Genomic DNA, 57671 nt, shown 5'->3' on the forward strand with positions numbered 1-57671 from the left:
CAATAGCTGCCCTGCTTAGACTCGTTATCGGGATCGGCATTCATGCTCAGGCTCAAAATGCCCTCATTGCGACCACGCAGCATGGCCAGCGCACGATGCGACGGCACATTCATCAGCTTTTCGCTGTGTTCAAAATAGTCTCTGAACTTGGCGCCCTCTTTCTCCTTGCCCTTAAGCACACGGCTTTCGAGCACGGCGCTCTGGGTCAGATGCTGACGCACCTTCTGCAGCAGCTCGGCATCTTCGGCAAAACGCTCCATCAGGATGAAACGAGCGCCATCGAGCACAGCTTTTACGTCATCAAAACCCGCCTCGGCATTGAGGTACTCGCTCGCCAAGGCCTCGATATCCGCCTGACGATCGGCAAGTAAACGATCCACTAAAGGTTCCAGCCCCGCCTCGATGGCGATCTGCCCCTTGGTGCGACGCTTAGGCTTATAGGGAAGATAAAGGTCTTCCAGACGCGTCTTGCTGTCGGCCTGGTCGATAGCGGCCTGTAGCTCGCTGGTCAGTTTGCCCTGGGCCTGGATGCTGGAGAGGATCACCTGACGGCGATCGTTGAGTTCGCGCAGATAGCCTAAGCGACTATATAGCGTGCGCAGTTGGGTATCGTCTAAACCACCTGTGACCTCTTTACGATAACGCGCCACGAAAGGTACCGTCGCGCCGTCATCCAGTAGAGTGATAGTTGCCGTCACTTGCTGCTCACGAACATTGAGTTCCTGAGCGATGATTTGTGCAATATTTTGCATAGATTACATCGTGCCCAAATAGAGAGTTAATTGCCGCCAAAGATAACACAGGCACAGACTAAGTTGTACGCCCTATCTGTCGCAACCCCAGTTTTTGGCGAGTTAAATAGGCGACACATCTCTCAGTTTAGCCGCGTTGTTCGCACAACTCTTGCCAGCGTGAAATCGCCTCAACATCGCCATTGCGATAGCCGATATAACAGTTGAGCTTCTGAGTGGTATCGCTCTGGGCCGCCTCTTCAATCGGTGCTGGCACTTCGATCAGGTGCAGGCCACCGCTGGCGACGCAGCTACACAGGGTATCGACAAATTCACCAATGTACTGACACAGATGCCCCTTGCCGCCATAGGCCTGAATCAATAATTTAGGATCGAATCCCTCGTGATTACAGGCATAGATGGGGGCATCACCGGCCTTGCCCAGATGGAAGATGTTGTTGCGCATATAGACGACCACTAAGTTTGCGCCCTGCTTTTGCAGATTGATCAGCTCATTGGCCTGAAAGTTAAAACCACCATCGCCAGTGATCACCACCACGCTCTGATCGCTTCCCAGCTCCGCGAGTTGGTCTACTACGGCTCTGGCGTAAGGCAGGCTGGTGCCCATGGCGGCATACCAAGGATTGGCCAGATAGCTGCGACCAATATCGCTGCCAAGGGTGTCGAGTTCAAAGCTGGCAAACAGCGAATTACCCACCTCTGGCACAAAGATGAAGGGGCGAGTCGCTGCCTGCTGCGCAGCATTAATACCCGCCGCCAGAAGATGATAGCCAAGCTCTGCTTGCGGCGCTGGCTTCTCTGCCTCTATTGGGTTCAGATTGACTTGCGTCTGCAATGCCAGCGGCTGCTCAATCAGCAGCGAGATCACCGCATCTACGTCAGTCTCCCACTGCGCCGTGCCCTTCAGCATCGTCTTGTTGCCGTGATTGTCTATGGCATGGGTCTGACTGCTAAAGGCATTGTTGGTGTCAGAAGGGAAAATCGCCGTGCCCAGCTCCAGCACATAATCGGCCTCTGACTCGATATACTGCTGCTGGGGCAAACGGCTAAACACGCCGTTATAGCTGCCTAAACAGAGCGGCTTTGACTCATCCAGCATTCCCTTACCAAACCAAGTGGTGGCATAGGGCAGATGGTGTTGCTCGCAGAAGGTCAGAATCTTTTCCAGTAGCGCCGGGTTAAGCCTGAGCTTTTCTCCCAAAAACACCAAGGGTGCCTTAGCGCGTGTTAGCTGAGTGCGGATCTGATTGGCGATCAGCTCGGCGCCACTCAAATTGAGCGCCTGCGGCCTTAACTCACTCGGGCAGCTAGGCAGGTTCAATGCCTGAGTCAGCTGATAGATGAGGTCGCGCGGCACCTCGATATACACGGGTTGACGGTTCACATAGGCATGAAGCAACAGCTGCAAAAACTGCTCAGCCGCCACATTGGGCTGACCGCTATGACGCTGGCCTTGTAGGCGCTCGGCGCGCACCCCCAGCGCCTTGAAGGCGTTGAGCGCTGCATCGAGATTCGTATGCCAAGCCGTATGAGGATGCACGCTATGGTGCAGCGCCTGACTGTTGATCTCTGCCTCACCGGGTGCCCCCGAGATAAATACCACAGGCAGGCCTTCGGTGCGCGCTAAGGCGGCCGCCGAGGTGCAAGGCAAGCTACCTACCGTATAGGTGGTCATACAGACACCAAGTGGGTTTAACTCGGCCTGAGCACAGGCGCTAAAACCTGCGTGCATCTCATTGCTAGACGGCAATACCGCGACCTGCTTATCCAGCGCATTAATCAGATTAGCGACAAAGTCACCGCCAACACCATAGACACGCTTCACGCCAAAGAAGGCAAGCAGTTCGGCGATGCTATCGCCTAACAAGGGTAGATGGGCGGCGTAATCGGCGCCAAAATTAGATTCAATCGATACAGACACGGCAGGCTCTCGGTTATCCAAAACAGCCTGTAGCCTAGGAGGAGTCGCAATGCGACGCTTTGATCGAGATCATCAAGCCATCAGGGGCCAGGCAATGACAGATGATCTCCATGGTGACAAGATTTCGTTACAACGAAGCTAAGAGCTAAATATTAAATATAATATCAATCAGTTAAAAAGTGGATGACCTGTTACCTCAGGCTTACATCCTACTTTGACCGCTAGTCTTCAAAGGCCTTATATTGGATCTTGTTGACGTACCACTCTTTCTTACCGGCGGGCGTGTTAACCACCACTTCGTCATCCACCTGCTTACCAATAAGAGCTCTGGCCATGGGCGAGTCTATGGTGATATAGCCAAGCTTGGTATCCAGCTCATCCTTACCGACGATGCGATAGCGTACAATTTCGCCCGCCTCGTTTTCCAGCTCCACCCAGGCACCAAAGAACACCTTGCCCTCCTGCTGGGGGGAATAGTCGACAATTTGCAGATCCTCCACCCGCTTCACCAGATAGCGCACACGGCTGTCTATTTGGCGCAGTAAACGCTTGTTGTAAGTGTAATCAGCGTTCTCACTGCGGTCGCCTTGGGCCGCCGCCTCCTGCACCTTCTTGGTGATCTCGGGGCGATACTCTTTCCACAAATACTTAAGCTCTCTATCGAGCGCTTGCCACCCTTCACGGGTGATCAACATGGCTTTCATCTTTCTCTCAATGCAACTCAATAAGGATACCCGGCAGTCTGCCTAAGGCATCGGCCTCTTTTCGGCTGATAATACCCATGGGGCCGACAGAAAAACAATAGCCAAGCTCGCAAGCAGGCCTTATGTCAGCCATAGAACAGGGTTTCAATTTGGTTACAATTTCCCGAAACAGCCATAAGAATGAAATATTCACATTTAATATCAGCCAATTACAGCTAAAATTAGTCTAGCAAAGCGATTTTATCCAAAGGCCAAAGATCAAATCCCGCTAGGCTTTTAAATAGCAAAGCGGCTATATTAAGCAGGCACATAAGATTAATATTGAATATCAGCCAGTTGAGCGGTAAAACTCGAGCCGATCGCACTGAAATAAGGGATAGAGAGCATGGGACAAGAAACCTCTAAAATTCTCGTCGTCGATGATGATATGCGGCTTAGAGCCCTACTAGAGCGTTACCTGATGGAACAGGGTTATCAGGTCAGAAGTGCCGCCAATGCCGAGCAGATGGACAGGCTGCTGGAGCGGGAAAACTTCCACCTATTGGTGCTGGATCTTATGTTACCAGGTGAAGATGGCCTCTCTATCTGCCGTCGCCTGCGCCAGAACGGCAACACGATTCCAATCGTGATGCTCACCGCCAAAGGCGATGAGGTAGATCGCATCATAGGGCTGGAACTGGGCGCCGACGATTACCTACCCAAACCCTTTAACCCCAGAGAACTCCTGGCTCGCATCAAGGCGGTCATGCGCCGTCAGGCGCCCGAGGTACCAGGCGCGCCGACACAGCAGGAAGAGGAGATCACCTTCGGTGAGTTCACCCTTAACCTGGCCACCCGCGAGATGTACCACGGTGAAGAGGCTATTTCACTCACCAGCGGCGAATTTGCGGTACTTAAGGTCTTAGTGAGTCACCCCAGAGAGCCACTGTCGCGGGATAAGCTGATGAATCTGGCCCGCGGCCGCGACTATTCGGCATTGGAACGCTCTATCGACGTACAGGTATCACGTCTTCGCCGACTGATCGAAAAAGATGCCGCCAACCCAAGGTATATCCAGACAGTCTGGGGCCTGGGTTATGTATTTGTGCCCGACGGTGCTGCGCGGCGTTAGCCTTGGCTAACCCTACCGCCCATCGTCCCTCACAATGAAATGGTTTAAACGTTTTCTGCCCCGCAGCGCCTTTAGTCAAACGGTGCTGCTGATAGGTTCCCTGTTGCTGGTCAACCAGCTGGTTTCCTACCTCTCGGTGGCTGTCTATTTTATTCAGCCCACCTACCAACAGATCAATCAGCTAATCGCCCGTCAGGTCAACCTGTTGTTTGTTGACGGCATAGATGTCGGCCGCGAACACCTCTCTATGGTCGACGCCCTCAATGCCAAGGTGCGCGACGATAGCATGGAGATCTACAACCTCAAACAGGCTCGCGAGGCCGGGGTAGAACGCGCCGCTTACTACAGCCTGTTATCGGCGCAGATGTCTGAGCATCTAGGCGGCAAAGCCGAAGTGCGCATCGCCCAGGGCAAGGAGTTTGAGATCTGGATCCGGCCGCCTCAGGCGCCCAGTGTCTGGATTAAGGTCCCCTTAACCGGCTTTAACGAGTTTGGCCTGTCGCCACTGACCCTCTATCTGATGGTGATCGGCGCCCTGAGTGTCGCCGGCGGTTGGTGGTTTGCCCGAAAACAAAACAAGCCGCTAAAACGCTTGCAGAAAGCAGCTATCTCAGTTTCCCGTGGAGACTATCCCGCGCCCCTGCCACTAACCGGTTCTACCGAGATCATCGAGGTAACCAACGCCTTCAACCGGATGTCACGCAGTATGCAGCAACTGGAGCAGGACAGAGCCTTACTGATGGCGGGGATCTCCCACGACCTGCGCACGCCACTGACCCGCATTCGTCTCGCCTCCGAGATGATGGTGGAAGAGGATGAATACCTTAAAGAGGGGATAGTGCACGATATCGAAGATATGGATGCCATCATCAATCAGTTTATCGCCTATATTCGTCAAGATCAGGAAGCCAATCGCGAACAGGTACAACTCAATGATCTGCTGCAAGATATTGCTCAAGCCGAGGCCAATCGTGATGCTGAAATCGTGCTGGCACTCAGTGACTGCCCCGAAATCCCCATGCAAGCGGTGGCAATCAAACGCATCATCAGCAACTTGGTGGAAAACGCCTTTCGCTATGGCAACGGCTGGGTAAAATTAAGCTCCACCTTCGACGGGCACAGGGTCGGCTTCAGTGTTGAAGACAATGGGCCCGGTATTTCCAGCGAGCAGATCCCCAAGCTATTTCAGCCGTTTACTCAGGGAGATATCGCCCGAGGCAGCGTCGGCTCTGGGCTGGGGCTAGCGATCATCAAACGTATCGTCGATCGCCATCAGGGCAAGGTTGTCCTCACCAATAGACCCGAAGGCGGCCTGCACGCCCAGGTATGGTTACCGCTGGAGTAGTACTGACACCACTCGCTTGTCTGACTTTTCAGACCTAGTCACCAATGTCATCAATTTGCAATCTTTACGTCATATTCTGGCGCAAACTGTCATTGGCGCTTGATCATGAAAATTTCCACCCTCTCTCTCTGGGCTTCTGCCACTCTGTTATTGCTGGCCGCACTGCTGGCTGGTGTTGTCGTTTGGAGCAATCAGGAGCGCGCGCAGATAGAGCAGAAAAATCAGATGCTCGCCGAGCTGCAGCAGCAATTTCTGCTGGAGGTGCGCCGTCAACTGGAAAACTATCTGAGCACAGGCAACAGCCAGCAACTCAACAGCGCCAGACAACAACTGCAGACTATCGCCGCCGGTCTCAACCAGCTCTCCCATGAAGAGGCCAGCCGACTGCAGCAATCTATCACTAAGTTTATTAACGACTTAGACAGTCAATACCGCGCCGCAGGCAAGCTGGCCGGTAATCCGCGTCAGCTGCTGGCCCATGCCGAGAGCGAGATGCTCTCCTACAATCAGCACCTGGCCGAATATGCCGACAAGGGACTAGTAGAACACCCCAAGCTCGCCAAGCAATACCTGCAACTGACCCAGAGCCTGCCGCCCCTGGTCTATCAGCTGTCACAACTGACCCAGGATTACCTGATAGGCAAAGATCAACGACTAAAACCTTTGCTGGCCACACAGATACAGGCGCTGACCGAGTGGCATGATCAATTGGCTAAGCTGCCACTAATAGGCTTGTATGAGACTGTGGAGGCCGACGAGTTTGCCCTGGGCGACGATAAAGCCGAGCAGATAGAGATAGGTGAAAGCGACTACAGTGAACTCCTCTCCCTCAGTCAGCGCTATGGCAAAGAGGTGAGCAACACCCACCAGCTACTGACCGCCAATCAGGAGGCTCAAGAGGCGATGATGGCCGCTATCGTGCGCATCGAAGATGAGCTGCTCAAGTTAGGTCAGGCCCAGCAAGCGCAAAACCTGCATCTCAAACAACAACTACAGACCCTGCTATATGGCGTGGTATCTGTGCTGGCGCTGTTTGCCCTCATCTATCTGTTATTGCAGCAACGTCGAGTGGTTAAACCGCTTAAGCACCTGAATCAGGCCTTCATGCGCCTGAGCGAGTCCAACAGTCGTGAACGCCTGACCATAGCGCGTCGCTGTGAGACGGGTCAGATAGCCGGTCACTTCAACCAGTTGCTGGACAGATTCGAGGCCGAAGATGCCACACAAAGAGTTAAGATAGGCCAGATCTCCACCTCCTTGTCGCAGTTAGTACACCGCATTACCGAGCTGACCCAAGGCACGGAAACCACCCTGGGCATAGTCGATACGGCGCAGAACCAGACAGAGCAGGTGCGAGCCATCGCCCGTGAGGTGAGCGAGCTCTCCAGCCAGGTCGAGCAACATGCCCAGCAAACCCATAGCCAGATGCTTGCCAGCCAGCAGGAGGTTCAGGCCTTCATGAGCGCCGCCGATGAGACCCAGCAGGCGGTGAGCCATTGCCATCGTTCGCTGGACAGCTTGACCACCTCGGTCAACGATGTCTCCACTATTCTCGATGTGATCGGCAATATCGCCGAACAGACTAACCTGCTGGCCTTAAACGCCGCCATCGAGGCCGCCCGCGCCGGCGAACAGGGACGCGGCTTTGCTGTGGTGGCCGACGAGGTGCGTAGCCTGTCACAGCGTACTCAAGAATCACTACAGCAGGTCGTGACCATCCTGAGTCAGCTCACCGACGCCAACCAACAGCTCACCCTTAGCGTCGAGGGGATAGCGAGCACCAGCCAAAAACAGGCACAAGGCGCTCAGAAGCTATGGCAAGTTACTCAGACGGTACAACAGCAATCCCAGGAGATGACAGAGACTGCCCAGCAGGGGGCTCGTTTCAGCGGCGATCAGGCCAACCATTTGGACAGCCTGTCTCAGGCGATGGAATCACTCAAACAACACGCCATGGCCTCCGCCAGCCAGAGTGAGGTGATTGCCGATGAAGTGGCGCAAGGCGTGGCCGACATTGAAGCCAGTCTCGGCATCAGCGAACAGCAGTCTCCACTGCAAAGCGCGGCCTAAATATTCAGTTTAGTCTACTGAAAAATATCGCCTTTTATGCTAATGTGGGTGCATCATAACGGATGATGAATTCACAGAGGCGCCTCATGAAAACTCCACTAGCACTGGGCTTAGTCGGTCTACTTAGCTTTTCTGCACTTGCAGATTCCGACAACTCTCCTTTCGCCATGTCGCTCATTGCTGGTCTTGAGTCTTACCCGGACTCAGAGTTCAGCTCTATGTCTCGCGGCGGCGGTCTGTCGTTTATCTGGGATGACTTGCGCTACGACAATCTTTACCAGCTAGACAACAACTACTTCCGCGTGCGCGCTACCTACTACTATGAGCGCGACTCTGAAAAATATGACGAAGATAGATACCGCGACTCCATGGATCTGCGCTTTAACTATCAGCGCCCGTTTGCCAGCTTCGGCAAGCAGCAAGACTATCTATTGAGTTTCCACGGCCGTTATGAGGGGCATTACAACAGCCAACAGCTGGAAGAGTTTGAACAGCTAGCGGTGGCCGGTGTGGCACTCAACCGTCGATTTAGCGATATCAATCACTATGATCTCGGCCTGACACTGGGACTGGGTTATAGCGAAGAAGAAAAAGATGACGACTGGCCGCGAGAAGAGATGGGCCGCACCGAAGATGAGCTCAACCGTGCCGGTTTGGGTTACTTCTTCGAGTGGAGCAATAAGTACACCTTCGCCCACTCAGGTGTGCAGCTTGCCGCTAAATGGGCACGCTTCGATGGTCAGTGGGGCTACGATGCTGACAAGTTCTACACCATGGACAGACTCACTCTCGAGGTCGTCACACCACTGGCGAACCAAAACAATCTACTGCACTTCATGACCCAATATATCAGTCGTGATTATGAGGTAGACCTCTTGGGCTTCGACGACACCCTATATCGTGTTGCCGTAGAATATGTGCATTACTTCTAAGGCATTGCAGGTAAGTGCATGGCGGCTAACGCCATATCAGCACAAGCCACAAAAAAGGGAGCCTTAGGCTCCCTTTTCAAATCCACCGAATTACAGCGCGGCCAAGACCACCTCGGCCTTACTGACCTCAAAGCTCTTTGGCGCCTCGACATTCAACAGTGTCACCACGCCATTGTCTATCACCATGGCATAACGTTGAGAGCGAATGCCGCCAAAACCAGCGGTGTCCATCTCTAGGCCCAAGGCCTTGGTAAAGCTGGCGTCGCCATCGGCCAACATCATCAATTCACTGGCATTTTGCGCCTCGCCCCAGGCCTTCATCACAAAGGCATCGTTAACCGATACACAGGCGATAATATCGACCCCTTTGGCCTTAAACTGATCCGCCAGCACCACATAACCGGGCAGATGCGCCTCAGAGCAGGTTGGGGTAAAGGCGCCGGGAACGGCAAACAGTACCACCTTCTTGTTAGCAAACAGCTCTTTTACATCATGGTTGACCATGCCGTTTTCGGTCAGCTCGCCTAGCGTGGCGGCGGGTAATGCTTGTCCTTGGGCTATCATGTAAAAATCCTTATGGTTAACAGTAAACTTAGGCAGCCAAATTGGCCTTGTCATGTCACTCACCTAAGCAGATACCTGAAGCATAGCCGTTATTCATCAAGACAAACACAGACTAACCTTAGGGTTTCTATATATCACGCCCCTGAATGCGCCTGGTTTTTTGGGCGCAGGTGGCGATAGGCGCCGCGAGCGCAGCGGCCACAGCCGTGCAGGGTCAGTTCACACAGCATGGCAAACAGCAGACCAAACACCAAGCCAAAGCCGATAGCGCGGCCATCTAGCAAGATGCTATGGCTGAAATTCTGCCATACCTGGTCACGGATCTCAGGCAGAGGCGCCAGCACAAGCCTGTCGAAACCGCCGTAGGTTGATTGATTAAACTCAGTCAGTGCCTCTGACAGCAACTGATACCTTTGATAAATCGCCTCTATGCTCTCGCCGCCGGCATTAAACACGGCGTCGGGATTCTGCTTATAGTGAGTAATCAGCTTATCGAGATCGCCGCCAAAGAAACGGTCCGCATCGCGCTTAAATTCGGCCAAATTCTGTTTAGCCTCCTGGGTATGAGCAGCAAGCGCCTTGCCATACTGATCGACAAAAGCGGGAACCTGCACCCCGAGCAGAACGCCGCAAACAAACAGCAAAAGCCTGAGGTAATCCATCAAGCGTCTTATCATCATTTCCCTCCCCTTGCCTTAACGGATCACTAGCTCTCTAAGCTAACCTTTGGGTTTTGGGCACTGGCCTGTTTGTGATAGATATCATCCAGATAACCTAGCAGCTGTTCTTCCGTCAGCTCGGGCGGAATCACCACATCATAGACACGGCTGCGCATCCCGGTTTGCGACTCACTAAACAACTGCCACTCCTCGCCAACGCGCCGCACCGACATGGACCTGCCGAACACATTAATCCTGAGCATCGTAAACTCCTTGGATATCTCTTCGTCTGATAATGGCTCCAAATGAGCGAATAAAATAACTGAATAAGCAGGCTAACATTGGCCTTAAGGCACCACAATAGGTATCGAGTAAAGGCTTACCAGGTGGTCAGCTTAAGCGTACTTACAGTTGAAAAGTTCACTCCACTGAACCACAACTTTTGCCATCAAAATGTCACAACAGCCGGGCAAATTGGGCAAATATCTAAGAAAGGGCATGAGGAATAAACTTGAGTGAAAACCAAAGTAATTTCTATTACTTATTCATTGGAAGCCTCAATGTGATCTATTTCACACTAATTAGCAAGTTAGGTTATAAATTACTATAAATCAGCAAATTAAGTCTAAAGACCGAGAGCTGGCTGTATGTATTTTGAACTACAATATGGCCTCCATCGCAAACTCAGACTTAAACAAACGCTGTACGATCATCATCAAAAGTGAGGTTTAAAATGAAGCGAATAAAATACTTTATACCACTCCTAATCTTGACAGCCATTGTCCCGACCACACTCCCCCATGCAATTGCCGCTCAAGACAAAACCCCCATAATCGAATTTAAAAATGGCTTCCCTCTCGAGCTGGAGAAAAAAACACGCCAAGCAAATTATGGTGAGCTATTCACAGGAGGCGATGTCTCTGCTTATTTCAATATGCGTGCATCTGAGTTTTTACCTACCGCGATATTGCCCGCCAGACAACCAGTCATGCCACTGGGTAAAAAGCTCATGCCTGAAATAGGAAAAGTGAAAGCTGAAATGCTATCAGAGAGTAAGCTAAAGGGCCCTTTAACACTGGATCATTTTTTAGAGCAATCTGATGGTGCACAAGGTTTCTTAGTCGTACACAAGGGCAATATCGTTTATGAAAAATACCCTCGTATGCGACAGGAAGATTCTCACGTTTGGATGTCTTCAGCCAAGCCTACAGCCAGCTTACTCATCGATATGTTAATTAGTGAAGGGAAAATCGATGAGAATGCCCCCATCACAAACTACATCAAAGAGTTCAAAGGCACTGATTGGGACACCATAACCACACGTGACGTGATGGATATGGCCACAGGGATGGATTTAGAGGATACCAGTGAATCACGATTCGATCCTGATAACGTTGCCAGACGGGTATACGAGGCCGAGTTTGGCTTTCCAAATGAAAAGCGGGGCGTTGAAACCTTAATTGATGTGCTGAAAAGCACCAAGAAGAAAGAAGAGCCAGGGCTTTCATTCCAATATGCTTCAGGTCTGACGCAAGTGTTAGTAATACTCGCAGAAGCTGTTGAAAATGAGCGCTGGCATCAAATTTTCGATCGCCGCGTATGGTCTAAAGTGGGGGCAGAAGGTGCACTCCAGATGCACATGAGTCCAGATGGCATAGTGGCAGCTCATGGTTTAATATCCAGTAATTTACGAGACTTTGCTCGCTTTGGCATGCTCTACACACCTAGCTGGAATAAAATCGCCACAGAACAAGTTGTATCTGATGAGATATTAAAACGCATTCATAGCAAGGTTCGCACCCATGACTTCATTATGAAAGGGTTCGATGGGCCGGTTTTCGTTGAATACCTAGGCTCTAAAGACTTTATCGCCAATAGCCGTCAGTGGGATGTTTTATGGCCAGATGGTGACATGTGGAAAGGCGGATTAATGACTCAAGGATTGTACGTATCGCCTAAAAAAGACCTTGTCATTGTCTATTATAATGTAAATCAAGAAGACCACTCTGGTCATCGTTATGCTCGCCAAATAGCCACATCAGGCCTATTTGATAAGTAAATCCATTAAGGATTAAGCGTTTATGTATCGACGCTTAATCCTTTCTCTAATTATACTCACTACTCGCTCTTCATCGCGGCCTTAACGTAGACATCGAAGCGGTTCTTCTTGGTTTCGATGCGGGTGCTGGGTTTAACACCGTCAAGATCATCGGCGTAGTCGGGGCGTTTGACCACTACGCGCTTGCTGGCGAGGGCCATGGCAGGGGCCAGCAGGCCGTCGGCATCGAGATCGGCGCCCACTAGCGATTGGAATACCCGCATCTCTTTCTTCACCAAGGCAGACTTTTCCCTGTGGGGATACATAGGATCCAGATAGACCACATCCACCTGCTCGCCCAAGGCTGCCAGCGCCGTCAGGCTAGAGCCATGGACCAGACGCATGCGTTCCTGCATCCAGGAGCCGATATCGGCATCTTCATAAGCGCGGCGCAAACCATCTTCCAACAGGGCGGCGACCACAGGGTTACGCTCCACCATGGTCACTGTACAACCCAGGCTGGCTAGCACGAAGGCATCTCGCCCCAAACCTGCGGTGCCATCAACCACACTAGGGGTCACACCTTGTTTAAGACCAACGGCCTTAGCAATAGCCTGGCCTCGACCGCCACCGAACTTACGTCTGTGAGCCACGGCGCCAGAGACAAAATCGACAAATATTCCCTTAAGCTTGGGCTCGTCGCGCTTGTTCAAGATGAGGCAGTCATCTTCAAACACCAACTCAAACAGGGCGTCCTTGTCGAACACTAAGCCCCAACGGTCACACACGGCTTCCAGAGTCGGGTATTGGCGATTAAAAAAGATCCCCATGGGCAGAACATTTGTTGATGATGCAGTCACTTTGGCTCGGTAAATTAAGAAATCACGCCGACATTATGCCAAAAGTGCACCACGCTGAATACGCTCTTTATGCGTGGCACGCTGTTACGCACTCACCAACTCTCTGTACCTAGGCGGGCATCCCCCCTATAATCGCCCTATCAGGCTAGCGCCCTCACCATCTGGAATCTTCATGTTAAGTTACCGTCACGGCTACCACGCCGGAAACTATGCCGATGTGCTTAAGCACACCCTCTTGTTGCAAACCTTGAAATTGATGCATAAGAAGAACAAGCCCTTGGTGTATATCGACACCCATGCCGGCGCCGGTGGCTACGCACTGTCAGACGAGTTTGCACAGAAGACGGGCGAGTATTTAGAGGGGGTCGCCAAGCTGTGGGATAAGCAGGACTTGCCCGAGGCGCTTGGCCAATACATAGGCGATATCAAACACTTCAACAGCGGTGACGAACTCGAACTTTACCCAGGCTCACCTGCATTTGTTGACATGAACCTGCGCGACGCAGACCGCATGGTATTGCACGAACTGCACGGCGCCGATCATCAGTTGCTAGATGAGCAACTGGGCGGTGACAAGCAGATCAAGGTGATCAAGGGCGATGGTCTTAAAGGGCTACTGGCCGCTGTGCCGCCGCTGGAACGCCGCGGGGTAATTCTTATCGACCCTAGCTACGAGATTAAAAGCGATTACCAGGAAGTCGCCAAAGCCGTAATCAAGGCCCACAAGAAGTTTGCTACCGGGGTCTATATGATCTGGTATCCGGTGGTGAAGCGTGAACAAACCGAAGCCATGTTTGACATGCTGAAACAGAGCGGCATTAAGAAGCAGCTGCGGATAGAACAAGCCATCAAACCCGATAGCGAAGAGTTTGGTATGACGGCCGCAGGCCTTTGGGTGATCAACCCCCCCTGGCAACTCGATGAGATCGCGCAATCGACCCTGGATTACCTGCACCCGCTGCTTAATCAGGGTGGCGGCCATGTTCAAGTCACCTGGGAAGTGGGCGAATAGCGCCCTAAATAGTACCGAGACCTAATAGTTAGCAATAGTAGTTAGAAGAAGGGCGCGCAGGGCGTGCCCTGATGATAGATGATCTGCCAGCATCCGGCCTCGCACTTCCACAACGAGGTACGCAGCGAATAACGCTTATTCACCTCGTTCACCGGCTTAAAACAGGCGCGATAGTTAAGCTGAGCCAGATCCGCACTCAATAACCGATACTGAATATCTGTCACCTTAAATACCGGCGGCTTCTCTTTGGGCAGGCGCGCCAACACCTCTGGCTTACCAAAACTCACGCCCGTCGCCCCCACCTCAAGAAAATCGACATGAATAAGCTGGTCGAGCGCCTTAGGATCGGTACGCACCTCTGGGCTAAGCAGCGCAATTTCCTGTTCGATAACGATCTGCTGCATCTTGACTACCCCAATTTCTGATAGCGTTTCAACAGTATCTTGACCCGTTTCACATAGGCCTGGGTCTCTGGATAGGGCGGAATGCCCTTGTACTGGCTCACAGTGGTGGGACCGGCATTGTAGGCGGCGCAGGCTAGATCGATATCGCCATCAAATCTTGCCAGCATCTTAGCCAGATAACGGGCGCCGCCATCGATATTCTGCTCGGGTCGGTAGGGACTCTTAACGCCCATCTCCTCGGCTGTGCCTGGCATCAACTGCATCAAGCCCATGGCGCCGCTGCGCGACAGGGCAAATACATTAAAGGCAGATTCGGCGTGGATCACGGCGCGGATCAACGCGGGGTCCAAACCGTGGGTCTTGGCGGCACGAGAGATCAACTCATCATATTCGGCGCTGAACAACGGTATCTTCTGCCAGTCGAGTTCTGAGTCAGGTTTGCAGGCGAAGCATTCATACAAGAGCACCCTGAACTCACTATGGCCCGGTGCATGATCGGCAAAGGCCACTACGCCGTTGGCCTGGGTATATTGATAGACTTTGATCTTGCTATCGTCGATGTCATCTAGGCGCGGCGCGTCGCTGTTACTTAAGATGCCATGTTTAGAGTAACTCGCCTTATAGCGCGGCTTTTCCGATTGCGCCGCCGCGTCCTGCGGCCAGCACAGCGCCAGGCCGAGCCAGAGGCACAGCAGCTGTAGGGCAAAATAGGCGTGACGCACTGCAACGGGCATTAAAATCCAATGTCTTGATCGAGTTTGAGTACTTCAATGATAGCAAACAGCTGCTTCATCTCTCGGTTTATTTGGCTGAACTCGTACTCGAAGGTGGCGCCGTCGAAGATAGAGCCTAACTCGAAACGATTGTCGCCACTCTGCAACATGATCAATAACTTGTCTTCGTAGAAGGCACACTGGATCTTTTTCGCAAATAGGTTGGCCAGAGACTGCAGACGCTCCATAAAGCCGAGAGTAAGCAGGTAGCGCGCCTCAATTTGATCGTTTGAAAATACATCAAACCGCTCTTCAAACCTAGGATCTTCGAGCTTAACCCGGCTCAGGCTCTTAAAGCTGCTGGAGAGAAAGTTCACCAAGCCGCCGCGATTTTTCACTACCACAGTATGACCCTTAAACGCCTTATGGCTGCTGAGTTGCACCATAACACCACGAAAAACAGTTTCTGTTTCGGTACTCTTCTCGCGTTTAACCTGTTTGGTGAGCCACAGCTCATTGATGGCGATCTCCACGCCCTTGTAGGTGCCCTGCACATAATCATCGAACTTGGCATTATCATAGCCAGGCAGTAACTTGGAACGCTTAAGCTGAGTTAGGCTCATGCTATGGCTGGTGCTGAAAATAAAGTCATGGCCGAAATAACGAAAGATCTTAGGAAACACCTCTCGCTTCACATCGGATTTATAATGCTTCACCGGCCGATAGCACCACCAGGCGAAGGGCAGAAATAAAACAATGTAGAAGACCCAAGGGATATCCAGGTAACCAGACACACTAAAGATAAAAATCAAGGCTGCCACGGCCAGGAGAATACCCAGATTGGTATAGAGACGACCGCGCAGCGCCTTAAGGCTAGCAACTCTATGATTTTCAAATTTACGAGTGAGCGGCTCAATATGCTCGTCGTAATAGGCCTTAAACCGCTCCTGCTCCTCGGGATCGGCCACCAAACGTTGTGGCTGACGCTCGGCCTTGATCGGCTCACCGAGGATAAAACTCAATATATTCATCTATTCAAGACTGGGATTTATTTTAGGTAATCGGCAGCGTCCACAGGGGCTCTTGCGGCCTCTTCGGCCTCATAGAAAGGCATCGCCTTGACCTTGGCCATAGAGGCGATAATCGATCCAGGGAAGATCTCCACCGCCGTATTCAGTTCTGATACCGCAGCATTATAGAAACGTCTCGCCGCCGAGATGTGCTCTTCGACTTCACTATAGGTGCACATCGCCTGCACCATAGTTTGATCAGACTTAAGCTCGGGGTAATTCTCGACGCTAACCATCAACTGGCCCATCTTGCTATTGAGCTGCTCGGCCAATCCCAAGTGCTCTTTAATCGCCGCCGCGTCATTAAGATCATAACCCGCTGTGACCTGCGTACGTAGCGCGGTGATCTCCGTCAGCAGCGACTTTTCATGATCCATAAATTTCTGTGCGATCTTAAGAATGTTGGGCACCAAATTAGCGCGCTTCTTCAACTGCACATCGATACCCGACAAGGCTTCACGCACCGCGTTACGCTTCTTGATCAGGCTGACATACCAGAGGTAGGTGATGATAACGACTAGGCCAAGGCCTAACAGCAAACCTTCCATCTTTGAGTTCCTTCCCTTTAGTTATTGTTATCTGTCTTTGATTAACGCACCAGCTTCACCGATTTTCGCGATAATTTCCAGCAATTTATCGGCTCTCCCTTCGCCATTTCGCTGCTGCTATATTCATCTTTTTTCAGCTAAATTGGGGAATCTGCAACTTTATCCGCCGCAAAAGCCTGCTTTTCGGCCTAATGAGTATCTTTTTCAATCATACAGAGCAAAAGTCACAATAAGTGTCACATCAAAACTAATTATCTATATCAAACAGACAGATAAAATAACGAAAAAAGTTACAGGCTAATGAAAAGCCCAGTAATACAAGGGAATAACACTAAGATAGATAACACATTGACAGGTATTCGAATAAAAATAGGCCAGAGCTAGGCGATTTATGAGCCAACTGGTTCAACCGGACGAGTCTTTACCATTTACTTGCACAGAGATTAAACAACAGGCAGCTGGGTATTCAAATCAGCCTTAAACCTGACCTAAAGCAGACTGCTCTGCTGTTCAGTCTTCATACAGCCAAGTTGGGCTAATATTTCAATCAACCAAGAGGCAACCCTATCTTCCCAAGCTGGGTTTTGGTTTCAATCATCATCCTTTTATTGGCCCACTTAACTTTAAGTTGGGCTTTTTTTTGCCTGCAAGCCACCCCTATACGCAACTAAGATTGAGTATTGGCGCCAAATTAAGCTTCAGTTAAAGCAATGCCTTCATCATAAACGGTTATCTTACCGCCCCGTGGCGGTCATAAATAAATGGGTACCAAGATGCCCAAGATGAAGGAAGAACCATGAGCTCCAATCAAGAAGAGAGTCTGGCGGCTAGTCATCCCCCGACTCCCTCAACAAGCAAAAATGGCCTGTTTGTCCGCTTTCTCAACGTGGTCGAACGCCTGGGAAATCTTTTACCTCACCCCATCACTCTCTTCGCCCTATTTTGTGCCGCCGTCATAGTGATCAGCGGTATTGCCGGCTATTTCGAGCTGACAGTCAATGACCCCCGCCCAGTGGGTGCACCAGGACGGGGCGAAGATGGTCTGATCCATGTGGTCAGCCTGATGAATGCCGAAGGCCTTAGGATGATAGTCTCCAACCTGGTGACTAACTTTACCGGCTTTACGCCTTTAGGCACTGTATTGGTGGCACTTCTGGGCGTGGGCATTGCCGACCGTTCTGGCCTGCTATCGGCCGCTATGCGCACCTTGGTTATGGGCGCCTCAAAGCGTCTGGTCACCCTGACCATAGTCTTTGCTGGTATCGTCTCTAATACCGCCGCCGAGCTAGGTTATGTAGTGCTGATCCCCATGGCCGCGCTGATCTTCCACTCCCTCGGGCGTCATCCTCTCGCGGGTCTGGCCGCGGCCTTTGCCGGTGTCTCCGGCGGCTATAGCGCCAACTTGCTTCTGGGTACAGTAGATCCTCTGCTGTCGGGCATCACAGAAGCGGCGGCGCAGATGATCGATCCCGAGTATCTGGTAGGCCCTGAGGTCAACTGGTACTTTATGTTTGTCTCAACCTTCGTCATCACCCTCCTCGGCGCCTTGGTCACAGAGAAGATTGTCGAGCCTAAGCTGGGCAAATATGACGCCAGTGAGGCCAGCATAGATCTCCAAAATCAGAAAATGGACAGCGTCACGCCGCTCGAAGTCAAGGGGCTCAAGATGGCCGGGCTCTCCATCTTAGTGCTTGGTGGTATTCTGGCGCTCTCCGTGGTGCCGGAAAACGCGCCGCTGCGTCATCCTGAAACAGGGCTGGTTGCCGGTTCCCCTTTCCTCAAGGGTATAGTGGCCTTCATCTTTATCTGTTTCGCCATTCCTGGCCTGGTGTATGGCAAGGTAGTGGGTACCATGAAGCGAGATAAAGACGTCATCGACGCCATGTCCCACAGCATGAGCACCATGGGCATGTATATCGTGCTGGTGTTCTTCGCCTCGCAGTTTGTCGCTTTCTTTAAATGGACAAACCTGGGCGCCGTACTGGCGGTTACTGGCGCAGATGCCCTCAACGCCATCGGCCTCACAGGTCCGCTGGTGTTCCTGCTGTTTATCATGATGTGTGGCTTTATCAATCTGATGCTGGGCAGCGCCTCGGCGCAGTGGGCGGTGACGGCACCAATTTTTGTACCCATGTTGATGTTGGTGGGTTATGCCCCCGAAACCATTCAGGCCGCCTATCGTATCGGTGACTCTGTCACTAACTTGATCACCCCTATGATGAGTTATTTTGGCCTGATCCTGGCCGTAGCCTCCCAATATAAGAAGAATCTCGGCATAGGCACACTGGTTGCCACCATGCTGCCTTACTCCATCGTCTTCTTTATCGGGTGGACCTGCTTCTTCTTTATCTGGGTATTCGCCCTCGGATTGCCAGTCGGCCCGGGTGCCGCCACTTACTACACTCCTTAAAACCCGATGCGGGGCCGGTGAAATCACTGGCCTCGCTAATTTAATAGCTCTTTAATCGCCCCGACCACAGAGTCGACCCGCTTGGGTTGTACCGACTGTCGACGACGGCAAAGATAGATGGGCTCACTCACCTGCACCTCCAAAGCATGAGCCGAGATCAAGCCTTGATGGGCAAAGGCCTCCACCGCATAGGCAGGCAAGACTGTGAATCCTAAGCCGCGACTTACCGGCTCCAAAATCAACCCTATCTGATTAGAAAAACCTTTGCTTGGTAACTGCTCGCCCTGCTCAAACTCAGGATAGTTGGCCCCCAGCAGTAACTTGGCATGGTGAGCACCATCAGGATGATTGATAAATCCCAGCGCCTGCAACGCCGTCCAGGTGAGTGGCATCTTACTCGCCGGAGTGACCAAGAGCAGCGGTTCCTTAGCAATCAGCTGTGCCTCTACCTCCTCAAGATTAGGCTGACGGGTCATTAAACCTATATCAGTCTCTAAGGCGGCTATTGCGGTTTCTACACCGGCATTGGAGGCGAAGCGATAATCCAGTGACAACTGCGGATGGGCTGATTGGAGATCCAGCAACTCGCCATAGAGCTTAAGGCCGACGCTACCAGGCGACATTAAGCGCACCAAACCGGCAAAGGGCGGATCTTGCTTGATCCCCTGCTCTAACTTGGCCAGCGACAGGAGTATCTCTTGTCCCTCTTGATACAACTGGCGACCGGCATGGGTAAGGGAGAACTGCTTACCTTCACGCAGCAGCAATTGGGCATCCAGCTGTTCCTCTAACTTACGCACATGCTGACTCACACCAGATTGCGTCATATAGAGTCGCTCGGCGGTGCGCGTAAAGTGCCCCAACTCCACCAGCGTACAGAAACTTCGTAGCCAAACAGGATTTACCATTACGTTTTGTACTTAAAATTATAAATTTTGATAATTTTACATAATTTAGTTCAATTTGTAAGCTATACCCAATTCAATTGACAGGAGCACAACATGAACAAGGCTTACCCAAGAACTTTTTCTCACATAGGTATTTCGGTGCCGGATCTCGAGGCTGCCGTTGAGTTTTACACTCAGGTATTAGGCTGGTACCTCATAATGGAACCCACTGAGATTGTTGAAGACGACAGTCCAATTGGCGAGATGTGTAACGACGTCTTTGGTGAGGGTTGGGGGTCGTTTCGTATCGCGCACCTGGCAACCGGCGACAAGATAGGCGTCGAGCTATTCCAGTTTGCGAATCAGCAAAACCCTGAGGATAACTTTGAGTATTGGAAAACTGGGGTGTTCCACTTCAGCGTACAAGATCCAGATCTAGAGGGCCTGGTCGAGAAGATTGTGGCCGCCGGTGGTAAGAAGCGCATGAAGGCGCCTCGCTACTACTACCCAGGCGAGAAGCCTTATCGCATGATCTATATGGAAGATCCTTTTGGCAATATCTTAGAGATTTACAGCCATAGCTATGAACTGACCTATAGCGAAGGCGCTTACTAATCGCTAATTCATCAGCTCATAAAAAAGGCCAACCTTTATCATAGGGTTGGCCTTTTCGCATCTAGATAGACTAATCAGATCAAAGCATTAGCCTTGAATACCTGAGTGTCTCAGCAGGGCATCGATCTGCGGCTCGCGGCCTCTAAAGCGCTTAAACAGCTCCATCGGCTCCAGGCTGCCGCCCATCTCGAGGATATTTTCCAGGAAACTGCGGCCGGTATCGGCGTTAAAGATCCCTTCTTCTTCAAAACGTGAGAAGGCATCGGCCGACAACACTTCGGCCCACTTGTAGCTGTAGTAACCTGCGGCGTAACCACCAGCAAAGATATGCGCGAAGCTGTGTTGGAAGCGATTAAAGTCAGCCGCTTTCACCACGGCAACCTGATCTCTCACCTCATCTAGCTTGGCCTGAATATTGGCACCCTCTGCCGGGTCATATTCCAGATGCAAACGGAAATCGAACAGTGAAAACTCCAGCTGACGCAGCATCATCATGCCTGACTGGAAATTCTTCGCCGCCAGCATCTTGTCCAGCATCGCCTTAGGCAATGGCTCATGGGTCTCGAAGTGTCCAGAGATCTCGGCTAATGCCTCCTCCTCGAAACACCAGTTCTCCATAAATTGGCTCGGTAATTCCACGGCATCCCAAGGCACACCATTGATGCCAGATACGCCCGCCACATCTATCTTGGTCAGCATATGGTGAATGCCGTGACCAAACTCGTGGAACAGGGTTGTTACCTCATCGTGGGTGAACAGCGCAGGTTTGCCATTGACCGGCGCGTTAAAGTTACAGGTGAGATAAGCCACCGGCTTCTGCAAATCGTGAGCGGTTTGACGACGCACGCGGCAATCGTCCATCCAGGCACCACCGCGTTTGCCTTCGCGGGCATAGAGATCCAGGTAGAAGCTGCCTCTGTGCTCGCCCTTTGCATCTTTAATATGGAAGAAGCGTACATCTTTGTGCCAGCTGTCGAAATGTTCCTGCTCTTCGATCGTCAGACCAAACAGACGCGACACTGTATAGAAAAGACCAGACAAGACACGATCTTCCGGGAAGTATGGACGTAACAGCTCCTGAGAGATCTCATATCTGTGATGCTTAAGTTTCTCGGCGTAGTAGCTGAGATCCCACGGAGCCAACTCGCTCACGCCAAACTCTTTCTCGACAAAGGCAGTCAGCTCAGCCAACTCATTTTGGCCCTGCTGCTTAGAGCGGGCTGCTAATTCGTTAAGGAAACCCAGCACCTGCTTGGGCGACTCAGCCATCTTGGTCGCCAGTGACTTGTGGGCAAAGCTGTCGAATCCCAGCAATTTGGCGAGCTGATGACGCAGGTCTAAGATCTCATCCATCAACGGACCATTGTCGAACTCACCGGCATTAGGTCCCTGATCAGATGCGCGGGTCACGAAGGCGCGGTAGCATTCTTCCCTTAGCTGACGATTATCGCTATAGGTCATCACGGGTAGGTAAGAGGGGAAGTCCAGAGTAAATAACCAGCCTTGCTGCTCTTTAGCCTCGGCCATCGCCTTGGCTGCGGCAATAGCAGACTCGGGTAAACCGGCCAGCTCCTGCTCATCGGTTACTAACTTAGTCCAGGCCTGAGTGGCATCTAACAGCTGATTAGAGAAGCTACTGGTTAGCTCAGATAAACGTTTAACCAATTTGCCATAAGTTTGTTTATCCTCATCGCTCAATCCGATGCCTGACAGCTCGAAATCACGCAGGCTGTGAGTGATGCTGGTTTGCTGCGCCTGGCTCAGCTTGGCAAATTCATCGGACTCCTTGAGCGCCTTATAAGCTTGATATAGACCCTGATGCTGCCCCACATAGGTACCATATTCAGACAAGAGTGGCAGGCAGGCATCGTGAGCGGCGCGCCACTCCTCTGTGCTAAGCACTGAGTTCATGTGTGATACGGGTGACCAAATTTGGCTCAGTTCGTCATCTACCTGCTCTAGCGGGGCGATCAGATTGTCCCAGGTGTAGGGGCCGCCGCTGGCAAGCACCTCATCGATCTTCTGGCGACAATTGGCAATCCCCTGCTCGACGGCTGGCTGAATATGCTCGGGTTTAATTTGCGAAAATAGCGGTAATTCACTGCCGCTTAGCAAAGGGTTACTCATCTGGTGTCCTCGTCAATCTTAGGGTATTGAGGTTACATATGGGCGACTGGGCGACTATTCAAGCATCTTGGGTAAACTAGATAGACTCCTGGGCATGAGCGCCCAAAGTGACAATTAGCAACAGCGCCTGACAGTTATGAGTTAAACCTAGCAGTGAACACCTAGCAGCGAGCTAGAGGAAAAACCTTGATCTAGAGCAAGACGATATATACTTGTCACTTACATCACAGATATTGCCAAGCCGATCGCAAATGCGAGCAATTATCATTTATGTTTAATAATTAGCCGATTATCATCCATTTCGATCCCAATAACATTCAGTGTTACACCCATGAACAAATTGCTCACTCACACCTGTATTCTCAGTCTCATGCTGGCAGGCACAGTCAACGCCGCCGAAGAGGCTAATACAGGTACAATCGATGACTCGCACATCAATAACATCATCAGCCATGGCGAAGGCCCTGAGACCTCGGTGATTCTCGATTTAGGCTGGGACTCGAAATATATCTCAGAGGGACGCAACAACTTAGATAAGGGCGGCATCTACTGGGCAACCGCCGCCGTCCAACTGGATGATCTCACCCTATTTACCACAGTCGGTCGTGGCGATAGCCAATATTATATCGAATGGAACATGGGGCTGGAGTATGGTTTCGAACTTAGTGACAACCTGAACGCCGCTATCGGTTATCAACGCATCGAGACCTACAGCGATGAGCGCAGTGGCGACAACGAATTTTTCGCGACTATTGAATACACGGCGCTGGAGTGGTTAACCCCATCGGTCAGCTACACCTACTCCACAGAGGCCGCGGGTTACTTTGTCGAGGTCAGCCTACACAGCGAATGGCCCATCTCTGAAAAGCTGACGCTGACCCCTTATGTCACCCAGGCATTCGACTTCCAATATGTGACCGAAGAGCACAACGGCCCCAACCATTTTCAGTTTGGTTTAGAGGCCCAATATCAGCTGGCCAACCGCTTGGTGCTTTCTGGCCATCTAAGCCGCACCCTGGCTCAGGAAGATATCAAACAGGAAAACCCAGATGCCACGGCTAGCCTTAACAACACCTATGCGGGCCTGCACCTCACCTTTAGCTTCTAAGTAATAGGTTCCCCGACAGAATCCGGTCATTGAAAGCTGGCTCTCCATGAGCTAGCTTTATTAACAGCAGGCAAGGAGTGCCTGCCCAGACTTGGAGGACACGGAATGTCTGCCCGCAGCCACTCACTAGGCTTTATCGCCCGACACCTATTCGCTGTTAACTTTATAGCCCTCTCACTTTGGCTAACTGGCGCTGCACAAGCCCAGGACAAAAACCAAGACAACAGTCTAGCTAAAGACACGCCAGTCAAACCTGAGGTGATCACCTTACCCGTCGACGGTGCGCTGGACAGTCACGGCAATCCTATCGCTATCCCAGACAAGCCCACCAGCGCCCTTAACTATCGCCCCAGCCCGGTTCAGACCAAGCCTCGCCGCGATAAGAAATCGACCAAAAAGCCCAAACAGAAACGCACTAAGAAACTAAGTCAAAAACAGCTAAGCCGCAAACAGCAGCTTGCCAGTCGCCAGCATGTGGCCGACGACCCCAGCTGCCGCTGGCTCGATAAGCGTATGTCTCATCTAGAGAAGGGCCTCAAGCGGCAAAAGAAACGCCAATATGGCTATCAAGATAAAGAGCTTAGCGCCCGTCAAAGCGAATGGATCTGCATGAAGTGTGGCGCCGAGGGGCCTAACCAAAGCGATCACCATAAGTGCCAATATCGGCGCTAACCTTGCTCGCAGTAAAAACCCGAGGGAAGCCGAGTAAAGATATCAGTGAAAGCCATCTTGTCTCACTCCGGTCTAATCTAGGCTCTACTGTCGGGTCTGCGGCTAAAGGGCGCAACACACCACTGGTTTGCTTGCCGCTTTACCCCTACAATGACCCCCATATGCAATCCTTCGAATTTGGAGAAAAAGATGGCTCAACATTTTGACTATATCTGTTTAGGCGCCGGCAGCGGCGGGATCGCCTCGGCCAACCGTGCGGCCATGCGCGGTGCCAAGGTACTGCTGATCGAAGCCAAGGCACTGGGCGGCACCTGCGTTAACGTCGGCTGCGTCCCTAAGAAAGTCATGTGGTATGGCGCCCAAGTCGCCGAAGCCATGCACCTGTACGCTAAAGACTATGGCTTCGACGTATCGGTGAATAAATTCGATTGGAGCAAGCTGGTCGAGAGTCGCGAAGCCTACATAGAGCGCATCCACGGCGCCTACGACAGAGGCCTGGACAGCAATGGTGTCACTCTGGTGCGTGGCTACGGCCAATTCGTCAACAACAACACCATTGAGGTCAATGGCGAACACTACAGCGCCGACCATATCCTGATCGCCACCGGCGGCACCCCAACCATTCCCAACATTCCGGGCGCCGAATATGGTATCGACTCTGACGGTTTCTTCGCCCTTAACGAGCAGCCTAAACGCGTTGCCGTAGTTGGCGCAGGCTATATCGCCGTCGAGCTGGCAGGCGTGCTTCATGCTCTGGGCAGCGAGACTCATCTGTTTGTGCGTAAGCATGCACCGCTGCGCAGCTTCGACCCTATGCTGAGCGAAGCCCTGATGGAATCTATGGCCACAGACGGCCCTAGCCTGCACACCCACAGCATTCCAGAGTCTGTCACCAAAAACGCCGACGGCTCGCTGACCCTTAAGCTGGAAAATGGTGAAAGCTATGAGATCGATACCCTGATATGGGCCATCGGCCGTCGTCCATCCACCGACAAGATCGGCCTGGAAAACACAGATGTTAAGCTTAACGACAAGGGGTATGTGGTGGTCGATGCCCAACAAAACACCACAGCACCAGGCATCTACTGTGTCGGTGATATCATCGAAGGCGGCATAGAGCTGACGCCGGTTGCCGTAAAAGCAGGTCGCCTGCTGTCGGAACGCCTGTTTAACGGTATGACCGATGCCAAGATGGATTACAGCCTAGTGCCCACCGTGGTATTCAGCCACCCGGCCATAGGCACCATGGGCCTGACCGAACCCGAGGCGATCGCCCAATATGGCGAGGAGAACGTCAAGGTCTACACCTCAGGCTTCACCTCTATGTACACGGCAGTCACTGCCCACCGCCAGGCCTGTAAGATGAAGCTGGTTTGCGCCGGTAACGAGGAGAAGGTCGTGGGCATTCACGGCATCGGCTACGGCATGGATGAGATACTGCAAGGCTTCGGCGTCGCCATCAAGATGGGCGCCACCAAGGCCGACTTCGACGCGGTGGTCGCCATCCACCCCACAGGCGCCGAAGAGTTCGTTACCATGCGTTAATTCGCTTGTTGCTTGATTGACAAAGCGGCTAGAGGCCAGACAACTGTCTGGCCTTTTTGTGACTCATGTTTCCAAAGGCCTAACTACTTCCACCCCTGAAGCCACTTATCTCGACTTTTCAATTCTGTCCAATCGATTAAATACTCATTCTTTGAAAGTATTGCTTCCAACTTGCACAAAATAACAGCCCCCTCTTCATCAAACTCCATTTCTGATACTAAGAAATGCTTTTCTCGATTCATCGGCTTTACCGCCGTCCATTTACTATTAGGTAACTTAGCAGGGTTAATTCGGTTCATCTCGACTCCGCAGCGCACTGACTATATTTGGAAAACTACTCAGTGTTACGCACAGAGCAAGACTCAAGTTCATTAACGCTTAACGTTAGCTGAGTTAACACTCCCACCACGCGTAGGCCTTTGCAATAAAATCCCTTGTGGTCACGACAAAAAAAATTAGCTTTTCTCCCGTAGGGTTTATCAATAAGGTCGCGCCCTAAACAGGCGATGGAAAACCTCAGACAATCGAATGATTACCAAGAAAAAACGAGCAAACGCATCACGCTGGCGGCTAATTATGGCTATAGTTAAGCCACTGAGTTATTCCGCAGGCACCGCTTTGCGATCGGGTGAATTGCTCCTGACGCAGCGTCTTTAGCCGTCGATATCGATTGTTCGCCCTGAGGCCAACAATCACTTAAATTTGAAAGCATTACTTTTTTATTATTAAAGTTTTACCACTAAGGAATGTAGACATGCGTATTGCAATCTTGTCTCGCAACGAAAATTTATACTCTACCAAGCGCCTGAAAGAGGCCGGGGAAGCGCGCGGCCATGAAGTAGACATCATAGACACTCTTCACTGCTACATGGATATCACCAGCAGCAACCCAACGGTGCGTTACATGGGTAAGGTATTGCCTAAGTATGATGCGGTGATCCCTCGTATCGGCTCATCAATCACCTTCTACGGCACGGCCGTGGTGCGTCAGTTCGAAATGATGGGCACCTTCTGTGTCAACGAATCTGTAGCCATCAGCCGTTCACGCGATAAGCTGAGATCCCTGCAGCTGCTATCGCGCAAGGGCATAGGCCTGCCGCGTACCGGATTTGCCAGCAAGCCGGATAAGATCCAAGATTTGATCAAGAATGTCGGCGGTGCACCGCTGGTGATCAAGCTGCTAGAAGGCACCCAGGGGATCGGCGTGGTGCTTGCCGAAACCAATAAGGCGGCCGAGAGCGTGATCGAAGCCTTCATGGGGCTTAAAGCCAACATTCTGGTGCAGGAGTTCATCAAAGAAGCCGGCGGCGCCGATATCCGCTGCTTCGTCGTAGGCGATAAAGTTGTAGCGGCCATGAAGCGTCAGGCGGCCGAAGGTGAATTTCGCTCTAACCTGCACCGCGGAGGGATAGCCCAGTTGGTACGCCTGTCCAAAGATGAGCGGGCAACCGCCCTCAACGCCGCCAAGGCGATGGGCCTCAACCTGTGTGGTGTGGACATTTTGCAATCTAACAACGGTCCTGTGGTGATGGAAGTGAACTCTTCACCCGGTCTGGAAGGGATAGAACAGGCGACCAGTAAAGATGTGGCCGGACTGATCTATGAATTTATTGAGAAAAAGGCGAAACCCAACGCCAATAGAACTCGCGGAAAAGGCTAAATGAATTCAGCGCTAACCATAGCCGGGGTCGACATTCTCCCCGGCACCCAGCAGCAACTCGAACTACCTGTGGCCAGTCTTTATACTGACACTCAGGTCTCGATTCCGGTCCATGTGATCCGGGCTAAGAAGGATGGCCCTAAGGTGTTTGTCAGCGCCGCGGTACATGGCGATGAACTCAATGGTATTGAGATCATCCGCCGCCTGATCCAGAGCAAGCTCAAGTTGCTGAAGGGAACATTGATCTTAGTCCCCATGGTCAATGTTTATGGGGTGCTTAATCAGAGCCGTTATATGCCAGACAGACGCGACCTTAACCGCTGTTTTCCCGGCTCCCCCAAGGGCTCACTGGCTGGCAGGGTGGCGCATACCTTCTTAAACAGCATAGTGCAGCACTGCGACTACGGCATCGACCTACATACCGGGGCGATCCACAGATCTAACCTGCCGCAGATCCGCGCTAACCTGGATGACGAACAGACACTGGCACTGGCCCAGGCCTTCGGCGTGCCAGTGCTGCTCAACGCCAATGTGCGCGACGGCTCACTGCGGGAATCCGCCGTCAACAAGGGCACACGAGTACTACTGTATGAAGCGGGCCAGGCGCTCAGATTCGACGAGCTGTCGATCCAGACGGGTGAGCGCGGTATTCTCAATGTGCTGTCGTCACTTGGGCTGATCCGCAAGCGCCGCCTGCGCAAGAAGATAGAGCCCTTTATCGCCAACCGCAGCGACTGGACCCGCGCCTCGGCCAGCGGCTTTGTGTGTGAGTTTGCCAAGCTAGGGGCCCATGTCGAAAAAGGTGAGGTACTGGCGGAGATCAACAGCCCCTTGGGCGAACTGATCCAGAGCGTGGTATCCAACCGGGCGGGTATTGTCATTGGTAAGCAGAATATCCCCCTGGTACTGGAAGGGGACGCCATGTTCCATGTGGCCTACTTTGGCAGCGCCGCCGACGAGGTGGCCGAACATATAGAGATAATGAACGATCAGATAATGCCGCTGACCACCCAGACCATCTAGGTCGCGGCCTGACGCTAAAGGAAGAATAACGGATGAATAAGATCATCATAGGCAACTTAGAGGCATGCGATCTGCCGGATCTCGGCATCAAGGATCTGCATGTGCGCATCGACACCGGCGCCAAGACCTCCGCTCTGCATGTGGACAATCTCAAGCGGATCAAGGTAGGTGGTCGCCCCTATGTCGCCTTCGACCTGCACCCGGATGTTTATGATCTCGAGCAGACAGTCCATTGTAAGGCTCCGGTACATGACTCACGCCGCATCAAGTCCTCCAATGGCGAAGTGGAGCAGCGCTGCGTGATCGAAACCACTCTCAAGCTGGGGGAGCATGAATGGCCTATAGAGCTAACCCTGAGTAATCGTCAGGACATGACCTATCTGATGCTACTGGGCAGAGAGGCGATGGGCGATCGGGTTCTGGTAGACCCGTCGGAGAGTTTTCTGATCAACGTCTAGCCATCTAAGTGCTTGCCTTAGGCAAGCACTTTTACTGCCGTAAGCTTTCAATGACGCCGATGTGCAACAGCCAGACTTTGATTAACCCAGTTTTTCAATGGTTTAGTTAAGGTCTTTGCCTTAAACTGTCCCTCAAGTTCACCCAAGGACATCAACTATGACAATGCCAGACCCCTCACCACAAGCAGATCAAGCGGCCAGAGACGATCTTCTCGCCCGAGTCATCGACATTGTCAGTCATCCCGAGGCCGAGGAACTGCCCTCACTTGGCTTTATCAGCGACTATTCCGATGCCGATCTGGCCGACCTGCTGGAGTCGGTCAGTGATCAATATCGTTCGCCCATCTGCCGTAAGATCCCGGTAGAAAGAGGCTGGCCAATACTGCACCTGCTGCACTATGAAACCGCACGCCACGTACTCGATCTACTCAGCCCAGAGCAGCTCCAAGGATTGGCGAGACGTATCTCTGAGATAGATATTCTCACCTTCGCCGAGATCCTACCTAGCGACATAGTCGAAGATTATCTGGATCAGCAAGAAGCCCTCACCACAGAGCAGATGCAGCAGGCACTGAGCTATCAGGATGAGGCGGTTGGTCGTTACCTTAACAACAACATCTTACGCTCACGCCCTACGGCAACCGTTGGCCGGGTGTTAGACCGGCTCAACCGACAGAAGCAGCGCGAATACGTGGCGGTTTACGCCGTGGATGCCGAGGGTCAGTTTCATGGTGGCTGCACCCTAGAGCAGCTCTATCGCGAGGATCCCGCCACTCCGCTGGCCGAATGCATTACCGAACTAGAAGCCATCGGCGACGAGCTGGATATCACTCAGGCGGCGCAGCAGTTTAATCCGGTGGCAGGCTTTGCCTGGGTGCCGGTTGAAAAAGGCGGCAAGATCATCGGTGCTATCGCGCTCTCCACCCTAATGCACCGCCTCAAGGAACGAAGCCTGGAGGTGTTGGTGTCTGAGACCCCCCAGGATGAGGAAGACCTCTTTACCCCTGTGGGGGTCGCGGCGCGTATGCGGGCCATCTGGCTGACGACCAACTTGCTGACGGCCTTTCTCGCCTCCTGGGTGATCGGCCTGTTTGGCGATGCCTTGCAACAGGTGGTGGCACTGGCCATTTTAATGCCTGTCGTCGCCAGTATGGGCGGTATCGCCGGCAGTCAGACCTTAGCGGTAGCGCTTAGAGGTATTGCGCTCAACCACTTGAAACGTAGCAACTTAACTCTGCTACTGGACAAAGAACTCAAGATTGCCGCCTTCAATGGTGTGCTGCTAGGCGCATTGATTGGCCTAGTGGTCAGTTGGTGGTTTAGCTCCTGGGCGCTGGGTGGCATCATCTTTGTGGCGATCGTCTTCAATAGTCTGGCGGCAGCGTCATCGGGCACAGTGATCCCTTTCGTGCTCAAGCAGATGCGTATCGATCCTGCGGTGGCAGGCTCGGTGATCCTGACCACAGTGACCGATGTGGTGGGCTTCTTCATCTTCCTTGGACTAGGTAGTCTACTGCTGCTTAACTAAGGGAGCGGCCCATCATGCCTTTGTGGGGCGGCTTTTTCCGCTGCCCCAGTAATTAAATAAAATTGAATCTATAGCTAAGTCATATTGAATTTTATAAACGCTTGACGGGCCTTATACTAGCCACCTCGTTAAACAAGATATGAGTCCGATGAAAGCATTCTTCGAAAAGTGGCCGTTCCATCCCAACCAGGCGATCTTCTTTCTCGCCGGCGCTCTCTGTCTGACGCCGGTGATCTCCTCGCCCATTGCGCTGGTGATAGGTTTCACCCTGGCAAGTCTAGGCTTAGTCCCACAGCAGCTGGATATCGGCGCACTCACCAAGAAGTTACTGGCCTACTCTATCGTAGGGCTGGGATTTGGCATTCAACTCGACGCCGCCATCAGCGCCAGCAGCCAAAATATGGGGCTCATCCTGGGCTCAATCCTGTTTACCTTGCTGCTGGGCACTGTGCTGGGCAAGCTACTCAAGATAGACGCCAAGTTGAGTCATATGATCGCCTCGGGCACCGCCATCTGTGGTGGCAGCGCCATCGCCGCCGTGGCGCCAGCTATCAAGGCCGACAGCCAACATACTGCCATTGCGCTGGCTACGGTGTTCGTGCTCAACTCCGTTGCCCTGTTTCTGTTTCCGGCGCTGGGCCATCTGTTGCAGCTCAGTCAATATCACTTTGGGGTATGGAGCGCCATCGCCATCCATGACACCTCCTCTGTGGTGGGTGCGGCGTCGGCCTATGGTGATGAGGCTCTGCGGACAGCCACCACGCTCAAGCTGGCTCGCGCGCTCTGGATAGTGCCAGTAGCCCTGATTAGTGCCATGGCCTTTGGCGGCAATCGCCGTAAGATCGCCGTGCCCTTCTTTATCCTCTTCTACTGTCTGGCGATATTGCTGGCGCACTATCTGCCACAGGGACAAGTGTTCTACGACGGACTATTTGCCTTGTCCAAGCGGGTGTTGGTGCTGTGTCTTTTTCTGATCGGCGCGGGGATCACCGTAGGTAAGATGCGTCAGGCGGGTATGCGGCCGATGGTGTTGGGATTACTGCTCTGGTTTGCTATCGGCGCTGGGTCTTTGCTCTATATCATCAACTTTGTTTGAGCCACCAGTACGCCACACCAGAGCCAAAATAGCGATAAAGGCGGCCAGCTCCACCAAGGCGCGAGTCAGCCCAGTGGTAAACCAAGACGCCAATAGGAAGGCGAAGCATAACAGCACAAGCCACTTTTTCATCTTTGCCTCCTCAATAATTAGGCTAAGTGATCGAGTGGCTATTATTTATTGGCGTCAGAGTCTCAGCAAATACCCGTTTTTACTAACAAATAGCTGAATCGGCTAAGCACCAAATTATCTACCTTATGACGGCATAAGAGACCTTGCTGTCCCAAACATTTGGTAAGCTCCTCACTCCTTCAGATCTCAGCCTGCCATCAATAGAAGGGGGTTGGGTCCACGTCCAAGCTGCTGGGCGAAATACCACGCTCGATAAAGAGATCCGATTTAAGCAGATCCACCATAGCCACCTCGGTATAACGCTTGTGTTTCACCGAATAGAAGGTCTTGAGTACCGGATGCAGTGCGTCCCTGTCTTTGGCCTCCCAGACAATCCCCACCCGTCCGTCAGAGAGCTGCACCAAGGAACCAACCGGGTAGACGCCAACACAGCGAATAAATTCATACACCAACTTTTCATCCAGATGGAAGGGGGTCAGGCTGAGCAAGATCTTAAACGCCGCAGCTGGGCTCATCGCCTCCTTGTAACAGCGGGTCGCCGTCAAGGCATCGAAAATGTCGACGATACAACTCATGCGACCATGGAGAGAGAGCTCCTCCCCCTTAAGACCTGCCGGATAACCCTTGCCGTCGAGTTTTTCATGATGCATCAGACAAACATCACGGCTGATCTGCGATAAGCCTGCCGTTTCGGCCAAGATCTCCTGGGCGTAGACTTGGTGCAACTTCATGTGCTCAAACTCTTCCGGCGTCAAACGTCCTGGTTTATGCAAAATACGGTTATTGACCCGTACCTTGCCGATATCATGCAAGATACCGCCGACCGCCAACTCTTTGAGTACGCTGCGCTTAAGTTTGAGGTAACGACCGAAGGTCACAAGCAAGAAGGCGACATTGATAGAGTGCTCTAACAGGTAGGCATCTTTGGAGCGCAGGGCGGAGATACACATAAAGGCATCGGCATCGAGCATCACAGACTCGAGCATCTTGTCTGCCATAGCCTCAAACGGTGCGACTTCGACCGCCTTGCCCTCAAAGGTCTCCGACAGCACCTTCTTGACCAGATCCTTTGCCTCACTCATCAGGCGCTTGGCCTTGTCCTGAGACTGAGTTCGGCTCAGTACCTTGGTTTTCGTCGGTGTCTGCTTGGGCTTGAGCCCGCACTCAGGAGACGAGCGTTCCACATCGACCCACACATACTCGATACCGTTTCGTACCAACTTGTCTATGGCTTGTCGATCCTTAATCTGTCCTGGATTGGTTATATTGACTCTTCCCTGATGATCGATAGCCGTAACATACATACCCAGGGCCAGGTTTGGCACGGGCACCTTCATTACATCTGCTTTATCATTTACGCTTTCGGTCATACAGCTCACTCACCCAAAATGTCACTTACATCTCGCGGTCGCCACTTTTTAGCCTAGTCTAAATCCCTGCCATTCGGGATAGCGAACCAGAAAAACACTGTGATAGGAGAGACTCATAGTATGCCTGGCGGCGCCAGAGAACCAGAGGTAGAAGGAAAAGCTTTGTACTCAGGAGAGGCCAAAAATGCCCTTATTGGGGATCGTAATTATGTATGTAACTGTAAGCAAAGCCTAAATTAGCACTACAAAAAGGTACATTCTATTGCGTCAACCAACCAGCGCCGTCTGGCGCAATTGACACATGAACGTTCAATATCATCGACCTGCTCATCTTCATCGTCATCGATAAAACCATCGCACTGGTCAGCCTGCTGCCGGGCGAGGCGGTAATCCTCCCCCTCAATGGCCAGCTGCCAACGCCCCTGGCTTAACACAAATACTCTTTGCATATATCCCTCGTTAAATAGGTACCTTAATAGCGTTTCAGCTGTTGCTTGCGCGCGTTACGCCAGCATCCCTGATCCCGATAGACCAAGAGCGAAACCTGATGATCGCGATAGACAGCCTTCACCTTGCCCGACAGGAGCAGCGTCGTCTTGAAGCAGAGTAGCTCACCACAGTCACTCAACACCCTGTCGACCCCCGTCTGTTCGATCACCTCTGCGACCGAGAGAGCAACCTCGCCCTCCTCAAGACCTGGCAAGGAAAACTGGCCCTTGATGCGACCATCGTTACCCTGAAGTCGCAGCCCTAAACCCGCTAAGGCACCAATCACCCCTTGTCCCGTGCCGCCATGTTCGCTCAGGTGTACCCCGAGACGATCGGCCAGCTCATAGGCCTGGGCCTTGGTTTTCACTTCTACCTTGGCCTGCTCACCAAAGGCAATCAAGGCCTCGCGATCCAGCGGGCGGTGAAGATCTAACAGGCCGAGGCCCGGATCGGACGCCGCGGCGCTTTGACTGCGCAGATGCGCTGTGGCGATCGTCAATATCTCATCTTGGGTCTTAGTGGTGCGCACCTGAAAACACATGGCGCTATTGTGTGAGGTATAAGGAATATCCGGATGCACATAGAGCTGATGCCGGGTTACAAAAGCGCAGCGACTCAAGTGATTGTCGCTTAACAACTCCGCTATCTCTTCGGCAATCTCCCCCGTACCTTTGGTCCCTATATCATCGGTATCGTCGATACACACCAACCAAGATCTCAGACCCACTTCTCTTGCCATCACTAAAACTCCTCTCTATCTAATAGATCATGGCTTCTAAGCCGCTCCAACACGCCTGGCACTATCACCGCCGCCAGCACAGCAAAACAGCTGCCAAACAGCAGGCTTTTGGCAAATTGCACCGCCACCACCTGAGCGCTCAGTCCGACCAATGCCCCTTCGATCAGCCCCTTACTGGCCCAAGCCAGGGTCGCCACCAGCGCCAATATGATGCAGCGCCACTTAAGTGACATCAGCGCAGGAACCAAGAATAAACAGAGGTCCATGGCCAAAGCTGGTAAACCAAACTTCACTAACAGCAAAGGGCCTCCTTTGCCCACCCCCAGGGTCATGGCCATCATCCCGGCAAGCAAACCACAGGCACTGATGGCGCCGCGCTTACCCACGGCGCCGTAACAGATCAGATAGAAGAAACTCATCAGAAACATAGAGTGACCCGACAAACCAAGCTTTAGTCGTAATACTCCCTTCAGAGCCACCAGCAAGGTGGCACAGAAGCCGATAAACAAGGCGTCATGTAGGTTAAAACCTTTGTTATTCATCATGATATATCTCACTCGTAGGGCCAATGGGTCGGCTTGCGAGCACGACCAAACTGGCGCAGTTTGGCCGCGGTAGCCATCTGCTTGGATAGTTTTAATAGCTGGATCAACAAGGGATACAGCACACAATAGATCAGCTCTTGCCAATTCTGGGGGCGCCACAATGCCTTAGGCTGAATCTTGGCGCCGCGCATGACCTGCATCTGATAGATCTCCCGCGTCTCCTGTCCCAGATAAGGCAAGAGACCAAAACAGGCACCCAGCACGAAGGCCCATTTGCTTGGCAAACAATAGCTAAGCACCTCGCCAATCCGCTGTGGGGCGCAGACGATGGACAACCACCAGCCTGGGATCATGGCCAATAAGATCCGCGTCACCGCTATCACCCCCTCGGGCAAACGCGCTGCGCCGTGTAACAGGAGATAGAGCAAGCTGGTGATCACTAACTGACTGATAAATATCACCGCTAGCCCCTTTAGCCGTCCCCCAAAATAACGCCCCTGCAGCAGAAGCAACGCATTGATAAGGCCAAGATAAAGCAGCCACCCCTGAGGCACTAAAAACGCGCCACCAGACAGCGCCAAGACCAAGAAGATCGCCAATGCGCACCAAGTGACATCATTGATGACAAAATATCGCTCAGCAGCACCATGAGCGCTTTTTAGGGCTCGCGCCCCTGACCGCCTAGCCCACACTGGAGAAGGCCGGTATCGCACCGGCGCCCCGGTTTTCCAAGCTCTGCAGATGCCCTTCAGCCACCTGCCAGACGCGATCGACAGGCAAGGCGTCTATCGGCCTGTGGCTGGCCACCACCACAGCGGTTCCCTGATGACTAAGCTTGAGGATCAGGTCCACTATCTTGGCGCTAAAATAGGCATCTAACCCTGCAAAGGGATCATCGAGCAACAAGAGTTTCGGCCTGAGGCAGGCAAGAGAGGCCAAGGCAATCAAATGCTGCTGACCGTAAGAAAGCGTATGAGGTGAATGACCCGCCAAGGTAGTTAACCCGAGCTGGCCAAGCATCTCGATCGCCCGCGCCAAAGGCAGGCCATAACGCTTGAGGCTAAACTGCATCTCTTGCAGCACGCTGTTTTCAAATAGCTGCCGACTCGGCCGCTGATGCAGCAAGGCCAGATCAGCCCCATAGCGTCCCAGCTTAGGTCGCACGCCCAATACCTTGATCCCGATAGGGGCGATATCGGCCTGAATACCCGCCAGACACTTCAGCAGGGTGCTCTTCCCACAGCCATTGTCGCCCACCAGGGCAGCGATCTCGCCGGGGAACAAATAGAGCCCCTTTGCATTGAACAGTTGCTGACCACCATGAAAAGCCAAGCTAAAACCTTGGCTGTCGATAACCGGCGCACCGAGGAATGGCCCAGTAGTCTGACGCCAACATAGTGACTCTCCTTGAAACGTTTGCTGCAACAGGGCCAGCGGCTGCAGCTGCCTCTTAGTCAGATGCCACCTATGGGTCACCAACTCGGCAAAGACGCCTCTGTTATGCTCAACGATCAGCAGGGCCAGCCCTTCACGCTGCAGCTGCACCAGCACCTGTGATAATTCTCGCACACCTTGGTCGTCCAACTGGGCCCAGGGTTCATCCAGCAGCAAGATATCAGGCTTAAGCACCAACTGAGCCGCGATCATGAGTCGGTATCTTTGCCCCAGTGAGAGACTAGCGATGGGAGTATTCAGGCTAATATAGAGGCCGACGCGTCTGAGGGCAGAACGTACCTGCAACAGCATCTCGTCACTGGCCACGCCTAAGTTTTCCAGCGCAAAGGCCACCTCGGCGCCCAAGGTCTGACGCAGCAGTTGCACGTTGGGGTCTTGCATCACGACGCCCAGGGTCACGCCTTGGCCGATAAGGCGCTCTCCCTCCCAGGGGCGATCTAAGATCCCCAGCAGTAAGCGCAGCAAGGTTGACTTACCACACCCAGTTGCGCCGTGAACAAGATGACACTCACCGCGCTGCAAGCTCAGGTTCAGATCCTCAAACAGCGGCGCGGCCGCTGAGTGAAAACGAAAATCAACCTGACTAAGTTGCATCAAGGCCATAGCAGATGTCCTACAGCTGCCAGTTCACACCAAGGAACACCTGACGACCCGCTTGGGGCAGCCCCTCGCTCTGATAATAGCGTTCATCGAGTAAGTTGGTGGCTCTGAGGTAAAGCGATAACGCATCCCCAGCAATAGGGTGACTCAGCTTGAGATCAACCAAGGTATAGTCATCCAGCGACTTCTCCATCAGCAGTTTCTTACCGGCGACCTTCTCTTGGGCCTGATAAACCTGGCCCATGATATGTTCGATGTTGAAATGGATACGGGTCGCAAAGCTAAACTCATAATCTGCCTGCAGCCTGAGCTGATGACGCGGACGGTACTCTAAGTTCTCCAACCCTGGCGCCGCATCTCTGTCTTCGCTGTCTAAGAAGCTATAGCCGAAGCTGAGCGACAAGTTGTCGATGCTCTGATCACGCACCAGCAAATCGACCCCTTTGAACTGATAACGCCCCATGTTCTGATAGATGCCATCGACATCCTTGGCAATATAGTTATCGGCGTCGGTGTAGTAAGCCGCCAGACTAAGGTCCGTATTGTGCCCCAGCCCCTGTGCCAGGCTCAGCTCAAGATGTTTAGAGATCTCAGATTGTAGATCCTGATTACCCGATGACAACGAATAGAGGTTACGCATAGAGGGAAAACGCACCTTACGGGCCAGACCTAAATTGATGCGCGTCGCCTCAGCAGCCTGCCAATAGGCCGAGGCCTGGGCCGAATAATCTGATTCATCCTCACGCACACGCTGCTGCTCGTGTAGGGCGCCGCCCAGACTGGCACCAAAATGAGCCTGTTGATACTGATATTCAGCCGCCAGGGTGTATAGCCAGGAGCTATCATCGAAGGCCTCGGCGCCCCCTGAGCCATTACCCGAACCTGAACCCGAGCCACTACCTGAACCGCTACCGCCACCAGTACCCGAGCCAGTGCCCGAGCCAGAACCCTTGCCTGAACCGCTATCAGCATTATTGTCATCCAGCTGTTTGCTGCTGGACTCCCAGCTCTGGTGCTCGGCGATCACGGCGCCGGTCAGCAGATGCCCCTTATCAAAATCGGCAATTAACTGAATATTGCCGCCACTCACCACAGAACGACCATCAAGCGTCTGCTGCAAAGCCTCGAAGCTATCGTCCAGATAGCGTGTTTCCAGCACATCCGACTGATTCTGATAAACAAAGCCCCTCAAGGTCAGCAATTCATTGAAGCTATGGGCCACGCCAAGCTGCAGAGTATGTTCGTCATAATCATCGACGCGCTCAAACTTCGCCTTGCGACTTGTGGTGCCATCTAGGGTAGGCTTGCCCCACTCACCGCTACGCAGGCTCACATTCGCCATCAGCTGGGTACTGTCCGACAGCCAATAACTGCCCTGAGCAAACAGGTTATTCACTGTCTTGTCGCTGTTGACCCGTGTATCGCCTTGTTGCAGTTCGGTATCCGGCTGGTCGTCAGACACAGGCCAGCCATCGCTCTGCTGACGGGAGAACGACACCAGCCCCTGCCAGCGATCACCAGATCCAGCAAGGGTGACGTCGCCATTAAAGGTATCATTTTCGCTGCCCTCGAGATGGCCAGAGAAACCAGGGATATCGGCGCCTTGCTTAGTGCGAATATTAATCACACCGCCCGCACCGCCCGCACCATAAAGCACAGAGGTAGGGCCCATAGAGACAGTCACTGATGCAATTTGACTGGCAGGCACCACACTTGGATCGAATTGACCATCTTCGGCGCCGTTGGCGGGTACACCATTGATCAGGTAGATAACATGCCTGGATTTAAAGCCGCGTATATCCACCCTGGGCGTGCCTTGCCCACCGGTGCGCACATAAACACCCGGGGCATTTTTCAATATCTGGTCCAGACTCTGGGCGCCCGATGCTTGGATCTCAGCGGCGCTGATGCTCCAGGTACTGGTCGTCTGCTGCAACGGCGTCGGCTTTTCACCTTTAACCACTATGACTTCGGTAACATCTAATAGCGACTCATGCTTGACCTGTTCGGCCATCGCCTGTGGAGTGGCCGCAACGGCGGCCGCAATGAGTGAATATTTGAGAACTTCTTGTTTGTTTTTCATGCTTTTATCGCAGTGTGATTTCCCTATGGCCGTCATTCTTCCGGCTTACAGGCCTAGCAACAAGCTAACAAAACCCAAAAACAAACCCAGATCGACAAATTTGAACAACTTCCGTAAAAACATGATTGCGACACGGACATTTTGTCGCACAAGAAGCACTGGTTAGACAAAAATACACAGGAATAAAACGCTTACCCCTAAATATCTTAACCTCTCATTTCTTGGGCAAGCTCACAGCTTAACTGCCTGTAACTTGACAGGTTACAGCCGGCACATTAGTTTGTGGTAAAGATTCTTATTACCAATTCAGATAAGTCTCAACTTAGAGAGTTTGAAGTCCTTACCCGCCCTCAAACCAGGATACTTTTTACAAGGTTGGAGTATTTTTTGAGCGTTTCCTCGCTGCCACAGGCCATACAATCCCTAGCCCAAAAACTCGAAAAACTCGACATACACCAGCATGGTGAGCCGATTATTCAGTTGTCGGTGACGGCCTGTGTGATGCCTATGATCGCCTGGCTTGCCAGCCAACCTTGCTACCCCAGAATTTACTGGCATGGCCGCGATACTCAAGAGGAAGTGGCCGCCCTGGGCTGCTGTAAGGACTTTATTTTCGAAGATGCGGTAGACGACAATCAACTGTCTCAGGCCTATCAGAACCAACGAGCCCTTTCGACCAATCAAGAGATACGTTACTACGGTGGCGTAGCCTTCGATCGGCATACCGAGTGTTGGCCTGAGTATGGCCGCGCCCACTTTATTCTGCCCAGAATAGAGCTCAGACGTAGCGGCGACGAATATAAACTGTTGGTGAATCTGAATGTGGAAAATCGTGGCATTGAAGAGGAGCGCGCCCAGGCATTAGATGCCCTAAAGCAGCTTGTGCCACCCAGCCCACTGGCGCCACCCAATAAGATCCAGCTCTTGAGTCGTAGCGACAGACCCAATAAGCGTCGCTGGCATGAGCTGGTTAATCAGGTTACCCAGGATAAGTTTATTCAAGACACCCCCAAGGTGGTCTTGTCTCGCCTGACTCAGCTCGAGATTAACGAGCGAGTCGACCCATGGATGCTGCTCGCCAGTTGGCAGGGCCGCAACCAAAACAGTTTTCAGTTTGGTTTTCAATTTAGCCCGGATAGTGCCTTTATCTCCTGCACGCCAGAGCGGCTCTACCGACGCCGCCAGCGAGAGGTTTTCACCGAAGCGCTAGCAGGCACCACCACACGCGGCCTTAATGAGGCTGAAGATGCCATGCTGGCTCAGCAGCTCTTAGATGACAGTAAAAATAGTCATGAAAACCAGCTGGTGCGCGAACATATCGTGGCCGCATTGACCCCCCTAAGCAACTATGTGGGCGCCGACGAGCTGGCCAAGGTGTTCAAGTTAAGCCACATCCAACATCTGCACCGGGCGATACGCGCCGAGCTAAAACCTGGTGTGAACGACTTTCAGCTGTTACAAGCGCTGCACCCGACGCCAGCCGTTGGCGGTCTGCCAAAGGCTTCGGCCATCAACTTTATCCGCCAGCGTGAAGGCTATACCCGTGGCTGGTATGCTGGCGCCTGCGGCTATTTCAACAAGTATGAGAGTGAATTTGCGGTCGCTATTCGCAGCGCCTTAATTGAACCGGGTCGCATTAACCTGTTTGCCGGAGCGGGGATAGTGTCAGGCTCAGAGGCCGATGCCGAGTGGAATGAGCTAGAGAACAAGCTCAAGACCATATTATCCATTTTGACCGAAGTCTGATTAATGGGTTTGTGGCACCCGTGAGCGGTGGGTAATATAGGTCTCAAACAGCCTGTCCAACTCACCGCTGGCGAGCAGACGCAACATAGCCTGATTGAAACTCCGTTTTAGCCGCTTACCCTTCTCGGTTTGAGGGAAAACAAAAAAGACCTCAGGGTTGAGGACGTTTTCTTTGATCACATACTGCTGAGGCCGTTTTAGTTTGCTGGCAAGGCCCTGCAGTGAGCGCTTATAGTCGAGTACGGCATCAATTTGCCCGGCATTGACATGGTTAAGCATCTGCAAGAGATCGCTGCCCTCCTCATAATACATAGGCACCTTGATAAAAGTATCGTAGCGATACTCCAGCATCGCCTTCACCTTCTTTCTTTTAAGACTGTTGATATCTTGCCAGATAGCGGCGAGTTCCGGGGTCAGGGCAGCGTCAACCTGATCCACCTCTACCGGTAGATCACTGTAGTATTCTGGATTGACTTCATCTATGTAAAAGCCCAGTCCAACATCCACCTGTTGCAGCTTCACCATGTGAATCGCCCGAGAAAATGGCACATAATCTACCTGCAACTGCCATTGTGGCGTAGGAAAAACCTTTCGCATCAGTGCCAGATAATATCCATCACCATCTGGCGTGCTATAACCGGGCCAATTGCCTGTGACCACTTTGATCACTTCAGCCTGGCTGGGCTCGGCGTGAGCACTTGGCGTCAGTAGCCAGCAGGCGCACACACAGGCCAAGATGAAACGCCACACGCTCATGGACACTCCTAGAAATCATGGTAATAATCAATCAAGTGTAGACCCTTTACACCCACCCAGAGCGACCAAGGCAGAGAAATCGGCGCAAAAACCTTGCTCAATCAGGCTTAATGACTATAATTTGCCGCCCTGTCTCCAAGCCGAACACTTGGCGCCAGGCAATTAACAAAGGCATTAATGCCATAAGATTCACTTTAGCGGGTTCCCTCACCCCGCGTTAACTCACTAAAAAGGCCACAAGATGTTAATGTTATCCCAAGCGCAGATTCAGCGTGCGCTCTTGCTGCTTGTCAGCTTTCATATCGCCATCATTACCGCGAGTAACTATCTGGTTCAACTCCCCTTTCAGTTGTTTGGTTTCCATACGACCTGGGGCGCCTTTAGCTTTCCCTTCGTCTATCTGGCAACAGATCTCACCGTGAGGATCTTCGGTCAGCAGGCGGCACGAAAAATCATTTTAAGGGCTATGGTACCGGCGCTGTTTATCTCCTACCTGATCGGTGTGCTCTTTCATCAGGGCAGCTTTCAGGGTAGCGAATCGCTGATGCAGTTCAACAGCTTTGTGTTTCGTATTGCTTTTGCCAGTTTCGCCGCCTACCTGGTGGGCCAATTAATGGACATTACCGTATTTGCAAGGCTCAGACAGGCCAAGGCTTGGTGGGTAGCTCCTGCCGCCTCAACCGTGATGGGTAACCTTATCGATACTCTGGTCTTTTTCAGCGTGGCTTTCTATGCCTCAAGCGATGTCTTTATGGCCGAGCATTGGGTGGAAATCGCCAGCGTCGACTATGGTTTCAAGCTAATTGTCAGTCTGGGTTTGTTCCTGCCCGCCTACGGTGTGCTGCTGAAGGTGTTACAAGAGCGGATTTTGCGAGAAAACCAGCTTAAATCGCACAACAAACTGGCCTGACCAGTTGATTTGTACTATCATCGCGGCACTCAATTTTTCACCAATGCTGCGATGGTAGCGAGCAAGTTTGGAGAGCCTAGATGTACACCACAAGTATCGAACACCATACCCAATTGAGCGATGAGCTCATCGACACACTGATTGGTCTTAGCCAACAGGTACCTGAGTTCGATGCACGTCATCAGGCAGAGGAATATCGTGCCAGACTCAACGGCAAGACTTTCTTGGTTCAGTTGATCCGCATTCAGGGTGAGTTGGCCGGATATAAGATTGGCTATGGCGAAAGCAACGGTGAGTTTTATAGCTGGTTAGGCGCCATTGTGCCCGAGTTCAGACAGCTGGGACTCGCCAAAGAACTGATGAAAGATCAGGAGCGTTGGGCCCAAACACAGGGTTTCAATACCTTGGCGGTTAAGACCTATAACCGCTTCGCCAATATGCTACAACTGTTGGTCCAGCAAGGTTACAAAATTACCGGCCTGGAAAATACCAGTCAGCATATCGATGATAACAAATTGGTTTTAAACAAATTATTGAATTAGAGCAGGTTGTTTTCAATCTTTACATAGGAAAAGCTTGCAAACCTAAATGATAATTATTACTATTTAGGTGCGTTCCAAAGCTCAGTCTGTATTAAGCACTTCATCTCTGCTTTCTATGATGAGTTCGCAAGCACAACATTGCTCACACACTCTTTGTGGCCGGAATATCACTATTCCGGCTCTTTTTTTGCCAGCCTTTAAACCTCGCGTGCCTTCTTATCTATTCCACTCGAGAAATGCAGCCCTTCATAGGGCGGGTTAAATTGATCATCTATCGCCTTGTGATACAAGCCTATGGTAAACAGAGTGCCCTTACCCACGGTCGAACTCACCTCTATGGTGCCACCAATCCGTTTAATAATGCCGTAGCTTAAAGACAGCCCCAAACCCGTGCCGTCTTTACGTGTGGTATAGAAAGGATCGAAGATGCGCCCCAGCTGCTCCTCGGGGATCCCTTTACCTTCATCTTCCACCTCTATTTTCACCCCTATAGGCTCACCACCTTGCACCCAGTCATAGGTGCGGATCCAGATACGCCCCTGCCCATCCATAGCATGGGCAGCGTTAACCACCAGATTAATCAATACCTGCAATAACTGCGGCCGATTGACCTCGATAGGATAGCTGGCATTGAGATCTTGGATCAGCACAACCTCCTGCTTTCGGATTGAGTGGCGCACTAGAATCGCCATCTCCTCGACAATAGGTGTCAGCTGATGCATCTCCAGCGGCGCATTAAACTCGCCGGGACGACTGTATTGCAACAGGCTACGAATAATGGTGCTGATACGCCCTACCTGCTCGATAACGATATCTATCTCTTCCTCGACATCCTCAGCCTTATCTCCTAACTCAAACTTGAGCAGCTCCATGTTCCCCAAGATCACCGCTGTCGGGTTGTTGATCTCATGGGCGATACCCGCCGTCAGTTCACCCAGTGCAGTCAGTTTCTCGTTGGTCACCAGCTGTTGCCGGGTCTCGTTCAGCAGGGCAACGTTGCGCTGTAGCTCCTCCGTTTTCTCCTGCAGGCTGCGGGTACGCTCCTCAACCTTAACTTCCAGCTGCTCGGCCGCTGCCTGGATCTGCGAGTTACGGCGCTGCAAGAGATCCAGCATGCGGTCGAACTGCTCGGCCAAATTGGCCAGCTCGTTGTCGCGCTCAAGTCCCAGAGAGCCGATACGCAGGTTACGACCCGACTGTACCGCCTTCACCACATGGTGAATACGCTCTATGGGTTGCAGCAAGCTGTAGGCGCCGCGATAGACCAACAAGCCAGAGACCAACAGCACCAGCATAAGAATGGTGCCCAGCTCTATGATGTTCAACAGATAGTTGTGAATAAAGGGCGACTCAGAAAAACCTGTATAGATCATGCCAATACGTTCACCGCGAATATCTCTAAGTGGCGCATAGGCCGAGATAAACCAGTCGTTATAGACGAAGGCGCGATCGACCCAGAGTTGCCCCTGAACCAGTACCTTTTGTCTGACTTCCTCCGACACCAAACTGCCTAAGGCGCGGCCACGTTTCTCGCTATCTTGGGGAAAGAAATTCAACGGCACATTGGTACTGATGCGGGTATTGTCGAGGAAGATGGTTACAGTACCAATGGAACGCTCCGGCAGGGTGCCCTTGTCATACACGAGATCACGAATATGGTCGACAATGCGAATATCGCGATTTAATAAGATCCCGCCATCTAGGTACCAACCGACGCTACCGTCGGCACCGAAAATGGGCAGTAGGCTACGGCTCAACATGCCGCGTTTCTCCACATCCTTACTGGGCTTTTGCGATCTGGGTGTATCCACTAAGGTGATCACCGCTTCCTGATCTAAGCCTGGCGCCAATCGGGCAAGACGTTGTGGCTGGAGCACCATGAGGCCGGAGTATGGCTGGTTATCTTTGAGTTTAGGTAGCATGACCCTGAGATCTGGGTCCTGAGCCGCTTCCGACACACTGATAAGACGCAGAAAATCCAGATCCAGTTCAACCTGTTTCTGTTTCAGCAACGCCGCGAGTTTGGCCCTAGCCGCTTTGCTGTCTGTATCTATACTGCGGAAGTCGTTTTGAAACTCCCAGGACGCCCGCACCAGTTCCAGCTGATTTTCCTGCTTATCTTGCACTGAGATAAGCGTATTGCTGGCCACAGTCAGATCAGCCTTCACCTTCATAAACAGCTGCTTACCTGTGTAGCTGATGTTCCAGTAGATGGTAATAAATACCAGGCTGACCAAGGTCAATAGAATAGGAAGCAGAGTCAGTATCAAGATACGATAACGCACCTTAGCCTGCAGCTGTTGCCAGTTAACACCGAATATACGCGAGAAAAAAGACACGGTTATTCTTCCTCGTGATGGTTGAGATCAAACCATTCTTTATATTTGCGATCCAGCGTCTTGCGAGAGACACCCAGATCACGCGCGGCGGCAGACTTGTTGCCTTGGTGCAGATCCACCACTGAGGTCACATGGTGTTTTTCCACCTCTTTGAGGGACCAATCGAGAGGATAACCCAACTCGCCAGCCACCTCGGCCTTGGGCTGCTGTTTCCAATATTCTGCCGGGGGTTTACCCAACAAGATACAGCGCTCAATCATGTTGCGCAGTTCACGAATATTACCCGGCCACTCATGCTGTTGCAGCTTGAGCATATCTTCATGGCTCCACACCACCTCTTTGACGCCAAGCTCTGCAGCGAGCAGGCGGGTAAAGTGATGGGTCAGCTCCACCACATCTTCGGGGCGTTCACGCAGTGGTGGGATCACTATATCTAACACATTGAGTCGATAGAAGAGATCCCGACGGAAGTTGCCCTCCTCGACTTCGTCCGCCAGCTTGCGGTTGGTGGCCGCCAGCACCCGGACATCAATATTGATCTCTTTCTCGCTGCCCACAGGGCGTATAGTGCGCTGTTCAAGCACCCTGAGCAGGGCCGTCTGCATCTTCAGCGGCATCTCGCCAATTTCATCGAGGAAGATGGTACCGCCAGAGGCAAAACTAAACAGACCCTCCCGGTTACCCTTGGCGCCGGTAAAGGAACCCGCCGCATGGCCGAAAAGTTCGCTCTCCAGCAATTCAGGGGCGATAGCACCACAGTTAACCGGCACGAAAGGCCCTTGGCGACCACTTAACAGGTGTAACTGCCTGGCCACCAGCTCCTTGCCTGTGCCCGATTCGCCTTCAATCAGGATCACCGCATTAGTGGGCGCCACCCGTTCAATCACATGCTTGACCTCCATCATGGCATCACTGCTACCAATAATGGTGGAAGACTGGCCAATGGAGACTTCGCGGCGAAGCATCAGGTTTTCACGTTTAAGCAGACGGCGTTCGATACAGCGATCGACCGCCTTCATCATCTGCTCAAGGTGGAATGGTTTCATGATAAAGTCAGAAGCGCCAGCACGCAGGGCCTTAATCGCCACGTCCATATCGGCATAGCCTGTCATAAAGATGATGTCAGAGCGCCGTTCCTGATCGCTGAGGGCCTCATCCCATTCGATACCCGAACGACCTGGCAGGCGAATATCCACAATCAGCAGATCGAAGTGACAACGACTCCTGAGCTGCTCTGCATCTTCGACACTTCCCGCCGTTTCCACCAAGGCAAACTTCTTCGATAGCGCCTTCTTAAGAAAACTACGCATGCCGGGCTCATCGTCGACGATCAGCACAGATACAGCGGAAGGTAGGGGCTTCATCTCTTTATTAGCTTGGCTCATATTGTCTTCTTTAGGACATTTTGACTCACATTGAACAGATTCTAGCATCAAACATCGGCTAATTGGTCACCCTGAACCAGTAGAATCACGCCCTGGGACATAATGTCTGCCGACAATTTATTGAGCTTGCGATCTGCTTCACACTTTAGTAGCAACTTGTGAGCTTTTTTTACCAAGTGCCAAGCTGGCACCCTTCTTGCTGAATGGAGGGGCGTGAATAACTCATAACGAGCGTGGTTTCGGCAAGGCCGCGTGTTCTAGCACATGCCAAGGAGTAAAAATGTTAAAGCTAAAATCCATATTGAGCCTAGCGGTTGTCGCTAGCGCCTTAGTCCTGACCCCAGCCCATGGTGAAGAGGTGATTAAACTCGCCACGACCACCAGCACTGAAAACTCAGGGCTGCTGAAACACCTATTGCCTAAGTTTGAACAAGAGTCAGGCTATAAGGTTCAGGTGATTGCCACAGGTACTGGCAAGGCGCTCAAACTCGCTCGTCAAGGCGATGTGGACGTGGTTATGACCCACGCACCCGCTGCAGAAGCCAAATTCGTTAACGAAGGCTATGGCATCTTGCCGCGTGGCATCATGGAAAACGATTTTGTGATCTTGGGCCCGAAAAATGACCCAGCTAAGATCCGTAGCAGTAAGACAGCCGAAGAGGCCTTTGCTAAAATAGCCGATTCTGGCGTAGGCTTCATCTCTCGCGGTGACAACTCTGGTACCAATATGAAAGAGTTGATCATCTGGAAAGGTGCCAAGGTAGAACCTAACTTTAAAGGCTATCGTTCAGTTGGCCAGGGCATGGGTAAAACCTTGCTGATGGCGAACGAGCTGCAGGCCTATACCCTCTCAGATCGTGGTACCTTTGTCGCTTACAAAGCCAAAATGGATCTGGCGGTCGACTATGATGGCGGTAAGGCATTGGCCAACCCCTATCAAATCATGCTAATCAACCCAGAAAAATACCCAGACCTTAACCACAAAGGTGCTAAGGCCCTGAGTGACTGGCTGATTAGCAATGAAGCACAAGGCATGATTAACAGCTACACCGTACAAGGTGAGCAACTATTTAAGGCAACATATAGCGAATGAGTGAAGGCTGGTTAGCCCTATTGCAGCAGGCGTTGAGCCTGCTGTTTTCATTAGACCCCGATGTTTGGTCTATTGTCAGCGTCTCTTTTACCGTGTCTTTTGCGGCGCTGGCAATCACCCTAATCCCATCGTTGGTACTGGGATTTGTACTGGCGTTTGCGCGTTTTCCAGGGCGCTGGTTTGCCACGAACCTGATACAGACCATCCAATCTATCCCCACCGTAGTGATCGGACTATTGGTCTATCTGATGTTGACCCGCATGGGTCCGCTGGGAGACCTAAAGTGGCTATTTACTCAGAAAGGCATGATACTGGGTCAGATGATGATCTGTGCACCCGTATTAATCGCCATGAGTCAGGCTGCCTTTACCAGTGTCGACAAACGCGCCTGGGAAACCTCTCGAACCTTAGGCGCTTCCTGGCTACGTTCTGTCTGGCTGGTTTGCCGGGAACTTAAGGTGCCACTGTTGATGGCGATAGTCGCTGCGTTTAGCCGTATTCTGACCGAAGTGGGCTGCTCTATGATGGTGGGCGGGAACATCGCCGATGTGACCCGTAATATTCCTACCGCTATCGCCCTGGAAACCAGCAAAGGCGACTTCGCCCAAGCGATCGCCCTGGGACTCGTGCTGCTTATTCTGTCACTGGTGCTCAATTTCACCTTAGGCACCCTCAGAGGCCGAGCCGAACCGAGGAGCTTATAGTCATGGTCAAGATCATTGCTAATAACATAGAGATGCGCTTCGGCAACCGCTTATTGTATCGCTTCGAACGCCTCAGCCTTTCCCAGCACCAAACGATACACCTGCAGGGTGACAACGGCAGCGGCAAGACCACACTGATGAAGATGCTGGCAGGGCTGCAGGCCCCCAGTCATGGAAAGATTTACACCGAGGGCTTTACCCCCACCCCTTGGTGGCGCCGTAACCCTTTGCTCGGAAAAGCCGTTTACCTGCATCAGCATCCTTATCTATTTGATGGAACTGTGGCTTACAACCTCAACTATGTGCAGCCCCTGTGCGACCTGACAAAGCAGGAGATCGCCTCGCGAACCCAAACCGCAATCGACATGGCGCAACTCGGTGACTTGCTCAACCAGAGAGCCGCTAGCCTTTCGGGTGGTGAGCGCCAACGTTTGGCCATCGCCCGCGCCTGGATCATGCGCCCACAACTGCTGATGTTAGATGAGCCCACCTCCAACATGGATAAACTGTCTCAGCAACTGGTACTGACCATGATTAGTCACCTGAAACAGCAGGGCACAGGTATGCTGATCAGCAGTCACCAAACTTGTTCTCTGACCAGCCTTTGTGAGCAAACCTGGCAAATCCAGGCACAATCTATTCAGGTAAGCCCCTCGACACTCGATGAGCTTACCATCATCCCATCACAGCAGGAGCTGAGATATGTCACCGCAAATTGATGCCGTGATCCTTGCCGGCGGAATGGCCAGACGCATGGGCGGCAACGATAAAGGACTGGTCGAGTTAAACGATCGGCCTATGATTCAACATGCTATCGACAGGATAAAACCGCAAGTTAAGCAGATCCTGATCAACGCAAATCGCAACCAAAGCCGTTATGCTGAGTTTGGCTATCCGGTATTAAGCGATGAAGACTCGGGTTATCTGGGACCATTAGCAGGCATGATCACCGCCCTCGGACAAACCCAGGCCGACTATCTGATGGTAGTGCCTTGTGACTGTCCTTTGCTACCGACCGACCTGGTTCAGCGCATGCTAAGTGCGATTCAGGCCGAAGGGGCCGAGATGGCCGTGGCCAGCGATGGTAAGCGGGAACAACCTGTGGTGTTACTGATGAAACCTGCACTACGAGAGTCGATGAAAGCCTTCTTAGACGCCGGCGAGCGTAAGATCGATGTCTGGTATGCCAAACACCATTGCGTTGTGTGTGACTTTTCCGATCAGCCTAATGCCTTCGTGAACGTCAACACGCCAGAACAAAAACAACAATTATCTGAGGCAATTGCCCACTAAAACAGAGGTGTACATGAGCGTACCGTTTAACAATCCACTGCCGATCCCTGTCCTTGGATTTTGCGCCTACAGCGGGACAGGCAAAACGACACTACTGAAAAAACTGATCCCCGAACTCAATCGTCGTGGTCTACGTTTAGCCGTTATCAAACATGCTCATCACAACTTTGATGTGGATATACCGGGTAAAGACAGCTTTGAAATGCGCAAGGCGGGGGCTCGCCAGATGCTGGTCGCTTCCCATGTGCGTTGGGCCTTAATGACAGAAGATTTGGTAGAAGACGCGCCCAAATTACCCCACCTGCTGGCACAAATTGAAGCCGACAAGGTCGATATCGTTCTGGTTGAGGGCTTCAAAAAACTGGCGCTGCCCAAGATAGAGCTACACCGCGCCGCCCATGGCAAGCCTTTTATCCATACCCATGACGACAACATACAGGCCATCGCCTGCTGTGATGATACCCAGCTGCCTACAGACCTCAGACGCTTGGATATCAACGACGTGGGCCAAATTGCCGACTTCGTCATCGAATATGCCAACAACTGGCAACCTTGCAAGTCAACACTCCCCCTAGCCCCCGAATGCGGCTGTGAATTGGATACCAGCAAGACGCTGTCGGTCAGGCAAGGGATAGATAAGATCCTCTCCTATGTCACACCTGTCTCGACCACAGAAGAGGTGGCAATCGACGACAGCACAGACAGGGTATTAGCAGAAGATGCCATCTCCCCTGTCGATGTCCCCCAACACACCAATTCGGCGATGGATGGTTTTGCATTTGCCTACTCAGAGCCTATGTTAGACAGCTACCAACTGGTGGGTGACGTGATGGCCGGTCATAGCTATCAAGGTACGCTTAAGCCTGGTGAAGCGGTACGTATCATGACAGGCGCCCCCATGCCTGACGGCGCCGATACCGTGCAGATGAAAGAGATGGCCGAATACAGCGGCAACAGCGTGAGCTTCCAAGGCAATATCAGCCTGGGGCAACACGTACGCCAGGCCGGTGAAGATATTGCCAAGGACCATACGGCCCTTGCCGCAGGTCACAGACTCAAGGCCGCCCATCAGGGCATGTTAGCCTCCTTGGGCTTTGGCCAGCTCCCCGTCTATCGCCGTCCTAAGGTCGCGGTCTTCTCGACCGGTGACGAGGTATGCCAACCGGGTGAGCCTTTGAAGCCCAACTGTATCTACGACTCTAATCGCTTCACCATCAAATCCATGGTGAAACAGCTAGGTTGCGAGGTGATCGATCTTGGCATCATAGAAGATAACCAAGATGCCCTGGTCACGGCGCTACAAGGGGCGGCGCAGCAGGCCGATGTGGTGATAAGCTCCGGCGGTGTCTCTGTCGGTGATGCCGACTTTATTAAGCTGGCACTGGCACAGGTAGGTCAGATCAACTTCTGGCGCATCAACATGCGTCCGGGCCGACCATTGGCCTTCGGTCAGATTGGCGACAGCCTCTTCTTCGGCCTACCAGGCAACCCTGTTGCCGTGATGGTTTCCTTCATGCAGTTTGTTCAACCGGCCCTGCGTAAATTAGCAGGTGAGCTGGAGTGGGCGCCAACATTAGTACCGGCTGTGGCCGACTGCACGCTGCGTAGTCGCACTGGCCGCACCGAGTTTACCCGCGGCGTCTACCACCTTGGCAGCGACGGTCGCCTGCATGTCACCAGCACAGGCGCCCAAGGCTCGGGCATGTTGAGCTCAATGGTTAAAGGCAATTGCCTTATCGTGATCGCCGAGAAAGATGAGCAGCTCAACCCAGGCGATACCGTTTACATTCAACCCTTTGCCGATCTTTTATAGTGGACAATAGCATTAGCCAGGCGGACGAGCCCATCTTGTCCGCCGCAGTAGGTGATTCTGTATGAGTTTGATAGTCGATACCTTTGGCCGCACGGTGGAATATCTCCGCCTCTCGGTAACCGACAGATGCGATTTTCGCTGTGTCTACTGTATGAGCGAAGATCCCTGTTTTCTCGACAGAGAGCAGGTGCTTAGCCTGGAAGAACTGGCCTGGATAGGCCAGGCCTTTACCGAACTCGGTGTAAAGAAGATCCGCCTCACAGGTGGTGAACCTTTAGTGCGCACCGACTGCGATCAACTGGTGAAACTTCTGGGACAACTGCCCGGCCTGAAAGAGTTGTCCATGACCACCAATGGTTCACGCCTGAGCAAATTTGCCGGCAAGATGCGTGAGGCGGGACTGAGTCGACTTAACATCAGCTTGGATACCCTGAAACCTGAACTCTTTACCCAATTGACCCGCAACGGCAACCTGGAGCGGGTGATACAGGGGATCGATGCCGCCAAGGCCGCAGGCTTTAACCGCATCAAGATCAACGCCGTGATTCTGCGTGGTCAGAATGATGATGAGGTACTGGATCTGATCGAGTTTTGTCGTGAGCGGGAACTGGATATCGCCTTTATCGAAGAGATGCCCTTAGGCATTATCGACGAGCGCAAGAAGAGCCGTCACTGCAGTAGCGAAGAGGTCAAGGCGATCATCAGCCAGCGCTACCCGCTGAGTGTGTCCGATAAGCGCACCGGCGGCCCAGCGCGCTACTACACTATGCCCGGCAGTTCGATACATGTAGGCTTCATTTCCCCCCACAGCAACAACTTCTGTCACGAGTGCAACCGGGTACGGGTCACGGTTGAGGGTCGTTTACTCCTCTGTCTGGGCAATGAAAACTCGGTAGATCTCAAGGCGATCGTTAGAGAACACCCCGGCGATATCGGGCGTCTTAAACAGACGATTCTTGATGCGATAAAGCTCAAGCCTAAGGAACACCATTTTGGCCCTGAAGGTGATACCCAAATCCTCCGCTTCATGAATGCCACCGGCGGCTGATGCTCTGGGCCATTTTCGATGATAGACTCTAAAGCATCTTATACTTATTGATTCTGACTCGAGATGGCCCTGACCCGAAGAAAATGGAATAACATCATCATCTTCGCCTCCGTCGCTATGGTGGGCATACTGACCTTTTTAGATGGTCAACGCCAGACGATACCGGACGATGCCCAGCCGCTCTTCGATAAACAGGCCCCTCTGTTTCAGCTGCAATATGACGATCTCTGGCTGGCTCAGCAAGGCTTTGGCTGGCAATGCGACCCTAAGATAATCAACTGTCGCCAGTGGGCCGAGGCCTGGAGTGGCATTTTAGTCTCCCCTATCGCCAAACCGGCAGACTTAGCCACACCCGCCCATGAGCTGGTGATCCAGATCCGTGACATAGAGACGCCACAACTCTGGCTTATCTACCCAGAGGCAGGCCTGCTCAGTTCACCGGCGGGTAACTGGTATCAGATCCCACCTAGCCTACGCCCACAGCTAGAGCCGATCCTCAAACTCGATAATCCCTAAGCAAGCTAAACGAAGAGATTAATATGCCCGAACTCCCCGAAGTCGAAGTAACCCGTCAAGGGATCTCCCCCCACCTGCTCGATCAAGAGGTCACAGGGTTAACCGTGCGCAACGCATCCTTACGCTGGCCAGTCCCAGAGATCGCCCAGCAGATAGTCGGGCAGACCATCAGAGGCATACGCCGCCGCGCCAAATACCTACTACTAGATACCGATGCCGGCACCACCATAGTCCATTTGGGCATGTCGGGCAGCCTGCGCATATTGCCCAAGTCGACGCCGGTGGAGAAGCATGACCATATCGATCTCGAGCTTGCCAGCGGTAAGGTGCTCAGGTTTAACGACCCCAGACGTTTCGGCGCCTGGCTATGGTGCGAGCTACCGGAAGCCGCTCACCCCTTGTTGGCTAAACTGGGACCAGAGCCCCTGCAGTCTGGCTTCAATGTCGACTACCTGGCTAAGGCATTGGAAGGCAAGAAGAAGGCGATAAAACTCTGCCTGATGGACAATCATATCGTGGTGGGTGTTGGGAATATCTATGCCAACGAAGCCCTGTTTGCCGCCGGTATTCACCCGCAAACCGAGGCAGGCAGAATCGATATGGAGCGGCTCACTGTGCTGGTCGCCGAGGTAAAACAGATCTTGGCCCAGGCGATTAAACAGGGGGGCACCACACTCAAAGACTTTACCAACGCAGAGGGTAAGCCCGGTTATTTCGCCCAGAAGCTGCATGTCTATGGCCGGGGCGGCGAAACCTGCACCCAGTGTGGCAACCTGCTCAGCGAGATCAAACTCGGCCAGCGCGCCACCGTCTTCTGTGGTCTCTGCCAGCCTAGGTAGCGTTATTTTGACCCGCTAGGTCAATCAGGCAATAAAAAAGGCTGACACTCTGTCAGCCTTTTTGTTATCTCAAACAGGTTTAGAAACGATACTCATAACTACCGAATAGGGTGGCATTAGTATCAGTTTCGTCGGCCTCAAATTCTGACTGAGAAACAGTGCCACCCAGGCTCATCATCCCCTTCCAGATCGGCAAGCGATAGCTTAATTCCAGCATCAAGAGATCTTCCTTACGCGGCTGAGGTGCCCACTCGCCACCACGGTTCTTGCCATCTTTATTTAGCTGAGCGAAACGCAGCAGAGAGGTAAAGCCATGACTGTTGGCAAACTGGCCGATAAGCCCTAAGACATAAACATTGGCATCACTGTCATAGGTACTGCCGAATGAGCGACCATAATAGCGCGAACCACTCTGGTAAGTACTGTGCTCATAGAAACAGTTAAAGGCGTTCTGATTTTCACCACAGGCCACCATGGTATCTGAATACTCAAAGAACAACTTATACTGCTGAGAATCGAACTCGAAACGTGTGTCGGCGCCGAACAGCTTGGCACAATCGGCAAGATCCCACGGCATCGGGCCGCTAGAATCTTCACAGGTGCGCTCTAAATAGATCCCCACAGGCACATCGAACCAGGTATCGGCATAGCGAATATCAAAGCCTGCCATCTGGTTGCCTATCTTAGACTGCAGTGCAGGATCACAGCTCGGCTCGCCATTCACACAGGTGGTATTACCGGCAATCGCATCTAACAGAGTAGATAAACCACACTCCTCGCCCTCACCGCAAAACATAGTGGTCCAGGAAAGCCCCAGCTCTAACTGGCGCAGCGGCCTGATGGTGCCGCGAAAGTTCCATAGCAAAGGATTGGCGACGGCACGCTCCTCTTCGAGATAACTGATCCCTGTCGTCAGAGTCCAAGGGCCAATCCAGGAGAGCCAAGGGGTTTCAAACGCCGCGGCGTTATTACGGCTAAACATTAAACTAGGCAAAGGGCGGGCATTATTGGAACGATGAAGCGCGGTATCAAACCCTGGCCCCCACCATTGCTCTATCGCACCGGCGGTTACCATCCAGTTGCCCAAGGCAACCGCAAAATAGGAATCATCCAGACGCACCTCTTTCTCATCGAAAGGATCATAGTGCGCCGAGGCGGCCAGCTTAAAGGCAAACCTGTCCCCTAAATATTCATAGGAGGCCTGCAGATCAGCTTTCTCTCGATAATCAGAGCCAAAGTGCTGAAAACGAGCGGGATCGCTGCCGCCAGCAAGCTTAATACGGGCATTACCACGATTCTCGACTGCATTGCGGTAATAGAAATTCACCCTGGCAAAAGCGGTGGCAAGACCCGGCGAAAGCACAGAGGGCTCTACCTTACTCAGATCGCTACCAATACCCGACCACATCAAGGGATAGGTGTTAACAGGAACCGTGATCACCCCCGCATCGGCGAGCGCCTGAATATCGGCTCTAAGATAGATATCGGAAACATCGACCCAAGGGGCCGAATTGGCTAAGGAGGAGAGCAACAGGCCTAAGGCCGCAACGCCTCCAACAACATAAGCGCGAACTTTTTCCATCATAACGGGCAAATTAATCCTTTTTTTGCAGCGCTTTGGCTACTTCTTCATGCACAAACTGACTGACATCACCACCATGTAATGCCACCTCTTTCACCAGGGTCGAAGAGATAAACGAATTCTCTTCGGCCGGAGTTAAAAACACGCTCTCCAGATCGGCGCTCAGGCGCCTGTTCATATTGGCAAGCTGAAACTCATATTCAAAATCAGATACTGCCCGCAAGCCACGCACTAACACGCTGGCATTTTGCTCCTTGGCAAAATCCACCAGCAGGCCACTAAATCCCACAACCTCAACGTTGTCCAGATGCTCAGTCACCCTTTTGACCAGTTTAACCCTTTCGTCCAGGCTAAATTTGGGCTGTTTAGAAGGATTAGCCGCTATGCCGATCACCACCTGCTTAAACAATTTAGCCGCGCGCTCGATAAGGTCGGTATGACCGTTAGTGACAGGGTCAAATGTTCCAGGATAAATCGCTTTGGTGTGCATCTTTCAAAAACCTAATCTGAGGGTCTAATGGCGCATAGTTTAACGAGTTTCCCCCAGGTATTGAACCACTGACGTCGAATTGTTTATTGGTGAAAAAATCACGAAAAGCGACATTCTGTATCAAGGGTGTACAAATGCCACGGGGGAATGTTTGGTAAGCAGTCACCGATGCCAGGACAAGCAGGATAAACCGTCATTCAATACACAGCAGCATTAAGCCTCTCAAAAGATAAATACCTATGATTAAACGCGGTATGGGAGGCTTCTAACCTTAGGCTAAGTATGCGGGAAAACAGCGGGTTAACCTTAACGGCAGCCCATAAGCCAATGCCAAGATAAGGCGGAAGTATCACTGTGTGATCAAAAGCCCCAGATAATCTAATAGAGGCTTTTATTATTTAATTTCCTTAACTACCTCAATCAGTTGAGTAGTTGAAATGGCCGGGGTTCGCGGTAAATAGACCACTTGGCACAATGATTTAAGATGATCAAACTTCCCTTGCCAGTCATCGCCCATCACAAGGCAATCAGCCTTATGCGCCTTGATATAATCAGCCTTTAACTCGAGTGACTCCTCCAAAAACACCTCATCAACACAGGCAAGTGCCTTAACGATGCGCATTCTGTCACGTTCGTTACAGATGGGATATCGCTGCTTCTTGGAGAAGTTCAGCGCGTCCGACGAAACCCCCACCGTTAGGTGATCACCAAGCTCTCTGGCGCGCTCGATAATGTTGAGATGCCCGATATGAAACATATCGAAAGTCCCGAAAGTAATAATTCTCATGAAGCCTCTTCGGATAAAAGATAGTCGACGATTCGCTGGCTACAGTGGCCATCAACCTGACCGGCTAACTCTAAGGTATATTGAGCTCGCTTTGCCGCATATGATTCGGGCTCAGCGATCTGCTGATCCACTACCGCCTTGAGCTCCTTGTAGGACGCCGCGTGTGCCGCCACACCAGCGTAGCGATAAAGATCTTCATCCATGCGATTTTTAAAACGAAAACTTAAGATGCCACGATAACTCCAGCGCAGATGATAGAAATCGCACCAGACTACAGGCTTATCCAGGGCCGCAAACTCAAATAGGGCCGATGAGGCATCACTGATCAAGAGATCCGCACTGGCCATGAAAGGCAATAAATTCGCTTGCTCCACCGGCGCCAGATACGCATTATCAAAGGTACCCCAGTGTTCCAGCAGACGTTTCTGCTTCTTATAGCTGGGCTTGCTCAACGAAAAATAATGTGGCTTAAGTAATATGTTGTATTCGCTAAAGGCACTAGGCCAGTCCTTAGCCATCTTCTCTATGCTGCTAGGGTAGAAGGTGGGCGCATAGAGCAGCGTCGGCTTGGCAGGATCGAGCC

At 52.2% G+C, this 57671-nt stretch carries 56 protein-coding genes (2 of these 56 cut by a window edge); 27 read left to right on the forward strand and 29 right to left on the reverse strand.

Features of this window, described 5'->3' with window-relative positions; genetic code table 11:
* The 3 genes from CFF01_RS18035 to greB form a co-directional block, all read right to left on the reverse strand.
* A protein-coding gene (locus CFF01_RS18035) for a Tex family protein (protein WP_088905704.1) crosses the window boundary here: on the reverse strand, positions 1 to 752 show its beginning. 1612 nt of this gene lie to the left of the window's left edge; the window shows 752 of its 2364 coding nt (coding positions 1-752); its start codon is at positions 750 to 752; its stop codon lies beyond the left edge, outside the window.
* Positions 753 to 879: 127 nt separating this feature from the next.
* Complete coding sequence (locus CFF01_RS18040) at positions 880 to 2673, reverse strand: thiamine pyrophosphate-binding protein (protein ID WP_088905999.1); 1794 nt, start codon at positions 2671 to 2673, stop codon at positions 880 to 882.
* Positions 2674 to 2894: 221 nt separating this feature from the next.
* On the reverse strand, positions 2895 to 3377 hold the full coding sequence (gene greB / locus CFF01_RS18045; protein ID WP_033540295.1) for a transcription elongation factor GreB: 483 nt from the start codon (positions 3375 to 3377) through the stop codon (positions 2895 to 2897).
* Between the two features lie 385 nt (positions 3378 to 3762).
* On the opposite strand from greB, the gene ompR reads away from it, so the two are divergent.
* The 4 genes from ompR (at position 3763) to CFF01_RS18065 (ending at position 8835) form a co-directional block, all read left to right on the forward strand.
* Positions 3763 to 4488 carry an osmolarity response regulator transcription factor OmpR gene (ompR, locus tag CFF01_RS18050; RefSeq protein WP_011867431.1) on the forward strand — a complete coding sequence of 242 codons (726 nt, stop codon included), beginning with the start codon at positions 3763 to 3765 and terminating at the stop codon, positions 4486 to 4488.
* Positions 4489 to 4522: 34 nt separating this feature from the next.
* On the forward strand, positions 4523 to 5833 hold the full coding sequence (gene envZ, locus CFF01_RS18055; protein WP_088905705.1) for a two-component system sensor histidine kinase EnvZ: 1311 nt from the start codon (positions 4523 to 4525) through the stop codon (positions 5831 to 5833).
* A 105-nt stretch (positions 5834 to 5938) separates the two neighbouring features.
* Positions 5939 to 7903 (forward strand): methyl-accepting chemotaxis protein, encoded by a 1965-nt coding sequence (locus CFF01_RS18060; protein WP_088905706.1) that lies wholly within the window; start codon positions 5939 to 5941, stop codon positions 7901 to 7903.
* An 86-nt stretch (positions 7904 to 7989) separates the two neighbouring features.
* Positions 7990 to 8835: a hypothetical protein gene (locus tag CFF01_RS18065; RefSeq protein WP_088905707.1), complete on the forward strand. Its 846-nt coding sequence runs from the start codon at positions 7990 to 7992 to the stop codon at positions 8833 to 8835.
* A 90-nt stretch (positions 8836 to 8925) separates the two neighbouring features.
* Here the strand turns inward: CFF01_RS18065 and CFF01_RS18070 are convergent, their stop codons facing one another.
* From CFF01_RS18070 to CFF01_RS18080, 3 genes are all read right to left on the reverse strand, one after another.
* On the reverse strand, positions 8926 to 9399 hold the full coding sequence (locus CFF01_RS18070; protein ID WP_033540299.1) for a peroxiredoxin: 474 nt from the start codon (positions 9397 to 9399) through the stop codon (positions 8926 to 8928).
* Positions 9400 to 9533: 134 nt separating this feature from the next.
* Positions 9534 to 10079 (reverse strand): DUF2937 family protein, encoded by a 546-nt coding sequence (locus tag CFF01_RS18075; protein WP_232479476.1) that lies wholly within the window; start codon positions 10077 to 10079, stop codon positions 9534 to 9536.
* Positions 10080 to 10105: 26 nt separating this feature from the next.
* Positions 10106 to 10321 carry a DUF7661 family protein gene (locus tag CFF01_RS18080; RefSeq protein WP_088905708.1) on the reverse strand — a complete coding sequence of 72 codons (216 nt, stop codon included), beginning with the start codon at positions 10319 to 10321 and terminating at the stop codon, positions 10106 to 10108.
* Positions 10322 to 10791: 470 nt separating this feature from the next.
* Here CFF01_RS18080 and CFF01_RS18085 point away from each other — a divergent pair, with 470 nt between their 5' ends.
* Complete coding sequence (locus tag CFF01_RS18085) at positions 10792 to 12117, forward strand: serine hydrolase domain-containing protein (protein WP_088905709.1); 1326 nt, start codon at positions 10792 to 10794, stop codon at positions 12115 to 12117.
* 59 nt (positions 12118 to 12176) lie between these two features.
* Here CFF01_RS18085 and CFF01_RS18090 read toward each other — a convergent pair whose 3' ends face one another.
* Positions 12177 to 12926, reverse strand: coding sequence for a class I SAM-dependent methyltransferase (locus tag CFF01_RS18090; protein ID WP_033540306.1), 750 nt, complete (start codon positions 12924 to 12926; stop codon positions 12177 to 12179).
* Between the two features lie 202 nt (positions 12927 to 13128).
* Between CFF01_RS18090 and CFF01_RS18095 the strand changes: the two genes are divergently transcribed.
* Positions 13129 to 13968 (forward strand): 23S rRNA (adenine(2030)-N(6))-methyltransferase RlmJ, encoded by an 840-nt coding sequence (locus tag CFF01_RS18095; protein WP_088905710.1) that lies wholly within the window; start codon positions 13129 to 13131, stop codon positions 13966 to 13968.
* Positions 13969 to 14009: 41 nt separating this feature from the next.
* Here CFF01_RS18095 and CFF01_RS18100 read toward each other — a convergent pair whose 3' ends face one another.
* Genes CFF01_RS18100 through CFF01_RS18115 form a run of 4 tightly spaced genes read right to left on the reverse strand, consistent with a single transcriptional unit; the run spans position 14010 to position 16703 of the window.
* A complete protein-coding gene (locus CFF01_RS18100) occupies positions 14010 to 14372 on the reverse strand; it encodes a nuclear transport factor 2 family protein (RefSeq protein WP_088905711.1) in 363 nt (120 codons plus the stop codon).
* A gap of 5 nt (positions 14373 to 14377) precedes the next feature.
* Positions 14378 to 15106, reverse strand: a complete 729-nt coding sequence (locus tag CFF01_RS18105) for a lytic transglycosylase domain-containing protein (RefSeq protein ID WP_088905712.1) — start codon at positions 15104 to 15106, stop codon at positions 14378 to 14380.
* Positions 15106 to 16116 carry a DUF3137 domain-containing protein gene (locus CFF01_RS18110; protein ID WP_088905713.1) on the reverse strand — a complete coding sequence of 337 codons (1011 nt, stop codon included), beginning with the start codon at positions 16114 to 16116 and terminating at the stop codon, positions 15106 to 15108. The genes CFF01_RS18105 and CFF01_RS18110 overlap by 1 nt, the downstream gene beginning before the upstream one ends.
* Positions 16117 to 16133: 17 nt before the next feature.
* The gene (locus CFF01_RS18115) at positions 16134 to 16703 is read right to left on the reverse strand and encodes a LemA family protein (RefSeq protein ID WP_088905714.1); all 570 of its coding nucleotides are present in this window, start codon (positions 16701 to 16703) and stop codon (positions 16134 to 16136) included.
* Positions 16704 to 17499: 796 nt separating this feature from the next.
* On the opposite strand from CFF01_RS18115, the gene CFF01_RS18120 reads away from it, so the two are divergent.
* Complete coding sequence (locus CFF01_RS18120) at positions 17500 to 19113, forward strand: AbgT family transporter (protein ID WP_088905715.1); 1614 nt, start codon at positions 17500 to 17502, stop codon at positions 19111 to 19113.
* Between the two features lie 35 nt (positions 19114 to 19148).
* On the opposite strand, the gene CFF01_RS18125 is transcribed toward CFF01_RS18120, so the two are convergent.
* On the reverse strand, positions 19149 to 20021 hold the full coding sequence (locus CFF01_RS18125) for a LysR family transcriptional regulator (protein WP_088905716.1): 873 nt from the start codon (positions 20019 to 20021) through the stop codon (positions 19149 to 19151).
* A gap of 93 nt (positions 20022 to 20114) precedes the next feature.
* Here CFF01_RS18125 and CFF01_RS18130 point away from each other — a divergent pair, with 93 nt between their 5' ends.
* A complete protein-coding gene (locus tag CFF01_RS18130; RefSeq protein ID WP_033540314.1) occupies positions 20115 to 20615 on the forward strand; it encodes a lactoylglutathione lyase family protein in 501 nt (166 codons plus the stop codon).
* 87 nt (positions 20616 to 20702) lie between these two features.
* Here the strand turns inward: CFF01_RS18130 and prlC are convergent, their stop codons facing one another.
* Entirely contained in the window at positions 20703 to 22742 is a 2040-nt protein-coding gene (gene prlC, locus CFF01_RS18135; protein ID WP_088905717.1) for an oligopeptidase A, read from the reverse strand.
* 331 nt (positions 22743 to 23073) lie between these two features.
* On the opposite strand from prlC, the gene CFF01_RS18140 reads away from it, so the two are divergent.
* From CFF01_RS18140 to gorA, 3 genes are all read left to right on the forward strand, one after another.
* The gene (locus tag CFF01_RS18140; RefSeq protein WP_088905718.1) at positions 23074 to 23850 is read left to right on the forward strand and encodes a hypothetical protein; all 777 of its coding nucleotides are present in this window, start codon (positions 23074 to 23076) and stop codon (positions 23848 to 23850) included.
* A 105-nt stretch (positions 23851 to 23955) separates the two neighbouring features.
* The gene (locus CFF01_RS18145; RefSeq protein WP_088905719.1) at positions 23956 to 24522 is read left to right on the forward strand and encodes a hypothetical protein; all 567 of its coding nucleotides are present in this window, start codon (positions 23956 to 23958) and stop codon (positions 24520 to 24522) included.
* A gap of 189 nt (positions 24523 to 24711) precedes the next feature.
* Complete coding sequence (gene gorA / locus CFF01_RS18150) at positions 24712 to 26067, forward strand: glutathione-disulfide reductase (protein ID WP_088905720.1); 1356 nt, start codon at positions 24712 to 24714, stop codon at positions 26065 to 26067.
* A gap of 83 nt (positions 26068 to 26150) precedes the next feature.
* Here the strand turns inward: gorA and CFF01_RS18155 are convergent, their stop codons facing one another.
* Positions 26151 to 26366 carry a TIGR02450 family Trp-rich protein gene (locus CFF01_RS18155; protein WP_088905721.1) on the reverse strand — a complete coding sequence of 72 codons (216 nt, stop codon included), beginning with the start codon at positions 26364 to 26366 and terminating at the stop codon, positions 26151 to 26153.
* 455 nt (positions 26367 to 26821) lie between these two features.
* Between CFF01_RS18155 and rimK the strand changes: the two genes are divergently transcribed.
* The 5 genes from rimK to CFF01_RS18180 all read left to right on the forward strand — a co-directional run bounded on the left by rimK (position 26822) and on the right by CFF01_RS18180 (position 31832).
* Positions 26822 to 27727, forward strand: a complete 906-nt coding sequence (gene rimK, locus CFF01_RS18160; RefSeq protein WP_033540333.1) for a 30S ribosomal protein S6--L-glutamate ligase — start codon at positions 26822 to 26824, stop codon at positions 27725 to 27727.
* A complete protein-coding gene (locus CFF01_RS18165; RefSeq protein ID WP_088905722.1) occupies positions 27728 to 28750 on the forward strand; it encodes a succinylglutamate desuccinylase/aspartoacylase family protein in 1023 nt (340 codons plus the stop codon). It begins immediately after the preceding gene.
* Positions 28751 to 28782: 32 nt separating this feature from the next.
* Entirely contained in the window at positions 28783 to 29208 is a 426-nt protein-coding gene (locus tag CFF01_RS18170) for an ATP-dependent zinc protease family protein (protein ID WP_088905723.1), read from the forward strand.
* A gap of 157 nt (positions 29209 to 29365) precedes the next feature.
* The gene (locus CFF01_RS18175) at positions 29366 to 30736 is read left to right on the forward strand and encodes a magnesium transporter (protein ID WP_088905724.1); all 1371 of its coding nucleotides are present in this window, start codon (positions 29366 to 29368) and stop codon (positions 30734 to 30736) included.
* A gap of 148 nt (positions 30737 to 30884) precedes the next feature.
* The gene (locus CFF01_RS18180; protein ID WP_033540337.1) at positions 30885 to 31832 is read left to right on the forward strand and encodes a YeiH family protein; all 948 of its coding nucleotides are present in this window, start codon (positions 30885 to 30887) and stop codon (positions 31830 to 31832) included.
* On the opposite strand, the gene CFF01_RS19185 is transcribed toward CFF01_RS18180, so the two are convergent.
* The 8 genes from CFF01_RS19185 to CFF01_RS18215 form a co-directional block, all read right to left on the reverse strand.
* Positions 31773 to 31964, reverse strand: coding sequence for a hypothetical protein (locus tag CFF01_RS19185; RefSeq protein ID WP_157705024.1), 192 nt, complete (start codon positions 31962 to 31964; stop codon positions 31773 to 31775). The two genes, CFF01_RS18180 and CFF01_RS19185, sit on opposite strands and share 60 nt — an antisense overlap.
* A 197-nt stretch (positions 31965 to 32161) precedes the next feature.
* Entirely contained in the window at positions 32162 to 33334 is a 1173-nt protein-coding gene (locus CFF01_RS18185) for an HD-GYP domain-containing protein (RefSeq protein WP_088905726.1), read from the reverse strand.
* Positions 33335 to 33576: 242 nt separating this feature from the next.
* Positions 33577 to 33783, reverse strand: a complete 207-nt coding sequence (locus CFF01_RS18190; protein WP_088905727.1) for a hypothetical protein — start codon at positions 33781 to 33783, stop codon at positions 33577 to 33579.
* A gap of 23 nt (positions 33784 to 33806) precedes the next feature.
* Positions 33807 to 34544, reverse strand: coding sequence for a DNA-binding protein (locus tag CFF01_RS18195; RefSeq protein ID WP_088906002.1), 738 nt, complete (start codon positions 34542 to 34544; stop codon positions 33807 to 33809).
* A 20-nt stretch (positions 34545 to 34564) separates the two neighbouring features.
* Positions 34565 to 35104 (reverse strand): core component of ECF transporter, encoded by a 540-nt coding sequence (locus CFF01_RS18200; protein WP_088906003.1) that lies wholly within the window; start codon positions 35102 to 35104, stop codon positions 34565 to 34567.
* 11 nt (positions 35105 to 35115) lie between these two features.
* Positions 35116 to 35706 carry an energy-coupling factor transporter transmembrane component T gene (locus CFF01_RS18205; RefSeq protein WP_232479477.1) on the reverse strand — a complete coding sequence of 197 codons (591 nt, stop codon included), beginning with the start codon at positions 35704 to 35706 and terminating at the stop codon, positions 35116 to 35118.
* An 82-nt stretch (positions 35707 to 35788) separates the two neighbouring features.
* Complete coding sequence (locus tag CFF01_RS18210; protein ID WP_088905729.1) at positions 35789 to 37165, reverse strand: ATP-binding cassette domain-containing protein; 1377 nt, start codon at positions 37163 to 37165, stop codon at positions 35789 to 35791.
* Between the two features lie 10 nt (positions 37166 to 37175).
* Positions 37176 to 39245, reverse strand: coding sequence for a TonB-dependent receptor (locus tag CFF01_RS18215; protein WP_088905730.1), 2070 nt, complete (start codon positions 39243 to 39245; stop codon positions 37176 to 37178).
* Between the two features lie 387 nt (positions 39246 to 39632).
* On the opposite strand from CFF01_RS18215, the gene CFF01_RS18220 reads away from it, so the two are divergent.
* Entirely contained in the window at positions 39633 to 40991 is a 1359-nt protein-coding gene (locus CFF01_RS18220) for an isochorismate synthase (protein WP_088905731.1), read from the forward strand.
* On the opposite strand, the gene CFF01_RS18225 is transcribed toward CFF01_RS18220, so the two are convergent.
* Positions 40992 to 41747 (reverse strand): substrate-binding periplasmic protein, encoded by a 756-nt coding sequence (locus tag CFF01_RS18225; protein ID WP_088905732.1) that lies wholly within the window; start codon positions 41745 to 41747, stop codon positions 40992 to 40994.
* Between the two features lie 241 nt (positions 41748 to 41988).
* On the opposite strand from CFF01_RS18225, the gene CFF01_RS18230 reads away from it, so the two are divergent.
* The gene (locus CFF01_RS18230) at positions 41989 to 42657 is read left to right on the forward strand and encodes a 7-cyano-7-deazaguanine/7-aminomethyl-7-deazaguanine transporter (protein WP_088905733.1); all 669 of its coding nucleotides are present in this window, start codon (positions 41989 to 41991) and stop codon (positions 42655 to 42657) included.
* An 80-nt stretch (positions 42658 to 42737) separates the two neighbouring features.
* Positions 42738 to 43199: a GNAT family N-acetyltransferase gene (locus CFF01_RS18235; protein WP_088905734.1), complete on the forward strand. Its 462-nt coding sequence runs from the start codon at positions 42738 to 42740 to the stop codon at positions 43197 to 43199.
* Between the two features lie 197 nt (positions 43200 to 43396).
* Here the strand turns inward: CFF01_RS18235 and CFF01_RS18240 are convergent, their stop codons facing one another.
* Together CFF01_RS18240 and CFF01_RS18245 are read right to left on the reverse strand one after the other, a co-directional pair.
* Positions 43397 to 45538, reverse strand: a complete 2142-nt coding sequence (locus tag CFF01_RS18240) for a sensor histidine kinase (protein ID WP_088905735.1) — start codon at positions 45536 to 45538, stop codon at positions 43397 to 43399.
* A 2-nt stretch (positions 45539 to 45540) separates the two neighbouring features.
* Entirely contained in the window at positions 45541 to 46971 is a 1431-nt protein-coding gene (locus CFF01_RS18245) for a sigma-54-dependent transcriptional regulator (protein ID WP_088905736.1), read from the reverse strand.
* Positions 46972 to 47203: 232 nt separating this feature from the next.
* Here CFF01_RS18245 and CFF01_RS18250 point away from each other — a divergent pair, with 232 nt between their 5' ends.
* The 8 genes from CFF01_RS18250 to mutM all read left to right on the forward strand — a co-directional run bounded on the left by CFF01_RS18250 (position 47204) and on the right by mutM (position 54229).
* Positions 47204 to 48016 carry a substrate-binding domain-containing protein gene (locus CFF01_RS18250; RefSeq protein ID WP_088905737.1) on the forward strand — a complete coding sequence of 271 codons (813 nt, stop codon included), beginning with the start codon at positions 47204 to 47206 and terminating at the stop codon, positions 48014 to 48016.
* Positions 48013 to 48720: an ABC transporter permease gene (locus tag CFF01_RS18255; RefSeq protein ID WP_088905738.1), complete on the forward strand. Its 708-nt coding sequence runs from the start codon at positions 48013 to 48015 to the stop codon at positions 48718 to 48720. Before CFF01_RS18250 ends, CFF01_RS18255 begins: the two co-directional genes overlap by 4 nt.
* The gene (locus CFF01_RS18260; RefSeq protein WP_232479577.1) at positions 48717 to 49439 is read left to right on the forward strand and encodes an ABC transporter ATP-binding protein; all 723 of its coding nucleotides are present in this window, start codon (positions 48717 to 48719) and stop codon (positions 49437 to 49439) included. The genes CFF01_RS18255 and CFF01_RS18260 overlap by 4 nt, the downstream gene beginning before the upstream one ends.
* On the forward strand, positions 49423 to 50013 hold the full coding sequence (mobA, locus tag CFF01_RS18265; protein ID WP_088905740.1) for a molybdenum cofactor guanylyltransferase MobA: 591 nt from the start codon (positions 49423 to 49425) through the stop codon (positions 50011 to 50013). The genes CFF01_RS18260 and mobA overlap by 17 nt, the downstream gene beginning before the upstream one ends.
* A gap of 13 nt (positions 50014 to 50026) precedes the next feature.
* Entirely contained in the window at positions 50027 to 51826 is a 1800-nt protein-coding gene (locus CFF01_RS18270) for a bifunctional molybdopterin-guanine dinucleotide biosynthesis adaptor protein MobB/molybdopterin molybdotransferase MoeA (RefSeq protein ID WP_088905741.1), read from the forward strand.
* Positions 51827 to 51887: 61 nt separating this feature from the next.
* Positions 51888 to 52874 carry a GTP 3',8-cyclase MoaA gene (gene moaA / locus CFF01_RS18275; protein WP_088905742.1) on the forward strand — a complete coding sequence of 329 codons (987 nt, stop codon included), beginning with the start codon at positions 51888 to 51890 and terminating at the stop codon, positions 52872 to 52874.
* A gap of 63 nt (positions 52875 to 52937) precedes the next feature.
* A complete protein-coding gene (locus tag CFF01_RS18280) occupies positions 52938 to 53390 on the forward strand; it encodes a hypothetical protein (RefSeq protein ID WP_033540355.1) in 453 nt (150 codons plus the stop codon).
* Between the two features lie 23 nt (positions 53391 to 53413).
* On the forward strand, positions 53414 to 54229 hold the full coding sequence (gene mutM, locus CFF01_RS18285; protein ID WP_088905743.1) for a bifunctional DNA-formamidopyrimidine glycosylase/DNA-(apurinic or apyrimidinic site) lyase: 816 nt from the start codon (positions 53414 to 53416) through the stop codon (positions 54227 to 54229).
* Positions 54230 to 54308: 79 nt separating this feature from the next.
* Here mutM and CFF01_RS18290 read toward each other — a convergent pair whose 3' ends face one another.
* The 4 genes from CFF01_RS18290 to CFF01_RS18305 all read right to left on the reverse strand — a co-directional run.
* Positions 54309 to 55814: a capsule assembly Wzi family protein gene (locus CFF01_RS18290; RefSeq protein ID WP_088905744.1), complete on the reverse strand. Its 1506-nt coding sequence runs from the start codon at positions 55812 to 55814 to the stop codon at positions 54309 to 54311.
* A 10-nt stretch (positions 55815 to 55824) separates the two neighbouring features.
* Positions 55825 to 56301, reverse strand: a complete 477-nt coding sequence (gene coaD, locus CFF01_RS18295) for a pantetheine-phosphate adenylyltransferase (protein ID WP_088905745.1) — start codon at positions 56299 to 56301, stop codon at positions 55825 to 55827.
* Positions 56302 to 56695: 394 nt separating this feature from the next.
* Complete coding sequence (locus tag CFF01_RS18300; protein ID WP_033540359.1) at positions 56696 to 57088, reverse strand: adenylyltransferase/cytidyltransferase family protein; 393 nt, start codon at positions 57086 to 57088, stop codon at positions 56696 to 56698.
* Positions 57085 to 57671: the 3' portion of a CDP-glycerol glycerophosphotransferase family protein gene (locus tag CFF01_RS18305; RefSeq protein ID WP_198387095.1), read on the reverse strand. The gene runs 484 nt beyond the window's last position; 587 of the gene's 1071 nt are visible here — the last part of the coding sequence; the start codon falls outside the window, past its right edge; the stop codon is at positions 57085 to 57087. Before CFF01_RS18305 ends, CFF01_RS18300 begins: the two co-directional genes overlap by 4 nt.

Origin of the sequence: Shewanella marisflavi (assembly GCF_002215585.1) — a bacterium.
Classification (GTDB): Bacteria; Pseudomonadota; Gammaproteobacteria; order Enterobacterales; family Shewanellaceae; genus Shewanella; species Shewanella marisflavi.

Coding starts and splice junctions, on each gene's coding strand:
- greB (WP_033540295.1), bottom strand. CDS start 3,377: ATGAAAGCCATGTTGATCACCCGTGAAGGGTGGCAAGCGCTCGATAGA.
- ompR (WP_011867431.1), top strand. CDS start 3,763: ATGGGACAAGAAACCTCTAAAATTCTCGTCGTCGATGATGATATGCGG.
- envZ (WP_088905705.1), top strand. CDS start 4,523: ATGAAATGGTTTAAACGTTTTCTGCCCCGCAGCGCCTTTAGTCAAACG.
- CFF01_RS18060 (WP_088905706.1), top strand. CDS start 5,939: ATGAAAATTTCCACCCTCTCTCTCTGGGCTTCTGCCACTCTGTTATTG.
- CFF01_RS18065 (WP_088905707.1), top strand. CDS start 7,990: ATGAAAACTCCACTAGCACTGGGCTTAGTCGGTCTACTTAGCTTTTCT.
- CFF01_RS18070 (WP_033540299.1), bottom strand. CDS start 9,399: ATGATAGCCCAAGGACAAGCATTACCCGCCGCCACGCTAGGCGAGCTG.
- CFF01_RS18075 (WP_232479476.1), bottom strand. CDS start 10,079: ATGATGATAAGACGCTTGATGGATTACCTCAGGCTTTTGCTGTTTGTT.
- CFF01_RS18080 (WP_088905708.1), bottom strand. CDS start 10,321: ATGCTCAGGATTAATGTGTTCGGCAGGTCCATGTCGGTGCGGCGCGTT.
- CFF01_RS18085 (WP_088905709.1), top strand. CDS start 10,792: ATGAAGCGAATAAAATACTTTATACCACTCCTAATCTTGACAGCCATT.
- CFF01_RS18090 (WP_033540306.1), bottom strand. CDS start 12,926: ATGGGGATCTTTTTTAATCGCCAATACCCGACTCTGGAAGCCGTGTGT.
- CFF01_RS18095 (WP_088905710.1), top strand. CDS start 13,129: ATGTTAAGTTACCGTCACGGCTACCACGCCGGAAACTATGCCGATGTG.
- CFF01_RS18100 (WP_088905711.1), bottom strand. CDS start 14,372: ATGCAGCAGATCGTTATCGAACAGGAAATTGCGCTGCTTAGCCCAGAG.
- CFF01_RS18105 (WP_088905712.1), bottom strand. CDS start 15,106: ATGCCCGTTGCAGTGCGTCACGCCTATTTTGCCCTACAGCTGCTGTGC.
- CFF01_RS18110 (WP_088905713.1), bottom strand. CDS start 16,116: ATGAATATATTGAGTTTTATCCTCGGTGAGCCGATCAAGGCCGAGCGT.
- CFF01_RS18115 (WP_088905714.1), bottom strand. CDS start 16,703: ATGGAAGGTTTGCTGTTAGGCCTTGGCCTAGTCGTTATCATCACCTAC.
- CFF01_RS18120 (WP_088905715.1), top strand. CDS start 17,500: ATGAGCTCCAATCAAGAAGAGAGTCTGGCGGCTAGTCATCCCCCGACT.
- CFF01_RS18125 (WP_088905716.1), bottom strand. CDS start 20,021: ATGGTAAATCCTGTTTGGCTACGAAGTTTCTGTACGCTGGTGGAGTTG.
- CFF01_RS18130 (WP_033540314.1), top strand. CDS start 20,115: ATGAACAAGGCTTACCCAAGAACTTTTTCTCACATAGGTATTTCGGTG.
- prlC (WP_088905717.1), bottom strand. CDS start 22,742: ATGAGTAACCCTTTGCTAAGCGGCAGTGAATTACCGCTATTTTCGCAA.
- CFF01_RS18140 (WP_088905718.1), top strand. CDS start 23,074: ATGAACAAATTGCTCACTCACACCTGTATTCTCAGTCTCATGCTGGCA.
- CFF01_RS18145 (WP_088905719.1), top strand. CDS start 23,956: ATGTCTGCCCGCAGCCACTCACTAGGCTTTATCGCCCGACACCTATTC.
- gorA (WP_088905720.1), top strand. CDS start 24,712: ATGGCTCAACATTTTGACTATATCTGTTTAGGCGCCGGCAGCGGCGGG.
- CFF01_RS18155 (WP_088905721.1), bottom strand. CDS start 26,366: ATGAACCGAATTAACCCTGCTAAGTTACCTAATAGTAAATGGACGGCG.
- rimK (WP_033540333.1), top strand. CDS start 26,822: ATGCGTATTGCAATCTTGTCTCGCAACGAAAATTTATACTCTACCAAG.
- CFF01_RS18165 (WP_088905722.1), top strand. CDS start 27,728: ATGAATTCAGCGCTAACCATAGCCGGGGTCGACATTCTCCCCGGCACC.
- CFF01_RS18170 (WP_088905723.1), top strand. CDS start 28,783: ATGAATAAGATCATCATAGGCAACTTAGAGGCATGCGATCTGCCGGAT.
- CFF01_RS18175 (WP_088905724.1), top strand. CDS start 29,366: ATGACAATGCCAGACCCCTCACCACAAGCAGATCAAGCGGCCAGAGAC.
- CFF01_RS18180 (WP_033540337.1), top strand. CDS start 30,885: ATGAAAGCATTCTTCGAAAAGTGGCCGTTCCATCCCAACCAGGCGATC.
- CFF01_RS19185 (WP_157705024.1), bottom strand. CDS start 31,964: ATGAAAAAGTGGCTTGTGCTGTTATGCTTCGCCTTCCTATTGGCGTCT.
- CFF01_RS18185 (WP_088905726.1), bottom strand. CDS start 33,334: ATGACCGAAAGCGTAAATGATAAAGCAGATGTAATGAAGGTGCCCGTG.
- CFF01_RS18190 (WP_088905727.1), bottom strand. CDS start 33,783: ATGCAAAGAGTATTTGTGTTAAGCCAGGGGCGTTGGCAGCTGGCCATT.
- CFF01_RS18200 (WP_088906003.1), bottom strand. CDS start 35,104: ATGAATAACAAAGGTTTTAACCTACATGACGCCTTGTTTATCGGCTTC.
- CFF01_RS18210 (WP_088905729.1), bottom strand. CDS start 37,165: ATGGCCTTGATGCAACTTAGTCAGGTTGATTTTCGTTTTCACTCAGCG.
- CFF01_RS18215 (WP_088905730.1), bottom strand. CDS start 39,245: ATGAAAAACAAACAAGAAGTTCTCAAATATTCACTCATTGCGGCCGCC.
- CFF01_RS18225 (WP_088905732.1), bottom strand. CDS start 41,747: ATGAGCGTGTGGCGTTTCATCTTGGCCTGTGTGTGCGCCTGCTGGCTA.
- CFF01_RS18230 (WP_088905733.1), top strand. CDS start 41,989: ATGTTAATGTTATCCCAAGCGCAGATTCAGCGTGCGCTCTTGCTGCTT.
- CFF01_RS18235 (WP_088905734.1), top strand. CDS start 42,738: ATGTACACCACAAGTATCGAACACCATACCCAATTGAGCGATGAGCTC.
- CFF01_RS18245 (WP_088905736.1), bottom strand. CDS start 46,971: ATGCTAGAATCTGTTCAATGTGAGTCAAAATGTCCTAAAGAAGACAAT.
- CFF01_RS18250 (WP_088905737.1), top strand. CDS start 47,204: ATGTTAAAGCTAAAATCCATATTGAGCCTAGCGGTTGTCGCTAGCGCC.
- CFF01_RS18255 (WP_088905738.1), top strand. CDS start 48,013: ATGAGTGAAGGCTGGTTAGCCCTATTGCAGCAGGCGTTGAGCCTGCTG.
- mobA (WP_088905740.1), top strand. CDS start 49,423: ATGTCACCGCAAATTGATGCCGTGATCCTTGCCGGCGGAATGGCCAGA.
- CFF01_RS18270 (WP_088905741.1), top strand. CDS start 50,027: ATGAGCGTACCGTTTAACAATCCACTGCCGATCCCTGTCCTTGGATTT.
- moaA (WP_088905742.1), top strand. CDS start 51,888: ATGAGTTTGATAGTCGATACCTTTGGCCGCACGGTGGAATATCTCCGC.
- CFF01_RS18280 (WP_033540355.1), top strand. CDS start 52,938: ATGGCCCTGACCCGAAGAAAATGGAATAACATCATCATCTTCGCCTCC.
- mutM (WP_088905743.1), top strand. CDS start 53,414: ATGCCCGAACTCCCCGAAGTCGAAGTAACCCGTCAAGGGATCTCCCCC.
- CFF01_RS18290 (WP_088905744.1), bottom strand. CDS start 55,814: ATGATGGAAAAAGTTCGCGCTTATGTTGTTGGAGGCGTTGCGGCCTTA.
- coaD (WP_088905745.1), bottom strand. CDS start 56,301: ATGCACACCAAAGCGATTTATCCTGGAACATTTGACCCTGTCACTAAC.
- CFF01_RS18300 (WP_033540359.1), bottom strand. CDS start 57,088: ATGAGAATTATTACTTTCGGGACTTTCGATATGTTTCATATCGGGCAT.